58 protein-coding genes (1 of these 58 running past the window's edge) are annotated in these 55,214 nt (G+C 62.8%); 25 read left to right on the top strand and 33 right to left on the bottom strand.

The features are described from left to right. From NKJ06_RS11630 to NKJ06_RS11595, 8 genes are all read right to left on the bottom strand, one after another. Positions 1 to 1,901 carry the 5' portion of an ABC transporter permease gene (locus NKJ06_RS11630; protein WP_352809828.1) on the bottom strand. Its footprint begins 82 nt before the window's first position, so 1,901 of the gene's 1,983 nt are visible here — the first part of the coding sequence; it begins with the start codon at positions 1,899 to 1,901; its stop codon lies beyond the left edge, outside the window. Beyond that, the gene (locus tag NKJ06_RS11625) at positions 1,898 to 2,983 is read right to left on the bottom strand and encodes a quaternary amine ABC transporter ATP-binding protein (RefSeq protein WP_352809827.1); all 1,086 of its coding nucleotides are present in this window, start codon (positions 2,981 to 2,983) and stop codon (positions 1,898 to 1,900) included. The genes NKJ06_RS11630 and NKJ06_RS11625 overlap by 4 nt, the downstream gene beginning before the upstream one ends. A 78-nt stretch (positions 2,984 to 3,061) precedes the next feature. Next, entirely contained in the window at positions 3,062 to 4,036 is a 975-nt protein-coding gene (locus NKJ06_RS11620; protein WP_352661340.1) for an ABC transporter substrate-binding protein, read from the bottom strand. Positions 4,037 to 4,544: 508 nt separating this feature from the next. Beyond that, the gene (locus tag NKJ06_RS11615) at positions 4,545 to 5,309 is read right to left on the bottom strand and encodes an SDR family oxidoreductase (protein WP_352809825.1); all 765 of its coding nucleotides are present in this window, start codon (positions 5,307 to 5,309) and stop codon (positions 4,545 to 4,547) included. A gap of 89 nt (positions 5,310 to 5,398) precedes the next feature. After that, on the bottom strand, positions 5,399 to 5,554 hold the full coding sequence (locus NKJ06_RS11610) for a hypothetical protein (RefSeq protein WP_352809824.1): 156 nt from the start codon (positions 5,552 to 5,554) through the stop codon (positions 5,399 to 5,401). Between the two features lies 1 nt (position 5,555). Beyond that, complete coding sequence (locus tag NKJ06_RS11605; RefSeq protein ID WP_352809823.1) at positions 5,556 to 6,662, bottom strand: mandelate racemase/muconate lactonizing enzyme family protein; 1,107 nt, start codon at positions 6,660 to 6,662, stop codon at positions 5,556 to 5,558. A 35-nt stretch (positions 6,663 to 6,697) separates the two neighbouring features. Then, positions 6,698 to 7,390, bottom strand: coding sequence for a GntR family transcriptional regulator (locus NKJ06_RS11600; protein ID WP_352809822.1), 693 nt, complete (start codon positions 7,388 to 7,390; stop codon positions 6,698 to 6,700). Between the two features lie 231 nt (positions 7,391 to 7,621). Beyond that, positions 7,622 to 8,410, bottom strand: a complete 789-nt coding sequence (locus tag NKJ06_RS11595; RefSeq protein WP_352809820.1) for a HalD/BesD family halogenase — start codon at positions 8,408 to 8,410, stop codon at positions 7,622 to 7,624. A gap of 103 nt (positions 8,411 to 8,513) precedes the next feature. Here NKJ06_RS11595 and NKJ06_RS11590 point away from each other — a divergent pair, with 103 nt between their 5' ends. Then, the gene (locus NKJ06_RS11590) at positions 8,514 to 9,446 is read left to right on the top strand and encodes a LysR substrate-binding domain-containing protein (RefSeq protein WP_352809818.1); all 933 of its coding nucleotides are present in this window, start codon (positions 8,514 to 8,516) and stop codon (positions 9,444 to 9,446) included. Between the two features lie 22 nt (positions 9,447 to 9,468). Here NKJ06_RS11590 and NKJ06_RS11585 read toward each other — a convergent pair whose 3' ends face one another. The 3 genes from NKJ06_RS11585 to NKJ06_RS11575 are packed head-to-tail and all read right to left on the bottom strand — an operon-like array spanning position 9,469 to position 14,060. Continuing rightward, positions 9,469 to 10,620: an efflux RND transporter periplasmic adaptor subunit gene (locus NKJ06_RS11585; RefSeq protein WP_352809817.1), complete on the bottom strand. Its 1,152-nt coding sequence runs from the start codon at positions 10,618 to 10,620 to the stop codon at positions 9,469 to 9,471. Between the two features lie 15 nt (positions 10,621 to 10,635). Continuing rightward, positions 10,636 to 13,812: an efflux RND transporter permease subunit gene (locus NKJ06_RS11580; protein WP_352809815.1), complete on the bottom strand. Its 3,177-nt coding sequence runs from the start codon at positions 13,810 to 13,812 to the stop codon at positions 10,636 to 10,638. Continuing rightward, on the bottom strand, positions 13,806 to 14,060 hold the full coding sequence (locus tag NKJ06_RS11575; protein WP_352809814.1) for a hypothetical protein: 255 nt from the start codon (positions 14,058 to 14,060) through the stop codon (positions 13,806 to 13,808). Before NKJ06_RS11575 ends, NKJ06_RS11580 begins: the two co-directional genes overlap by 7 nt. Positions 14,061 to 14,320: 260 nt before the next feature. Between NKJ06_RS11575 and NKJ06_RS11570 the strand changes: the two genes are divergently transcribed. Continuing rightward, on the top strand, positions 14,321 to 14,911 hold the full coding sequence (locus tag NKJ06_RS11570) for a TetR/AcrR family transcriptional regulator (RefSeq protein WP_352809813.1): 591 nt from the start codon (positions 14,321 to 14,323) through the stop codon (positions 14,909 to 14,911). A 341-nt stretch (positions 14,912 to 15,252) separates the two neighbouring features. Here NKJ06_RS11570 and NKJ06_RS11565 read toward each other — a convergent pair whose 3' ends face one another. From NKJ06_RS11565 to NKJ06_RS11545, 5 genes are all read right to left on the bottom strand, one after another. Further along, positions 15,253 to 16,275, bottom strand: a complete 1,023-nt coding sequence (locus NKJ06_RS11565) for a LacI family DNA-binding transcriptional regulator (protein ID WP_352809811.1) — start codon at positions 16,273 to 16,275, stop codon at positions 15,253 to 15,255. Positions 16,276 to 16,362: 87 nt separating this feature from the next. Further along, entirely contained in the window at positions 16,363 to 17,154 is a 792-nt protein-coding gene (locus tag NKJ06_RS11560; RefSeq protein ID WP_352626443.1) for an ATP-binding cassette domain-containing protein, read from the bottom strand. A 3-nt stretch (positions 17,155 to 17,157) separates the two neighbouring features. After that, positions 17,158 to 18,144 (bottom strand): ABC transporter permease, encoded by a 987-nt coding sequence (locus tag NKJ06_RS11555; protein ID WP_352626444.1) that lies wholly within the window; start codon positions 18,142 to 18,144, stop codon positions 17,158 to 17,160. 117 nt (positions 18,145 to 18,261) lie between these two features. Continuing rightward, entirely contained in the window at positions 18,262 to 19,197 is a 936-nt protein-coding gene (locus NKJ06_RS11550) for a substrate-binding domain-containing protein (protein WP_352626445.1), read from the bottom strand. Between the two features lie 367 nt (positions 19,198 to 19,564). Next, entirely contained in the window at positions 19,565 to 20,716 is a 1,152-nt protein-coding gene (locus NKJ06_RS11545; protein ID WP_352626447.1) for a fumarylacetoacetate hydrolase family protein, read from the bottom strand. Positions 20,717 to 20,931: 215 nt separating this feature from the next. Between NKJ06_RS11545 and NKJ06_RS11540 the strand changes: the two genes are divergently transcribed. The 6 genes from NKJ06_RS11540 (at position 20,932) to NKJ06_RS11515 (ending at position 27,067) form a co-directional block, all read left to right on the top strand. Then, the gene (locus NKJ06_RS11540) at positions 20,932 to 22,215 is read left to right on the top strand and encodes an NAD(P)/FAD-dependent oxidoreductase (RefSeq protein ID WP_352626449.1); all 1,284 of its coding nucleotides are present in this window, start codon (positions 20,932 to 20,934) and stop codon (positions 22,213 to 22,215) included. 99 nt (positions 22,216 to 22,314) lie between these two features. Next, on the top strand, positions 22,315 to 23,199 hold the full coding sequence (locus NKJ06_RS11535) for an ABC transporter permease (RefSeq protein WP_352626450.1): 885 nt from the start codon (positions 22,315 to 22,317) through the stop codon (positions 23,197 to 23,199). After that, entirely contained in the window at positions 23,196 to 24,059 is an 864-nt protein-coding gene (locus NKJ06_RS11530; RefSeq protein ID WP_352626452.1) for an ABC transporter permease, read from the top strand. The genes NKJ06_RS11535 and NKJ06_RS11530 overlap by 4 nt, the downstream gene beginning before the upstream one ends. Further along, the gene (locus NKJ06_RS11525; RefSeq protein ID WP_352809810.1) at positions 24,044 to 25,114 is read left to right on the top strand and encodes an ABC transporter substrate-binding protein; all 1,071 of its coding nucleotides are present in this window, start codon (positions 24,044 to 24,046) and stop codon (positions 25,112 to 25,114) included. Before NKJ06_RS11530 ends, NKJ06_RS11525 begins: the two co-directional genes overlap by 16 nt. A 269-nt stretch (positions 25,115 to 25,383) precedes the next feature. After that, positions 25,384 to 25,992, top strand: coding sequence for a cupin domain-containing protein (locus NKJ06_RS11520; protein WP_352626455.1), 609 nt, complete (start codon positions 25,384 to 25,386; stop codon positions 25,990 to 25,992). Further along, the gene (locus NKJ06_RS11515; RefSeq protein WP_352626456.1) at positions 25,982 to 27,067 is read left to right on the top strand and encodes an ABC transporter ATP-binding protein; all 1,086 of its coding nucleotides are present in this window, start codon (positions 25,982 to 25,984) and stop codon (positions 27,065 to 27,067) included. Before NKJ06_RS11520 ends, NKJ06_RS11515 begins: the two co-directional genes overlap by 11 nt. A gap of 484 nt (positions 27,068 to 27,551) precedes the next feature. Here NKJ06_RS11515 and NKJ06_RS11510 read toward each other — a convergent pair whose 3' ends face one another. After that, on the bottom strand, positions 27,552 to 28,256 hold the full coding sequence (locus tag NKJ06_RS11510; protein ID WP_352626457.1) for an SOS response-associated peptidase: 705 nt from the start codon (positions 28,254 to 28,256) through the stop codon (positions 27,552 to 27,554). 187 nt (positions 28,257 to 28,443) lie between these two features. Here NKJ06_RS11510 and NKJ06_RS11505 point away from each other — a divergent pair, with 187 nt between their 5' ends. Next, positions 28,444 to 28,797 (top strand): SnoaL-like domain-containing protein, encoded by a 354-nt coding sequence (locus NKJ06_RS11505; RefSeq protein WP_352626459.1) that lies wholly within the window; start codon positions 28,444 to 28,446, stop codon positions 28,795 to 28,797. 96 nt (positions 28,798 to 28,893) lie between these two features. On the opposite strand, the gene NKJ06_RS11500 is transcribed toward NKJ06_RS11505, so the two are convergent. Continuing rightward, positions 28,894 to 29,373: an SRPBCC family protein gene (locus tag NKJ06_RS11500; RefSeq protein WP_352626460.1), complete on the bottom strand. Its 480-nt coding sequence runs from the start codon at positions 29,371 to 29,373 to the stop codon at positions 28,894 to 28,896. Continuing rightward, positions 29,370 to 29,726 (bottom strand): ArsR/SmtB family transcription factor, encoded by a 357-nt coding sequence (locus NKJ06_RS11495; RefSeq protein ID WP_352626461.1) that lies wholly within the window; start codon positions 29,724 to 29,726, stop codon positions 29,370 to 29,372. The genes NKJ06_RS11500 and NKJ06_RS11495 overlap by 4 nt, the downstream gene beginning before the upstream one ends. A 160-nt stretch (positions 29,727 to 29,886) precedes the next feature. On the opposite strand from NKJ06_RS11495, the gene NKJ06_RS11490 reads away from it, so the two are divergent. After that, positions 29,887 to 30,234 carry an ArsC family reductase gene (locus NKJ06_RS11490; protein ID WP_352626462.1) on the top strand — a complete coding sequence of 116 codons (348 nt, stop codon included), beginning with the start codon at positions 29,887 to 29,889 and terminating at the stop codon, positions 30,232 to 30,234. Between the two features lie 233 nt (positions 30,235 to 30,467). On the opposite strand, the gene NKJ06_RS11485 is transcribed toward NKJ06_RS11490, so the two are convergent. From NKJ06_RS11485 to NKJ06_RS11475, 3 genes are read right to left on the bottom strand one after another with little or no spacing between them, the layout of a single operon-like run. Then, on the bottom strand, positions 30,468 to 30,824 hold the full coding sequence (locus tag NKJ06_RS11485) for a DUF488 domain-containing protein (protein WP_352626463.1): 357 nt from the start codon (positions 30,822 to 30,824) through the stop codon (positions 30,468 to 30,470). 19 nt (positions 30,825 to 30,843) lie between these two features. After that, entirely contained in the window at positions 30,844 to 32,100 is a 1,257-nt protein-coding gene (locus NKJ06_RS11480) for an aminopeptidase (protein ID WP_352809808.1), read from the bottom strand. Further along, positions 32,097 to 33,089 carry a LysR substrate-binding domain-containing protein gene (locus tag NKJ06_RS11475; RefSeq protein ID WP_352626466.1) on the bottom strand — a complete coding sequence of 331 codons (993 nt, stop codon included), beginning with the start codon at positions 33,087 to 33,089 and terminating at the stop codon, positions 32,097 to 32,099. Before NKJ06_RS11475 ends, NKJ06_RS11480 begins: the two co-directional genes overlap by 4 nt. Positions 33,090 to 33,184: 95 nt before the next feature. Between NKJ06_RS11475 and NKJ06_RS11470 the strand changes: the two genes are divergently transcribed. The 3 genes from NKJ06_RS11470 to sbmA all read left to right on the top strand — a co-directional run bounded on the left by NKJ06_RS11470 (position 33,185) and on the right by sbmA (position 36,058). Then, a complete protein-coding gene (locus NKJ06_RS11470) occupies positions 33,185 to 33,412 on the top strand; it encodes a hypothetical protein (RefSeq protein WP_352626467.1) in 228 nt (75 codons plus the stop codon). A 111-nt stretch (positions 33,413 to 33,523) separates the two neighbouring features. Continuing rightward, positions 33,524 to 34,684: a YbfB/YjiJ family MFS transporter gene (locus NKJ06_RS11465; RefSeq protein WP_352809807.1), complete on the top strand. Its 1,161-nt coding sequence runs from the start codon at positions 33,524 to 33,526 to the stop codon at positions 34,682 to 34,684. A 114-nt stretch (positions 34,685 to 34,798) separates the two neighbouring features. After that, positions 34,799 to 36,058, top strand: a complete 1,260-nt coding sequence (sbmA, locus tag NKJ06_RS11460; RefSeq protein ID WP_352626470.1) for a peptide antibiotic transporter SbmA — start codon at positions 34,799 to 34,801, stop codon at positions 36,056 to 36,058. A gap of 37 nt (positions 36,059 to 36,095) precedes the next feature. Here the strand turns inward: sbmA and NKJ06_RS11455 are convergent, their stop codons facing one another. Then, the gene (locus NKJ06_RS11455) at positions 36,096 to 37,103 is read right to left on the bottom strand and encodes a polysaccharide deacetylase family protein (protein WP_352627284.1); all 1,008 of its coding nucleotides are present in this window, start codon (positions 37,101 to 37,103) and stop codon (positions 36,096 to 36,098) included. Positions 37,104 to 37,348: 245 nt separating this feature from the next. On the opposite strand from NKJ06_RS11455, the gene NKJ06_RS11450 reads away from it, so the two are divergent. After that, on the top strand, positions 37,349 to 38,014 hold the full coding sequence (locus NKJ06_RS11450) for a tetratricopeptide repeat protein (RefSeq protein ID WP_352626472.1): 666 nt from the start codon (positions 37,349 to 37,351) through the stop codon (positions 38,012 to 38,014). After that, a complete protein-coding gene (gene der / locus NKJ06_RS11445) occupies positions 38,011 to 39,444 on the top strand; it encodes a ribosome biogenesis GTPase Der (RefSeq protein ID WP_352626474.1) in 1,434 nt (477 codons plus the stop codon). The genes NKJ06_RS11450 and der overlap by 4 nt, the downstream gene beginning before the upstream one ends. Positions 39,445 to 39,465: 21 nt before the next feature. Here der and NKJ06_RS11440 read toward each other — a convergent pair whose 3' ends face one another. Then, a complete protein-coding gene (locus NKJ06_RS11440) occupies positions 39,466 to 40,389 on the bottom strand; it encodes a LysR substrate-binding domain-containing protein (RefSeq protein WP_352626476.1) in 924 nt (307 codons plus the stop codon). A gap of 117 nt (positions 40,390 to 40,506) precedes the next feature. Between NKJ06_RS11440 and NKJ06_RS11435 the strand changes: the two genes are divergently transcribed. From NKJ06_RS11435 to NKJ06_RS11405, 7 genes are all read left to right on the top strand, one after another. Continuing rightward, positions 40,507 to 41,799: an MFS transporter gene (locus NKJ06_RS11435; protein WP_352626478.1), complete on the top strand. Its 1,293-nt coding sequence runs from the start codon at positions 40,507 to 40,509 to the stop codon at positions 41,797 to 41,799. Between the two features lie 142 nt (positions 41,800 to 41,941). Next, positions 41,942 to 43,123 (top strand): cell wall hydrolase, encoded by a 1,182-nt coding sequence (locus tag NKJ06_RS11430; protein WP_352626480.1) that lies wholly within the window; start codon positions 41,942 to 41,944, stop codon positions 43,121 to 43,123. A gap of 254 nt (positions 43,124 to 43,377) precedes the next feature. Beyond that, positions 43,378 to 43,785, top strand: coding sequence for an AtpZ/AtpI family protein (locus NKJ06_RS11425; protein WP_352626482.1), 408 nt, complete (start codon positions 43,378 to 43,380; stop codon positions 43,783 to 43,785). Between the two features lie 59 nt (positions 43,786 to 43,844). Then, entirely contained in the window at positions 43,845 to 44,603 is a 759-nt protein-coding gene (locus NKJ06_RS11420; RefSeq protein WP_352626484.1) for a F0F1 ATP synthase subunit A, read from the top strand. 84 nt (positions 44,604 to 44,687) lie between these two features. Beyond that, the gene (locus tag NKJ06_RS11415; RefSeq protein WP_006206606.1) at positions 44,688 to 44,912 is read left to right on the top strand and encodes a F0F1 ATP synthase subunit C; all 225 of its coding nucleotides are present in this window, start codon (positions 44,688 to 44,690) and stop codon (positions 44,910 to 44,912) included. 78 nt (positions 44,913 to 44,990) lie between these two features. Continuing rightward, entirely contained in the window at positions 44,991 to 45,590 is a 600-nt protein-coding gene (locus NKJ06_RS11410; RefSeq protein WP_352626485.1) for a F0F1 ATP synthase subunit B, read from the top strand. A gap of 10 nt (positions 45,591 to 45,600) precedes the next feature. After that, positions 45,601 to 46,092, top strand: coding sequence for a F0F1 ATP synthase subunit B (locus NKJ06_RS11405; protein WP_352626486.1), 492 nt, complete (start codon positions 45,601 to 45,603; stop codon positions 46,090 to 46,092). A 262-nt stretch (positions 46,093 to 46,354) separates the two neighbouring features. Here NKJ06_RS11405 and rnhB read toward each other — a convergent pair whose 3' ends face one another. After that, a complete protein-coding gene (gene rnhB / locus NKJ06_RS11400; protein WP_352626487.1) occupies positions 46,355 to 47,050 on the bottom strand; it encodes a ribonuclease HII in 696 nt (231 codons plus the stop codon). A 151-nt stretch (positions 47,051 to 47,201) separates the two neighbouring features. Next, positions 47,202 to 48,356: a PA0069 family radical SAM protein gene (locus tag NKJ06_RS11395; RefSeq protein ID WP_352627286.1), complete on the bottom strand. Its 1,155-nt coding sequence runs from the start codon at positions 48,354 to 48,356 to the stop codon at positions 47,202 to 47,204. A gap of 148 nt (positions 48,357 to 48,504) precedes the next feature. Between NKJ06_RS11395 and NKJ06_RS11390 the strand changes: the two genes are divergently transcribed. Beyond that, the gene (locus NKJ06_RS11390; RefSeq protein WP_352626489.1) at positions 48,505 to 49,029 is read left to right on the top strand and encodes a glycosyltransferase; all 525 of its coding nucleotides are present in this window, start codon (positions 48,505 to 48,507) and stop codon (positions 49,027 to 49,029) included. Positions 49,030 to 49,176: 147 nt separating this feature from the next. Beyond that, a complete protein-coding gene (locus NKJ06_RS11385; RefSeq protein ID WP_352626491.1) occupies positions 49,177 to 50,151 on the top strand; it encodes a phytanoyl-CoA dioxygenase family protein in 975 nt (324 codons plus the stop codon). A 6-nt stretch (positions 50,152 to 50,157) separates the two neighbouring features. On the opposite strand, the gene NKJ06_RS11380 is transcribed toward NKJ06_RS11385, so the two are convergent. The 7 genes from NKJ06_RS11380 to NKJ06_RS11350 all read right to left on the bottom strand — a co-directional run bounded on the left by NKJ06_RS11380 (position 50,158) and on the right by NKJ06_RS11350 (position 54,480). Beyond that, positions 50,158 to 50,583 carry a GFA family protein gene (locus tag NKJ06_RS11380; protein ID WP_352626493.1) on the bottom strand — a complete coding sequence of 142 codons (426 nt, stop codon included), beginning with the start codon at positions 50,581 to 50,583 and terminating at the stop codon, positions 50,158 to 50,160. A gap of 137 nt (positions 50,584 to 50,720) precedes the next feature. Next, complete coding sequence (gene moaB / locus NKJ06_RS11375; RefSeq protein ID WP_352626495.1) at positions 50,721 to 51,275, bottom strand: molybdenum cofactor biosynthesis protein B; 555 nt, start codon at positions 51,273 to 51,275, stop codon at positions 50,721 to 50,723. Further along, positions 51,262 to 52,161: a 4-(cytidine 5'-diphospho)-2-C-methyl-D-erythritol kinase gene (locus NKJ06_RS11370; protein ID WP_352809830.1), complete on the bottom strand. Its 900-nt coding sequence runs from the start codon at positions 52,159 to 52,161 to the stop codon at positions 51,262 to 51,264. The genes moaB and NKJ06_RS11370 overlap by 14 nt, the downstream gene beginning before the upstream one ends. Before the next feature lie 26 nt (positions 52,162 to 52,187). Further along, complete coding sequence (locus NKJ06_RS11365; protein ID WP_027023000.1) at positions 52,188 to 52,373, bottom strand: membrane protein; 186 nt, start codon at positions 52,371 to 52,373, stop codon at positions 52,188 to 52,190. A gap of 139 nt (positions 52,374 to 52,512) precedes the next feature. Further along, positions 52,513 to 53,376 carry a S49 family peptidase gene (locus tag NKJ06_RS11360; protein WP_352626497.1) on the bottom strand — a complete coding sequence of 288 codons (864 nt, stop codon included), beginning with the start codon at positions 53,374 to 53,376 and terminating at the stop codon, positions 52,513 to 52,515. Positions 53,377 to 53,455: 79 nt separating this feature from the next. After that, positions 53,456 to 54,256, bottom strand: coding sequence for a tRNA1(Val) (adenine(37)-N6)-methyltransferase (locus tag NKJ06_RS11355; RefSeq protein WP_352626499.1), 801 nt, complete (start codon positions 54,254 to 54,256; stop codon positions 53,456 to 53,458). Continuing rightward, the gene (locus tag NKJ06_RS11350; protein WP_015318845.1) at positions 54,256 to 54,480 is read right to left on the bottom strand and encodes a putative signal transducing protein; all 225 of its coding nucleotides are present in this window, start codon (positions 54,478 to 54,480) and stop codon (positions 54,256 to 54,258) included. The genes NKJ06_RS11355 and NKJ06_RS11350 overlap by 1 nt, the downstream gene beginning before the upstream one ends. A gap of 185 nt (positions 54,481 to 54,665) precedes the next feature. Between NKJ06_RS11350 and NKJ06_RS11345 the strand changes: the two genes are divergently transcribed. Next, a partial coding sequence (locus tag NKJ06_RS11345) for a polyprenyl synthetase family protein (protein ID WP_352809800.1) occupies positions 54,666 to 55,214 on the top strand: 549 nt, incomplete at its 3' end.

Genomic DNA, 55,214 nt, shown 5'->3' with positions numbered 1-55,214 from the left:
CCTGCGACGATGCCGCGGCCGGAATCGGCCTTGGACAGCGCGATGAACACCTCCTGGCCGAGATCTCGCGTGCCGACCATGGCGCAGATGATGATCATCGCCAGCGCCATCAGGATCGTCTGGTTGACGCCGAGCATGATCTCCGGCAGCGCCAGCGGCAGTTGCACGCGAAAGAAGGTCTGGCGCGGCGTGCAGCCGGAAACCTTGGCCGCCTCGATCAGCGCTGGCGGCACCTGCCTGATGCCGTGATTGGTGTAGCGGATCGCCGGCACCACGGCGAAGGCGACTGTGGCGATCATCGCGGTGACGTCGCCGACCCTGAACAGCATCACCACTGGAATGATGAAGCAGAAAGATGGCAGTACCTGCAACGTATCGATGATCGGGGTGACGATCTTTTCGAAGCGGTCGCTGCGCGAAGCCATCAGCCCGATCGGGATGCCGATCAGGCAGGCGATGAAAGCCGAGATGCCGCAGAGATAGACGGTCGCCATTGTCTTTTCCCAAAGGCCAGTGATGGCGCAGAAGGCGGTCAGCGCGGCTACCAAAGCGGCCAGACGCAAGCCGGAGAGCTGATAGCCGGCGAGGCCGAGCAGGAACACCGCGCCCAGCCACGGAAACCCTTCGCAGAAGGCGCGCAACGGGTTCAGCAAATTGAGGATGAGCGCCACGCGAAACGCTTCGATCGTGTCGAAGAAATTGATCGTCACCCAATTCACCGCCACCTTCCACAGCGGCGCGGTGGTGAAGGTGATCGCCTTCGGCACCGCCGCGAAGGCCGGCACGAACAGGCCGAGCAGCGTTGTCACGACAAGGATGGCGATGGCCAGCTTCAGATTGGGGTAGCGCCGCCAGTAGCTCGGGCTTATCTCCTGGTAGGCATGGCCCTTTGCCTGCTTGTGCGCGATGGCCTGGCTCAGCCGGTCGAGCGCGATGGCGAGCGCCACGATGGCGAGACCGGCTTCCATCGCCTCGCCGACCTTCAGCGCGCGCAGTGCCAGAAGCACGTCGTAGCCAAGGCCGCCGGCGCCGATCATCGAGGCGATGATCACCATATTCAGCGCCAGCATGATGACCTGGTTGACGCCGACCATCAGCGTCGGCCGTGCGGAAGGCAAAAGTACCCGCCACAGTTTCTGCCGTGCCGTGCAGCCGGCCATCTCGCTGAAATCATCGATCTCGGACGGCACCCGCGACAGCCCGAGCATCGTCGCGCGCACCATCGGCGGGGTGGCGAAGATGGCGGTGGCGATCATCGCCGACACCGGGCTGTTGCCGAACAGCAGCAGCATCGGGATCAGATAGGCGAAGGTCGGGATCGTCTGCATCAGGTCAAGGGCAGGGGAGACGACGAGCCTTTCCGCCCATGGCTTGCGCCACGCCCAGATGCCGGCGAACAGCCCGGTGACGATGCAGAACGGCACGGCGATGGAGATCAGCGCCAGCGTCAGCATGGCGCTGGTCCATTGGCCGAACAGCGCGATGTAGAGGAAGCAGCCGCCAACCAGCAGGCTGAGTTTCCGGCCGCCAACGGCATGTCCGGCGAGGAAGGCGGCAGCGCAGACGCCGACCCAGGACAGGCGTGGCAGGACATAGGCCTCAGTGCCGTGGCCGATCTTGAAATTCTTGGCCAGCAGGTTAAGCGCGAAGTCGAGCGGCACGCCGAGCACTGCGGTGATCGAGCGGGTCAGCCACGACAGGTTCGACTTGATCCAGCGCATCAGCGCGCTGACCCAGTCGGCGACCGGCACGACGGCGCTTGCCGGATAATTGACCGCCCAGGGCAGGCGGTCCTGCAACAGGAACACGACAAGCACGGCGGCAAGCGCGAACGCCCAGACCAGCAGCCAGACCTGAATCGGTCGCGACCTTGCCTCGCTGGCGCTTGCCGTCACCGTCATGCGCCAGCCCTCGACCGATCGATACCGGCCAGCAGATCGATCACCGCTTGCGGCGTCACCTCGCCGATCGGCTTGCCGGTGCCGTTGACCACCGCGAACGGCTTGTTGGCGGCAACGATACCGGCCGAGAAGCTGGCGATCTTGGCATCCGGGGCAACGGTGCCGCCATGCTCCGAGCCGTCGCAAGCGCGCATCAGGCTGCGTGCCGAAATCACCTTGGCGCGGTCGACGTCGCGGGTGAACTCGGCGACATAGTCGGTCGCCGGATTGACCACCAGCTCCTCCGGCGTGCCGATCTGGATGACCTCGCCATCCTTCATGATGGCGATGCGGTCGGCCAGCCGTATCGCCTCGTCGAAATCATGGGTGATGAAGACGATGGTCTTGTGCAGCATGGTCTGCAGCCGCATCAGTTCATCCTGCATCTCGCGGCGGATCAGCGGGTCGAGCGCCGAGAACGGTTCGTCGAGAAACCAGATTTCCGGTTTTGTCGCCAGGCTGCGGGCGATGCCGACACGCTGCTGCTGGCCACCGGAAAGCTCGCGCGGATAGAAATGCTCGCGGCCGCTTAAGCCCACAAGCTCGATGACCTCGCGGGCCCTTGCTTCGCGTGTCGGCCGGTCCTGTCCCTGGATGCTGAGCGGGAAGGCGATGTTCTCCAGCACGTTGAGATGCGGCAGAAGCGCAAAATTCTGGAACACCATGCCCATGCGGTGTCGCCGCAATTCGATCAGTGCTGCATCCGAGATTTTCAAGAGGTCCTTGCCCTCGAATTCGACCTTGCCGTGGGTCGGCTCGACCAGCCTCGACATGCAGCGCACCAGCGTCGACTTGCCGGAGCCCGACAGGCCCATGATGATGAAGATCTCGCCCTGACGGATTTCGAGGTCGACGGCGCGCACCGCGCCGACCAGTCCGGCGGCGGTGACGTCGGCCATGCCGGCCTTGCCGTCGCGTTCACGGATGAAGTTGGCCGCATTCGATCCGAACAGCTTCCAGACATTGCGGCAGGCAAGTTTTATCGGACGGGCATCCTTTGGCGTGCCCGCCACGTTTGGCTCCTGTTCAATCTTGTCCGTCATTCAAACGTCCTTCTGGAACATCAAGAATTGAGACCCGGCTGACCAAGCAGCCGGGCCTCATTTTTCCAGTTGGAACGATCACTGCGCCCAGGCTTTCCAGTCGGCCTCGTGGGCCGCGATCCAGGCTGCGGCGACATCTTCCGGCGTCTTGCCGCCGAGATCGATCTCGCCGCTCATCTTGTTGAGCTCGTCGGTGTCGACCGTGTAGGCCTTCGCCACCTTGTAGGCGACCGGCCATTTGTCCTTCATGCCGGACCAGGAGTACTTCCAGATCTCGCCATGCGGCTTGCCGCAATCATATTTGGCGTCGGGGTTGGTGCCCCATTTCGGATCGTTGTAGCACTCGGGCGTGTATTCGGGGAATTCGACCCATTCGCCCTTGTACTTGGCCGGCGCCCAGTGCGGCGAATAGATCCACAGCATAATCGGCGCCTTGCGCTGGTAGGCGGAATCGAGTTCCGCGAACATCGCCGCGTCGGTGCCGGCATGGATGACGGTAAACGGCAGTTTCAGCGCCTCGACGCGCTCGTCGTCAAAGCCTTCCCATGTTACCGGGCCGCCGAGATAACGGCCCTTCGGCGCGGTCTCCGCCGTCGAAAAAGCTTCGGCGCATTTCGGGTCTTTCAACGCTTCCCAGTTGGGCAGGCCGGGGCATTTCTCCTTCATGTATTCGGGAAACCACCACTCTTCCTTGGCCTTGGGTCCGAGCTTGCCCAGCCGTTCGGTCTGTCCGGTGGCATCGGAGGCTTTCATGGCCTCGCCGGCGGTCGTGTCCCAGAATTCCAGGCCGACATCGAGATCGCCATTGGTGAGACCGGTGGTCAGGCTGGAGAGGTAGTCGGCGGTCGGATATTCGACGGTATAGCCGAGCTTTTCCAGGATGCCACCGAGGATCTTGGCGTTCAGATTGACACTGGTCCAGTCGAACAGCGCGATCTTGATCGGATCGTTGGATTCCGGTGCGGCGGCTTGGGCGGAAGGCGTCAGCAGGCTTAACGTCGCCAGCGCGACGGCGCCCATCGAGAGTTTCGAGATGTGACTGCGAAATGACATGCTTGTTCTCCTTCAAGCTGTGACAGTTATCGGTCGTTCCCTTCTTGCGGCTTTTCTTGATTGTGTTGGAAAGGCGGTTCGTTGCGCAAGGCCGTCGGCGCCAAATTGTTGCCCTGGTCCTGGCCAACGCAGGCAAGATGGTGCTCAATTCTGGTGATGGTGGAAAATGCTGGGAGTCTCAGCGTCATAGCTGCCGACGGATCGCTGCGGGAGCGATCATCTGCGGATCAATTGCCAGTCCTCCGGCGCCCTGCAAGGTGTTCCCATGATCCAGAGCATTTCCAGCGAAACACGATCGCCTCCATGCTCTATCCGTTTGTTTTTTACGCAATTCCGGACGCAAAACCGCTTCGCACTTTTGCTGGAATTGCTCTCGGCTGCTGGCCCAGCAAGCCCCCATCCTGCCAAGGCCGTTTCACAGGATGAAATTATATATACCAAGGGTCATGTCGCGCAACGACTAACGCCTGCGGGGTATATAAATTCAGACTGCAGGCGAAGTCGAACCCTACCAGCAGACATAGCCGCCATCGACAATCAGGTCGAGACCGGTGACGAAGCTCGAGGCACGGCTGGCCAGGAACACTGTCGGTCCGACCATTTCCTCCGGCGCCGCCATGCGCCCCATCGGCGTGTCGCGCTTGAAGATCTTGACCTCTTCCGCCACCTCCGGGCGCTTGTTCATCGGCGTCAGCGTGTAGCCCGGGCTGACGACGTTGACCCGCAGCCCGCGGTCGGCCCACTCCATGGCGAGACTCCTCGACATGTGGATGACTGCGGCTTTCGAGGAATTGTAGTGCGTCTGCGTCAGGCCCCGGTTGACGATGGTGCCGGACATCGAGGCGATGTTGATGATCGAGCCCTTGCCTCGCGCCAGCATCTTGCGTGCTTCGGCCTGACAGGACAGGAACACGCCGGCGACATTCACCTCGTGCACCTTCTGCCATGTCTCCAGCGGCATCGTCTCGGCGGGCTCGGAGCCGGCAATGCCGGCATTGTTGACGGCGACGGTCAGCGCACCGAGTTCGCTCTCGACGCGATCGATTGCCGCCGCGAGATCACCCTCAGACGTCACCGTGCCGGTCAGCACAATAGCCTTGCGGCCGAGTGCCGTGATCCGGTGCGCTGTTTCGTCCAGTCCACCTTTCGACGCATGGCCGAAACAGGCAACATCGGCACCCGCCTCGGCCAGTCCGATCGCGATTGCCTGTCCGATGCCGCTGCCAGCGCCGGTGACCAGCGCGACATCGCCGCCCAGTTTGAAAATATCCATCGATAGCCCTCCCTGCTTCCGGGAGGGTACGCGCTGCGCTGTGTTTCGATCAAGCGTCCGGCGCGCAATCGGACAAAGAGCGTTGTCGCTCAGAAATAACCGTCTGCCTTCGGTGCTTCGTCAAGACCAGTCAGCCCATCCTCGACAATGGTCGGCGAAAACCCGTCGAGCTCGCCGAACACCCAGGCGTAGGGCGCTTCGAGGCGCAGATTGATCGGCGTGGCTTTGATGCCGCGGATTTTCATCTCAACGGCCGACTTCGAAGAAAGGCTTCCCGAGCAGGTCGGGAACGACGTCGATGCCAAGGCCCGGTCCATCCGGAATGCCCATGCGGCTGCCGGTGACCGGCGGCATGTTCGACGCCGTGCGCACCGTCACCCATTCATGGAAGGCGATGGCATGCAGCCGGCGCTCCTCCGGCGTCGACAGCGATAGATGCGCCATGGCCGCGGTGTCGATCTCGGCGCCGCCGGTGTCCTCGACGGTGATCATGAAGCCGAGGTCGACGGCGAGGTCGCGGATCTGCCGCGTCTTGGTCACGCCGCCGAGCCGCGAAATCTTCAAGGTCAGCCCGTCGGCCGCACCCTTGCGGTGGATGTCGAGCATGTCGTCCAGCGAGGCTACGGACTCGTCGAGCACCATCGGCTTGTCGAGCGAGCGGCGCACCGACATGCACTCGTCGATCGTCGTGCAGGGTTGCTCGAACGTGTAGTCGATGGCCCGGGTCGCATCGGCGAACTGGCGCGCCTGGTAGGGTGTCCAGCCGGCATTGGCATCGCAGAAGATGACTGTGCCTTTCGGCACCGAAGCGGCGACCGCGGCGACGCGCTCGATGTCGTCATGGACATTGCCGCCGACCTTGACCTGCAGTCGGTGGAAGCCGTCTTTGACGATCCGCTTGGCAAGTGCTGCCATGGCGTCGACGCTGCCATGGGTGACGACCTTGTAGAGTTCGGCCGTCTCGCTCTCCCGGCCGCCGAGCAGCGTCACCAGCGGCACATCGGCGGCACGCGCGGCGAGATCCCAGCAGGCCATGTCGAGCGCCGACTTGATGTAGGGGTGGCCCTTGAAGACCGTGTCCATCAGCCGGCCGATGCCGGCCAGTCCGCGTGGATCGGGGCCGATCAGATGCGGTGCGATCTCCACCACGCCGGCGCGGACGCCGGCGGCGAAGGCGGGCGAATAAAAGTTGCCGAGCGGCGCCATTTCGCCCCAACCGGTTATACCGCTGTCTGATGCAATGGACACGATCACCGCGTCGAAGGCATCGGCAACGCGCCCCTTCGACATACGGTAGGGCCCGTCCACGAAGGGCTGCACGACATGGTAGGCTTTGATGGTCTCGATCTGCACGTGTCTTTTCCGTTGGCTGCGATGTTGGGGCCGGGTCAAACGCTTTTCGACGGGCGCTGTTCGAGGCCGCGCGCGTAGGAAAGAAGCTCTTCGAAATCGAGGTCGATATGCTCGCGGGCATGGCGCTGGGCGGCACGCATGTCGGTGCCTTTGAGCAACCGCGCATAGGTCTCGTGAACGTCTTCGGCTGGCACCGCCTCGTTGCGTGCCTGCTGGTGCAGGGCGAAATACATCTGCAAGCGGCTGGTCAGCCGCTGCCACGTTTCCAGCAGCACCGAATTGTCGGCCCATTCGTAGATCAGGCCATGCAGTTGCAGCGCGGTTTCGATCTGGCGCGTCGTGTCCAATGCACGGGTCGCCTGCTTCACGGCTTCGTGGCGCCGGTCGAGTTCGTCGAAGAAGCGCTGGTCGCGCAGCGGCCACGCCCGCTCGATGGCCAGCTCGTCCATCACCTTGTTGAACGAATAGGCATCGTCGATGTCCTTGGCTGTGACCTCGATGACGAAGGTGCCGGCATAGGGAATGCTGGTCAGGATGCCTTCCTGCACCAGCTCGCGCATCGCCTCGCGCAGCGGCGCGCGGCTCACGCGCATTTGTTCGGAGATCCGGAGCTCGTTGAGCTTCTGGCCGGGTTCGAGCTGGCCGGTCAAGATCGCGCGCCGCAGCAGCGCGACAATCTCGGCGCGGCGCGTCGTGTCCGCGATCGGACTGAAATCCGCTTTCCCCATTCGGCTGCTCCCAAGGAACCCGAAAGCAAGACAAGCAGATTGTCGACAATCTAACAAGAGGTTTCTGGATTCTGATTTGCCTGCACACCAGAGACCGTTTCGAAATTCGCTCTGGCGAGTCATATGGTGGTGGTTTCGAGAACCGGAGCGGAGCGGACATTTGGGTCCGTGAGCACCGGAAGCGCAGAAAACGCCATCAGATGGCCGCCAGAGTAGAATTTCCAACCGGTCTCAAGCGGCGCGGCCGTAGAAGCCGACGCGCTCCTCGGCGCTGAACATCACACCGGGCTTCTCATAGTAGGAAAACACCGCGATCATGCGCTCGCGCTCGCCTTCGACGGTGGTGACGCGATGCGCGGTGTTCTTGCCGCGGAAGACATTCAGCGTGCCCGGTTTCATGCGCAGGATCTTGGCATCGGGGTCACGCCCTTCGAGCAGTCTGGCGACGCCGTCATAGTTGGGATCGTCGTCCGACCGCAGATCGGTGCGGTATTCGAGATCGCCGCCGCGCTCCGCTGCCTGCAACAACAGCGTCGTCGTGAATTCCGAACGATCGAAATGCCAGTTCAGCGCCTCGCCGGCGCGATAGGCCATGACGTTGGTGCGGGCCAGCGGATCCTGCATGACATGCAGTCTGGTCTTGCCCATCGTTGCGGCCAGGAAGCGCAGCAGCGGCTCATATTCGTAGATGGCGAGCACGACGCTGCCCGGAATCTGATCGGCACAGACGGTATGGCTGATCGTCTCGACCTTGCGCAGCGCCGGATGGTCAGGCGCAAGCTCGGGAATGTCGGGCTTGAAGTAGATGTTGTGCATGCGCTTGTGCACATGCGATCGCGCGGCCATCACTGGCTGGATTTCGCGCACGGCTTGTTCCGCCACATCGGAGCGCAAAAACCCTTCGAGATTGAACATGCCGTCGGCTTCGAGCGCGGCGACGGATTGTTCGACGAGGCGCTGCCATTCGGCGTTGCCTTCGCGGTCAAGCGGATAGCGGTCGAGATCGAGAATGTCTTTCATCGTCATGGGCTCCGAGGTTTCGAGCGTATGGGACGGCAAAAAAATCTTTCTCTCAACGTGGAAAATAATTAGGATTGAGCAAGAAAAACTTATGGAGCCTGGCGTGGAACGGTTGCCGCCGCTGAATGCGATCAAGGCTTTCGAGGTTGCGGCACGTGCCGGCAGCTTCACTTTGGCCGCCTCCGAACTCGGCGTGTCCTCGGCGGCGGTCAGCCAGCAAATCCGCAATCTCGAGAGTTGGTTCGGTAAGCAATTGTTCGTGCGCAGCGGCAACCGCATCGCGCTAACCGATGCCGGCCACGCCATCTATCCGCAAACCGCGAAGGCCCTGGGCGACATCGCCGCGATCGGCCGGCGCATGCAGGAAGGTGGCTTGCGGACACGCCTTGTCGTCAGCGTGCCGTTCTCGCTGGCCGAACTGTGGCTGGCGCCGAGGCTGGCCGTGCTTCTCGATGCCTTCCCGCAAATGGCGATCGACGTCCGCGTCGAGGACGATCCGGTCGATCTGATGCGCCAGAACATCGACTTGCGCATCAGCTATGGCGATTATCACTATCCCGGATTGAAGCTTGTTCGTCTCGTCCATGATGACGTCCTGCCGGTCTGTGCGCCCGAATTCTGGCACCGGCACGGCAATGGCGATTCAGGTCTGACGGATTTGCACGAGAGCCTGTTCATCCACACCAATTGGGGGCCGAACTATGCCTCGCACCCGACCTGGGCGGATTGGTTCGCGGCATCTGGCGGCAGCCGCTCGCCCGACCCGTCGCACGGTCGTCGCGTCGGCCTGTCCAGCCTGGCGATCGCCTCGGCGAGGTTGGGTCTGGGCATCGCCCTTGGCCAGCGGGTCATGGCGGGAGCCGATCTGGAGGCCGGCCGCTTGATCGCGCTCTCCTCCGTCTCGGTGCGCCTCGGGCACCCCTACTGTGCATTCATGCCGCCGGCCAAGGCCGACCGCGCCGATGTTGCCGGTCTGGTGGAACTGCTCATGAAAGCGGCGCCCGCGACCTGTGGGAAGGCCGGGGCGCCGCGCTGAAGCCGGGTCCTGACGGGGGTGTTCAGGTGGCCGGCTTTTCCGGTATCGGCGATACAGGCGCTCCGGGTCCGATCTTTTGCAGATTGCCCGTGATCACCTGGTCGCCCTCGGCGACGCCGCTCAAGATGGCGACCTGATCGCCGCTCGTCGGTCCGAGCGAAACCAGCCGCTGGTCGACCGTGTTGCCCTTGCCGACGACATAGAGATATTTGCCGAGCTGGCTCGAGCCCAGCGCCGTCTGTGGCACCATGAGCGCGTCGGCCTGCTCTCTCACATGCAGCCGGACACGAACATATTGGCCCGGCAGCAGCGTGAACTTGCCGTTGCCGATCGTCGCGCGTGCGGTGATGGTGCCGGTCGAGCGGTCGACCGAATTGTCGATGAAGGTAAGTTCACCCTTCTGGCTTGCCTCGGTCTGGCCGGGGAGCAGGACCTCGACCTCGATCGGGCCGTTCGCACGGGCTCGCTCGATCTCGGCCAGATCCGTCTCGCTCGGGTTGAAGGTAACGTAGATCGGGTCGAGCTGAACCAGCGTGTTGAGCACGGTGCCGGCGACGCTGACCAACGTTCCGACCGAGGCCTGGTTGCGACCCAGGCGCCCGCCAAACGGCGCACGGATTTCGGCGTAGCTCAGATTGAGCTCGGCGGTGCGGACCGCCGCCTGGTTGAGAGCCAGCGATGCCTGTGCTTCGCGCAAGGTGCTGGTGCGCTGGTCGAAGCCGTCCTTGGCGAGGTAGCCGCTCTTGGCGAGTTCGGTACCGCGGCCAAGGTTGGAGCGGGCATAGTCGAGCGTTGCCGTGTCGCGCTGCACCTGCGCCTTCGCCTGGTCGAGAGCGGCCTGGAAGTCATCCGGGGAGATCTTGTAGAGAAGATCGCCTTGCCGGACATCGACACCGTCGGCAGCGGTCTGCTCCTGCAGATAGCCGGGAATCCTGGCCTGCAAGGTGATGCTGCGGATCGGTTCGGTCCGCGCGGCATAGTCGAGGTAGATCGGGATCGTCTTCTTGACGACGCTGACCACCGGCACCGGCATGACGAATGCCGCCGGGGCGGGCGCCGCGCCAGCCGTGCCGGCATTGAGGCTGAGATTGCCCATGTCGAGCAGGTGGACGCTGGCCACCGAGATCGCACCCAGCGCGACGGCCGTTCCCAACGCGATTTTCCATTTACGCATGATCAGTCTCCAATCTTATTCGGCCGCTTCCGCCAGGGGCGGGAAGGCGGGCTTGGTCGTTGGTTCATTGTCTTGAGAGGCGGGTTCGTCATTGCCGCGGCGTTCGCGCAGCTGTTCGATGACCGCGTAGAAGACCGGCACGAACACCAGCGACCGGATGGTCGCCGCGACCATGCCGCCGAACACGGTGGTGCCGATCGACTGCCGGCTCGCAGCACCGGCGCCGGTCGCGAACATCAGCGGCAGCACGCCGAGGATGAAGGCGAAGGCCGTCATCAGGATCGGCCGCAGCCGCAGCCGTGCGGCTTCCATCGCCGCCTCGACAATGCTCAAGCCTTCCTCGCGCCGTCGCCGGGCGAACTCGACGATCAGGATCGCGTTCTTCGCCGCCAGGCCGATCAGCATAACGAAGCCGATCTGCGAGTAGACGTCGATCTGCATGCCGCGCATCCACAGCACCACGAACGCGCCGAACAGAGCGAGCGGCACCGCCAGCAACACCATGAACGGCATCGCCCAGCTCTCATACTGCGCCGCCAGGATCAGGAAGACGAAGACGATGGCGAGGCCGAAGACGACGGACGCGATCGATCCTGCCTTGAGTTCCTGGAAGGTGATGCCGGTCCATTCGAAACCGAAATCCCTGGGCAGCGCGGTGGCGGCGGCCCGTTCCATCGCGGCGACCGCCTGGCCCGAGGAGAAGCCGGGTGCGGCGCCGCCATTGATCGAGGCCGAGGCGTTGTTGTTGTAGTGCGGTACCGTTTCCGGGCCGACGAAGGGCACGAGTTTGCCCAGCGTGCTGAGCGGCACCATGCCGCCGGAGGCATTGCGCACATAGAGCCGCGAAATGTCGGCGGCACCCGCACGTGCATCCTTGTCAGCCTGGATGGTCACACGGAAGGTGCGGCCAAACAGGTTGAAATCGTTCACGTAGAGCGAGCCGAGATAGATCTGCAGCGTGCTGAACACATCGGGCAGGTTGAGGCCGAGCAGCTTGGCCTTGCTGCGGTCTAGGTCGTAGTTGAACTGCGGCGTCGAGGTCGAGAACGGCGAGAACAGCTGTTGCGGATTGATTTCCGGCTGCTTGCGCGCCTCAGCGATCACGGCTTGCGTCGCGTCGTTGAGGGCTGAACTGCCGCGGCCGGTGAGATCCTCGACGACGAATTCGAAACCACCCGTAGTGCCGATACCTGGGATCGACGGTGGATCGAAGCTCAGCGCAAAGGCTTCCGGGATCTGCATCAGCTTGCCGCGTACGTCGGCGACGAGCTTCGAAGCGCTCTGGTCGGGACCGCGCTCCTCCCAAGGCTTCAGGATGGCGAATTCGACCGCCGAGTTCGACTGCGCGGCACTGGTCAGGAAGTTCAGGCCGCTGATCGAGCCGACGATGTCGACGCCGGGCGTTGCCTGCAGGATGTCGCGCGCCTTCTGCGCCACCGCGTCGGTGCGCTCGAGCGAAGCGCCGTCTGGCAACTGGATGACGACGAAGAAGTAGCCCTGGTCCTCGACCGGAAGGAAGGTCGAGGGCAGTCGCTGCCAGACGAAGTAGGTGGCGACCAGTCCGGCAGCGAACAGGCCGAGCATGATCCAGCGCAAGCGGATGAGGATGCGCACGCCATTCGCATAGGCATGCGACAGCCTGTCGAAGCCTGTGTTGAACCAGCGGAACAGCACGAACTGCGTCGACCCGCGATGCCGCAGGAAGGCGGCACTGAGCGCGGGGCTGAGCGTCAGCGAGTTGAAGGCGGAGATGCCGACGGAAATCGCTACCGTCAGCGCGAACTGGTTGTAGAGCTTGCCGGAGACGCCCGGAATGAAAGCGACCGGCACGAACACCGCCATCAGAACGGCTGTCGTGGCGATGATCGGACCGGTGACTTCGGCCATCGCGGCCTTTGTCGCCGCCAGCGGCTTGAGCCCGGCCTCCAGTTGTCGTTCGACATTCTCGACCACCACGATGGCGTCGTCGACGACCAGGCCGATCGCCAGCACCATTCCGAGCAGGGATAGCATGTTGAGCGAGAAACCGAGCATCTCCATAACGACCAGCGTCGCCACCAGCGACACCGGAATGGCGATGGTCGGGATGATCGTCGTGCGCCAGCTTTGCAGGAAGATGAACACCACGGCGACGACCAGCACCAGCGCTTCGCCGAGCGTGATCAGCACGTCATGCATCGACGCCGAGACGAAGCGGGTCGTGTCGTAGTGCATCGCATAGGAGACGCCCTTGGGGAAACGGCCCGAAAGCTCCTGCATCTTGTCCTTGACGCGCTGCTGAAGATCGAGCGCGTTGGAACCGGGCATCTGATAGACGGCGAGCACCACGGTCGGGTCCTTGCCGAAGAAGGCCGACGACGAATATTGCAGCGCGCCGAGTTCGATGCGGGCGACGTCGCGCAGCCGCACCAGCGAGCCGGTGTCGGTGTTGGCGCGCACCACGATATCGCCGAATTCCTTGGGATCGCTCAAGCGGCCTATAGCGTTGACCTGCATCTCGAAGGCGGTGCCGGCCGGGGCCGGCGACTGGCCGATCTTGCCGGCCGCCACCTGGACGTTTTGCTCGGAGATGGCGTTTTGGACATCGACCGCGGTGATGCCGAGATTGGCAAGCTTGTCCGGATCGAGCCAGACGCGCATCGAATAGCGCCGCTCGCCGAAGATCTGCACGTCGCCGACGCCGGGCAACCGCTTCAGCGGATCGACCACCTGCAGATAGGCAAGATTGCTCAGCGCCACCGGATCGACCGAACTGTCGGGCGAGGTCAGGTTGACGATGAGGACGAAGTTCGGATTCTGCTTCTTGATCGTCACGCCACCCTGATTGACGATCGCCGGTAGCGATGAAGCAGCCTGCGAGACGCGGTTCTGGACGTCGACGGCGGCAGTGCTGAGCGAATAACCGACATCGAAGGTGATGGTGATGGTCGAGGAGCCGTCATTGGAGCTCGTCGACGACATGTAGGTCATGCCTTGCACGCCGTTGATCTGCTGCTCCAGCGGCGTCGTCACCGTGTCTGCGACCACCTGCGCGCTGGCGCCCGGATAGTGGGCGCTGACCACGACCTGTGGCGGCGTGATGTCGGGAAACTGCGAAACGGGCAGCAGGAAATAACAAATCGTCCCGGCGAGCACCATGATGATGGCGATCGCCGAGGCGAAGATCGGACGGTGGATGAAAAAGTTTACCACGACACGCACGCCTCTCCGACTGCTCTTGCCCGCCCGAAGGCGCTGGCAACCCTGGACAGCCTTTGGCCGCGCCCGTCACTGTGTTCCTCCAGAGAATGCAGCAACGGCATCTCGCGGCGCTGCGTATCGGCGAGCGAGCGCAGCATCGTCTCAAAGGCGCGCGGGTCGACGCCATCGGCTTTCATGACCAGCCGGATCATCGGATCCCGGACGGCTTCATCTATGGTAAGATCGCGGCGCTGTGGCATTGGCCGGCTCCTTGTCTGTCGATTCGCAGCCCATGCTCGCGAACCGTTTTCATCTCTTCACCGGCCGAAGCCGCATGATCTGCAATTTTTCGCCTGTCTCGATCTGGGCTGTTTTGATCTGGTAGGACCAGTTCACGGCCTTGTGATTGACGAAAGACGACATAGGTGTTACCAGTAAGTAACATTCGTGACGTTACAGACCGGTAACACCCTAGTCAAGAGGCGTACCGAGGGATTTTTGGGAAACCAAGGAGGTTTTGATGGAAGACGGCACTGTGGAGCGCGCTCGCCCCCGGGACAGGATCCTGGAGACGGCGCAGGACATGTTTCACAAGCATGGCATCAAGGGCGTCGGCATCGACGCGATCACTGAGGCCGCCGGAACCAACAAGATGACGCTCTATCGTCATTTCGATTCAAAGGACGACCTCATCATCCAATGCCTGCGCGCCACCGCCCGCAAGGCTGGTGCAATGTGGGAAAAGTTCGAAACCGAGCACCCTGGCGACAAGCTGGCACAACTGCATGCCTGGGTCCGGGTCGCCGCCGATATGCTCAGGGCGGATGGCCGCGGTTGCGATATGGCCAATGCCGCCGTCGAACTCAGCGAGACCGATCATCCGGCCAGGCGCGTGATCAAGGAACTCAAGGAAGCTCAGCGCGATCGCCTTGTGACGCTGTGCAGGGATGCCGGCATCGGCCAGGCCGAGCTGCTAGCCGACACGCTGTCGCTTCTGCTTGAAGGCGCTCGTGTCAGTGTTCAGAGCGTCGGCACGGAAGGCCCGAGCGCGCAGTTCGTCCGCATGGCGGAAGGGCTGATCGTCTCCTTCAGGGGCACCGCCGCCGGCTGAAGTTTTACTGCGGCAGCTTATGGCCTTTATTCAATTTTGCGACCCGAGGGCGAGCGATGTCTCGCGTCTTTTGACGTGAGCAATGTTGCAACCGTCGCCAGAACGAAAAAAGCCCGCTGCCGGGAGGAGGTGGCAGCGGGCTCGATTTCGAATGTGGCGCGGGAGGAGGTGCACCCCACTCAGCGTCGGCATCGCATCTGGGAGGAGTAGATGGCCGACAACCAGAACCTACGATTTGCCCAATGATTCGGCAATCATGAATCCTGCATAGCTGCTGTGCAGATTTGCCGTGTCAATTATCATACAAATCCGGAAATAGGCTCTTACCAAGCCGCTCCGCCTTACTGCACCGGCACGTTTTCCCTGAAGATCAGTCTCGGTTCGATGAACTTCCGCGTCAGATAGGGCGCCGAGGATGCAATCGAGCCGAGCAGGCGAATGACCGACTGTTCCGCGATCAGCCTGGCATTCTGGTCGATGACGACGTCGAGCAGGTCGTCGACGAGATGGCCGCGAGTGTCCTTGGTGAGGTCGTGGCAGATGAACACCGGCTTGCGGTTCGGCCTGGCTTCCCGGATCGCCCTTGCAACGCCCGAGTGTCCGGCTCCGACGCAATAGATGCCGAGCAGTTCCGGCTCGTTGTGCAGCGCCTTCATGGTCTCGGCATAGCTGACATCAGGCTCGTCGTTGATCTCGACGGCGCTGCTGATGGTCAGGTTGGGAAACTCTTCATTGAGCACCGAGCGGAAACCCATTTCGCGTTCCTCGTGGCCGCGATAGGAGCGTGAGCCGACGACCATCGCCAGATGGCCTGTGCGGCCGCCAAGGAAGCGTCCCATCAATAGCGCCGCCGTTCGTCCCGCCACCCGGTTGTCGATGCCGACATAGGCCGAGCGTGGGGCCGCCGGAACGTCCGACACCAGCGTCACCAGGCGCATGCCGGCGTCGACGATGTCGCGCAGGATGTTGCGCGTACGCGGATGATCGACGGCGATGACACCGACGCCATTGGCCCTGAGCGAGAGGTTTTCGACGGCGGTCTGCAGCGCGTTCGGCGAGATACCGGCGAGGTTGTGGATCCGGCACGAGGCGACAAGCGGCAGGCGCGCGGCATAGTCCTCGATGTGCCCGGCGAGATCGCGCATGAAGGCATTGCTGCCAATCGGCAGCAGGAATTCGAGGTGGGCGGGCCGCGAGGGAAGCGTCACCTGGTCGGCGACCGGCAGATAGCCGAGCTGCTTGGCTGCCTCCATGACCCGCTGCCGGTTGGCGGCGCTCGCACCCGGCCGGTTGTTGAGCACCCTGTCGACGGTTGCGGTCGACAGCCCGCAATTGCGCGCGATATCGGAGACGGTGGCTTTCATGCCGCAATCCTATGCACCGATGCGATGCCGCGCCAGACGAGCGATGCGATCTGAGGTGACGGATGATTGCCGCCCATCCCCTGATAGTCAGTGCGATGGCTTGCCATCGGCGATGGCATCGCGGATTTCCTTGTCCGACATGCCGGTGATGATCCGTTCGACCTCCGCCACGCTGGTTTTCTTCGGGTCGATATCGTCGGCGACCACCTTGCCCCGGCGCATGACGACGATGCGGTCGACCACCTGGAAGACATGGTGAATGTTATGGGCGATGAAAATGCAGGAGTGACCGGAATCGCGGGCGTTGCGCACGAAGCTCAGCACGCCTTGCGTCTCGGCGACGCCGAGATTGTTGGTCGGCTCGTCGAGGATGATCAGGTCGCTGTCGAAATGCATGGCGCGCGCGATCGCCACCGCCTGGCGCTCGCCGCCCGACAGCGAGCCGATCGGCGTCGTCGGCGGGATGTTCTTGGAAATGCCGACCTGCTTGAGCAGGTCGCGGGCGACCACGTTCATGGCGTCCTGGTCCATCCGGTTGAGGAAGCGCGGCGGCTTGATCGGCTCGCGCCCTAGGAACAAATTGCGGGCGATCGACAATTGCGTAACCAGCGCCGAATCCTGGTAGATCGTTTCGATGCCCTGGGCGATAGCGTCGCTGGTGTGGCGCAAATTCACCTTCTTGCCGCGGATGAAGATGTCGCCGCTGGTCAGCGGCACAGCCCCCGAAAGCACCTTGATGAGCGTCGACTTGCCGGCGCCATTGTCGCCGAGCAGGCCGACGATCTCCCGTTCGTTGACATGGAAATTGGCATCCACCAGCGCCTGCACGCGGCCATAGGACTTGCGGATGTTCTGCATGCGGATCAGTGGCTCGGCCATGGTTCAAGTCCCTGCCTGATGCCGGCGTTCCAGCCATGAATGAAGCGCCATCATGCCAAGGATGATCGCGCCGATGAAGATGTTGTAGGCAAGGCCGGGCACGCCGATCAGCACGATGCCGTTGCGCATCACCCGCAGGATCAGGATGCCGAGCACGGTGCCGATGATGGTGCCGCGCCCGCCGGTCAGTGCCGTGCCGCCGATCACCACCATGGCGATGACCTCCAGCTCATAGCCGGTGCCGCTGTTGGGATTGGCCGCCGAGGTGCGTAACGAAGAAATGACGCCGGCGAGCGAGGCCATGACCGATGACAGCACGAACAGGCCGATCTTGACGCCGCTGACATTCACGCCGCGGGCGCGTGCCGCATTGGGATTGCCGCCGGCCGCCTGGATCCAGTTGCCGGTCCTGCTCTGTGTCAGGACATAGCCGAGCGCTATTGCCGCAGCGATGAACCAGAACAGCGACATGTAGATGCGGAACGGCCCGATGAAGAAGTCGCCGACCAGCGCCTCCGCCAGCCAGCTGCCTTCGGCGCTCCAGGTGCGCTGCGGAAAACCATCAGTGACGAACAAGGCGGTGCCGCGCACCACCAGCAGCATGCCGAGCGTCACCAGGAAGGACGGGATCTTGAGTTGCGTCACGAACCAGCCGTTGACCAGCCCGATGAAGGCGGCAACCAGCAGTGCGGCGACAAAGCCGACTTCCAGCGATGTGAGGCCGCTGTTGAACAGCGTCCACATCAGCACCGGCGAGAAACCGAACAGCGAACCGACCGACAGGTCGAATTCGCCAGACGTCATCAGCAGCGTCATCGCCAACGCGATCAGGCCGAGTTCAACCGTGAAGGCCAGCGTGTTGGAGATGTTCTGCGGCGACAGGAAGTCGTGATTGAGGCCCCAGAAAACGGCGATCTCGACGACGAGCAGCACGAAGGGGCCGAATTCAGGCCGCGCGACCAGGTGTTGGATGAGCGAACGATTTTCCACGAGCAACCCGCGACATGAGTGGAAAGGCTGAGCCTTGCACATTCGCGTGCGAAGGCTCGGCGAAAATGGAACGTCAGTCGCGACCGCCGGGGCGGCCGCGACTGTTGAGGCGGGATCTTATTTGCCGGACAGGATGTCGTCGTAGACCTGCGCGGTGTCCTTTTCGTAGAGCGCGCCGGTGATCACGTTGAAGCCCGGAGGGATGCCGCTGGCGGCCATATTGGCCAGCGAAAGCGCGACATAGCTGGTCGCCTGCGGATCCTGCCACTGGCCGGCATTGACGTAGCCGTTCAGCACTTCCTGGGTGGTGTCGAGCGAGTTGCCCCAGCCGACCACCGGGATTTCGCCCGGCTTGATGCCGGCCTGGTCGAACACCCGCTTGATCGAACCGGTGACGAGATCGCCGAGACCGATGATCGCCTTGACCTTGGCCTTGTTGGCGGTGAGGTAATCGACCATGCGGTTGATGGCTTCGGCCTGGTCGAGCGTCGCTTCGGTGATTTCATAGGTGATGCCGAGCGGCTCGAAGACGCTCTTGATGCCTTCTTCCTCCTGCACACCATAGGTGGCGCCCGGGATCTCGACCGGCATCCAGACGAAGTCGCCCTTCTTCACCAGGCCCTTGTCGACCAGATACTGCGCCCAGTGCTTGCCGAAGGTGACATTGTCGCCGCCGACATAGGCGTTGAAACTCGCCTTGGGATCTGGCGTGTTGAAATTGATGATCGGAATCTTGGCGGTGTTCGCTTCCTTGGCGATCTCGATCAGGCTGCCCGGATCGGGGCTGGTCGTGACGATACCGTCGGCCTTGGCGGAGAGGGCTGCGCGCACAGCTTCCTGCTGCGAGGCAACGTCGCCATTGTGGAACGAGGTGTTGACGGTGTTGCCGGTGTCCTTGGCCCATTGCTTGGCGCCGGCGAGGAAGTAGGTCCAGACCGGATCGGCCGGGCCACCATGCGAAATCCAGTAGAACGTCTTGGCCTGTGCCGCTGCCGGAACAATCGTCAGCGCCACCAACAGGCCGTATAGAACGAGTCTTAGCCGTGTCAGCATTTGATTTCCTCCCGTTTGTAGATGGTCAGTTCTCAATCCGTCCTTGTGTTCCGGCAACAGCCGGATTGCGTCTTTTGCCAGCGCCGGTTGGATGCGTGAGAGCATTCCCTTTTTCGACGGATGGCAAGCCTCCATCTGCAGATGTAGTTGGCGCCTGACGGGGCGCCATCAACGGTCCCATCAGATTGCATCAGTTGAGGTGATTTTCCGACTGTCGGATAATTGGCGTCGAGGCTTAGCCGAGCGGATAGTCCTTGCCTCGGGCCGCGATAGCGCAACCAGTGCCGATATGGATGACGCCGGCGGCCACCCCACGCCTATCCGGACCGGCGTCAACAACCGCATCCTGGCTGGGGTATCAAAGATGCTAGATGAGATCGGCCTTCGCCAGTTCCCGCATCAGATGGCTGGCGCCATAGGTCCAGTGCGGGCAATCGGGCGACAGCCGCACCCGGTTGACCAGCGCACCAAATTTTTCCGACGAGATGGTGACGATGTCGCCGACCTTGTGGGTAAAGCCCTTGCCCTTTTCGCCGCGATCCTTCGACGGCACGAACATGGTGCCGAGATAGAGCGCCAGCCCGTCCGGATACTGATGGTGCGGCCCCATGGCGGCGGCCACCAGCTCTTCCGGCGAGCGGCTGATCTCGGCCATCGAGCTTGCGCCCTCCAGCGAGAACCCATCCTCCCCCTCGACCTTCAGGCGCACGACGGCCCGCTTGACGTCGTCGATCGAGAATTTGTCGTCCAACAGGCGGATGAAGGGGCCGAGCGCGGCCGAGGCATTGTTGTCCTTCGCCTTGCCGAGCAGCAGCGCCGAACGCCCTTCGACGTCGCGCAGATTGACGTCGTTGCCGATGGTGGCGCCGACGATCCTGCCGCTGCTGGCGGCGATCATGGCGATCTCGGGCTCCGGATTGTTCCAGGTCGACACCGGGTGCAGGCCGACATCGGCGCCGAAGCCGACCGAGGCCATCGGCTGGCACTTGGTGAAGATCTCGGCATCGGGGCCTATGCCTACTTCCAGATATTGCGACCAGGCGCCGCGCGCGATGAGCTTGGCCTTGATCTCCATCGCTTCGGGCGAACCGGGCTTCAGCTTCGACAGATCGTGGCCGATCAGTCCGGCAATGTCGGCGCGGATGGCATCGGCTTTTTCAGCCGAACCGCGCGCCTGTTCCTCGATCACCCGTTCCAGCAGGCTGACGACGAAGGTAACGCCCGAGGCCTTGACCGCCTGCAGGTCGACCGGCGACAGCAAATACGGCTTTGCCGGATCGCGCCTGGTTTCAAAACTGTTGGCGGCGATGTCATCGAGCGACCCGATCGGTTTGCCCCTGGCCGAGCGGACGTGCCCTGCCGGATCGGCCATCTCGCAAAGGTCGCGCATGGTTGGCGCTGTGCGCGACGTGATGTCGAAGACCGTGCCGTCGCGCACCGTGACCACCAGCGGATGCGAGGCGCTGCGGGCGCGGCCGACAAAGAGCCCCTCAGTCGGCAGGTGCGTCTGGTTCGTCATGGCGTTTGGTCCTCTGAAATGATCGACAATGCGGCTGGCTGGATCGGCGCGGCACTTTCACCGGATTCCCTTCAAAGGTCTATCCCGTCGCTGGCGATCGAGATTCCAGCTTCTGATCATCTGTCGGGTTCACAGACGACAACTGAAGTGCTCTTTCAAAAATATGAAATCGTCACTACAATTTTCACCGACCCGCAACGCATCCAGGTGACCCTTTGCCCGCACCATTCTCCGATCCCATCTGGCGCAAGCCGCAGTCAGATTCCAGGTTTCAATCGCTTTTTCCAAGCGGTGATCGTGTCGATGTCGTGGTTGTCGGTGGCGGCATCTTGGGCCTGTCGACGGCATTGCATGCTGCCCGGCTTGGCCTGTCCGTGCAGGTGTTGGACGCCAGCGAAATCGGCCAGGGTGCATCGGGGCTCAATGGCGGGCAGGTCATTCCCGGCCTGAAATACGATCCGGAATGGCTGCTGGAGCATTTTGGCCCGGAGCGCGGCGAGACGCTTGTCAACTTCGCCGCTTCGACCGCAGATACGGTCTTCGAGCTGATCCGGGACGAACGGCTGGCGGTCCCCTTTGTTCGCAAGGGCTGGATTCAGGCGGCGCACACCGAGGTCGCGCTGAAAGCGGCGGCAAACCGCGACCGGCAATGGCGGGCGCGCGGCGCCGATGTTAGACTTTTGAGCGCGACGGAGATCGCGGCGATGACCGGCGCGCGCGGTTATCTCGGTGGCTGGCTCGATCGCCGCGCCGGTGTGATCGATCCGCTCGCCTACACGTCGGAACTCGCTCGGGCAGCAGTGGCGGCAGGTGTGCTGATAGCCGAGCGCCATAAGGTCGTGCGGCTCACCAATGCCGCCGGTTTTTGGCGTGTTTCGACCGAAAATGGCCCGGAATTGCAGGCAAAGGCAGTCGTGCTGGCGACCAATGCCTATACGGACGGTCTGATCCCCGGTCTCGCCGAGACGATCGTGCCGTTGCATTCCTTTCAGATCGCCACAGCGCCGCTGTCGCCCAATCTGGCGGCCACGATCCTGCCGGAAGGACAGGCGGTGTCGGACTCCAGGCGTATCCTCGTCTATTATCGCAAGAGCGCCGACGGCCGGCTGGTGCTTGGCGGGCGCGGGCGCATGGCGCTGCCGACCAGCGAAGGCGACTGGGCACACCTCGAGCGGGCACTGCGGCGGCTCTATCCCATGCTGTCCGACATCGCCATCGAGAAGCGCTGGTTCGGCCGGGTGGCGATGACGCCGGACCACCTGCCGCACATTCACGAGCCCGAACAGGGCCTGTTGGCCGTGGTCGGCTGCCAGGGTCGCGGCGTCGGCCTGATGACAGCGCTCGGCGAGCGCCTCGCGGGCTATCTCCAAAGTGGCGATGCCAGGCAATTGCCATTCCCGCTCTCGCCGATCCGGCCGATCCCGTTCCACGCCTTCCGGCAGGTCGGCGTCGCCGCGACCATCGCCTGGTATCGCCTGCTCGATGCGCTGGAGCGCTGACCACGGCAATTCATGTAGGTTTCGGTTGGGGATTCCGCTTGACAGTTTCATGAATATGAAAAACTCTAGGATAATTTCAAGTTTTCGATTGGCAGGTCGATGTCGACCCTAGTTGCAACCCCAGCGCCAGAAGCCCGGTCGTCATCTGGCTTCCGGGTCGCCATGCTGCTGCCGGGCGCGTTGGTCACCTTCCTGCTGATCCTGTTTGCCCTCGGCCTCGTGCTTTTCCTCGCCTTCCGCAGCAATGACGGTTCGCTGCTCGGCGCCGGTTTCACCGTGGCGAATTTTGTCACCGTGGTGTCCGATCCGCTGTACTGGACGGTCACACTGCGCTCGCTGATCATCGCCGCTCTGGTCACCCTGGCGACCGTCGTCACCGCCTATCCCGTCGCCTACTATCTCGCCTTCCACGCCGGCCGGCGGCGCGGCCTGCTGCTGTTCCTGGTGACGCTGCCGTTCTGGACCAGCTATCTCTTGCGCGTCTTCGCTTGGAAGATCGTGCTCGCCTATAATGGCGTGCTGAACTCGGCGCTGATCGAAAGCGGCATCTGGTCCGAGCCCACATTGGCTTTTCTCAACACGCCGGCCGCTGTCGTCGTCACGCTGGCGCACGCCTACGCGCCCTTCGCCATCCTGCCGATTTACGTGGCGCTGGACACCATCCCGAAATCGCTGATCGAGGCCGCTTCCGATCTCGGCGCGCGGCCATTCACCTCTTTCCGCCGTGTCGTGCTGCCCAATTCGATGCCGGGCGTGCTGGCGGCAGCCCTCGTCGTCTTCGTGCCGACGGTTGGCGATTATGTGACGCCCGCTCTCGTCGGCGGCCCGGCCAGCACCATGATCGGCACGCTGATCCAGGCGCAATTCGGCAAGGCCAATGACTGGCCGTTTGGCGCCGCTCTCTCTGTCGCCGTCATGCTGGTTATCCTCTGCGTGGTGCTGGTCGCGCGTTTCGCCGACCACAGATTTGGCAGCCGCACATGAGCACCGTCCAGATCCAGCAGGGCGGCCGCTGGCTTGGCGCCTACGTCATCGCCTATCTGGTCTTTCTCTATCTGCCGGTGCTGCTGATCCCGCTGTTTTCCCTCAACAACTCGATCCAGGCAGCGTTTCCGCTGCAGGGCTTCACCTTGCAATGGTATGCGACTTTGTTCGGCAATTCGGCGCTGACCGGTGCGCTCCTGAACAGCCTCGCCATCGGTGCCATTGCCGCCACGGGGGCGACGCTGTGCGGCATCACCGTGTCCTACATGGATCTTTATGGCCGCTCGCCGCTGGCCGCCACCATCAGCGCCATTGCCCGGCTGCCGATCCTGATCCCCGGCGTCATCGTCGGCATATCGCTGCTGATCCTCATCAATCTCATCGGCCTCGGGCCATCACGCGTCGCCATCGTTCTTGGGCACATATTGGTGGCGCTGCCAACAACGGTGGTGATCATGCGCAGCCGCTTCGCCGCCATCCCCAAAACCATTCGCGAGGCGGCTCTCGATCTCGGTGCCTCCGACTGGACGACGTTCCGGCGGGTCATGCTGCCGCTTAGCCTGCCGGCCATCATCTCTGCCTTCATGCTGGCCTTCCTGATCTCCTTCGACGAATTCATCGTCGTCTTCTTCCTCGCCGGCACCGAGCCGACGCTGCCGCTCTACATCTGGAGCCAGCTGCGCTTTCCAAAGTCGCTGCCGACGGTCATGGCGCTGGGCACCTCGATCCTGGCGGTGTCCTTCGTCATCGCTGCAGCAGCCGAGATCTTGCGCCATCGCGGCTTGTCCGCACCGGCGCCCGCCGATCCATCACAACCAAAACAAACCAAGAGAGGAGAACTGCAATGGCATTCGACCTGAAATCGATCTCTGCAAAGACTGTTTGCGCTGGATTGACGGCGTTCGCGCTGGCGCTGTCGTCGACCGTGGCTTTCGCCGGCGACAAGCTGCAATATTTCACCTGGTCGGGCTACGAACTGCCCGACTTCAACAAGAGCTTCCTCGCCGCGCACCCCGATGGCGTCGAGGCCTCGATCTTCGGTGACGATGACGACGCCTTCACCAAGGTCAAGGCCGGCTTCCGCCCCGACATTGCGCATCCCTGTTATGACAAGGTGGCGCGCTGGAACAAGGAAGGCCTGCTGCAGCCGATCGACACCAAGCGCATCAAGAACTGGGATTCGATCTTCCCGGTGTTCAAAAACCTGCCCGACCTGCAGGCCGGTGACGGCAAGGTCTGGATGGTGCCGTGGGACTGGGGCAACACCTCGATCCTCTACCGCACCGATCTGGTGAAGAACCCGGAAGCGAGCTGGAATCTCCTGTGGGACAAGCAGTATGCCGGTCGCATGGCGACCATCGACGCCGTGCATGACACGCCCATCGTTGCCGCACTGCTGGCCGGCGTCAACCCGTTCGACATGACGCCTGCCGAGATGGACAAGGTGGCCGAGAAGCTGCGCGAGCAGCGGCCGCTGCTTTCCAACTACACAACCGATATGACCTCGGTCGAACAGGCGCTGGCCAGCGGTCAGCTGGTCGCCGCCATGACCTGGAACGCGTCTGCCACCTCGCTGAAGAAGCAGGGCGTGCCGGTCGAGTTCATGAAGCCGAAGGAGGGCATGCTGACCTGGGCCTGCGGCTTCGTCATGCTCAAGGACGCCAAGAATGTCGATCTCGCCTACGATTTCATCAACAGCCGGTTGGATGCCGACTCCGGCAAATACCTGATCGAGGCCTATGGCTATGGCAGCTCGCTGAGTTCCGCCTTTGCCACCGTGCCGAAGGAGGAACTGGAGAAGCTGCAGCTGCCGTCCGATCCGGAAGTGATGCTGAAGACCACCATCTTCACCGGACCGATGAAACAGAATGACGACCTCGCCAAGATGTTTGAAAAGGTGAAGGCTGGCGGGTGAGCTTAGGCGTCCCCTTCTCCCCTTGTGGGGTGAGCAGCCGGTTCGCGTAGGCGAATTCATCGTGCCAGTGGCACGATGAAAGGCCGGCGAACGCCGGGACGCTGCGAAGCAGCGGGGACCCGGCAGGGTGGATCGACTAGCCACGCCCGGCCCTTCGCAGGCTCAGGGCGTTCGAAGCTCGAAAAGCCAAGCAATTGGCTTTTCGTTCGCTGCGCGAACCGCTTCTCACCCCACAAGGGGAGAAGGGAAAAGCAAACAAGGACCGACCAATGGACATGCTGGACGAAGCGGCTGAGAAGCCGAAGGACGATGCCGATGTGCGGGTCGGCCGGCGCGTGCGGGCGCTGCGGCTCGAGCGCAACCTGTCACTAGCCGATCTTGCGGCAAAAGCCGGCGTGTCGATCGGTGCGTTGAGCCAGATCGAGCGCGGCATGTCCTCGCTGCGCGTCAAGGTGATCTGGCCGCTCGCCGCTGCCCTCGACATCGAGCCGTCGGCGCTGATCGCCGACGGCAACGATGCCGTCAACGATCTCTATTGCGTGCGCGCCAACAGTCGCCGTGCCATCCCGGTCAAGTCGGAAGGCATTGCCAAGGCGTTGCTGTCGCCGCCTGGCGCGACTCTGACCGGCATGCTGGTGACGGTGGAAGCCGGCGGCGGCACCGCCGAGGCCTATGCCCATGCCGGCCATGAATTCGGCTTCGTCCTGTCGGGCGAGGTCGAACTGGTGGTGGATTCGACGAAATACGTGCTGAAGAGCGGCGACAGCTTTGCCTTCAAGAGCACGCTTTTGCACGCCTTCCGCAATCCGGGCACCGAGCGCTGCCAAATCCTCTGGGTCAACACCACGAAACCGTCCGAGGTTCGCGATGGCGCCTGATCCACTTGTGCGGCTGCAGGCGGTTTCGAAGGTTTTTCCCGGCGGCATTGTCGGGCTCGACGCCGTCGATCTCGATATTATCAGCGGTGAGTTCATTACACTGCTCGGGCCGTCGGGTTGCGGCAAGACCACCAGCCTGCGCGTCATCGCCGGTTTCGAAAGCCCGTCGAGTGGCAAGGTGCTGCTCGACGGCTGTGATATCACGGCGCTGCGGCCCTACGACCGGCCGGTCAACACCGTGTTCCAGGATTACGCGCTGTTTCCGCACATGAACGTTGAAGAAAATGTCGGCTTCGGCCTGTCGCTGCGCAAGCTTTCAGGCAGCCAACAGGCAAAACGCGTCGGCGAAGCGCTCGACATGGTCGGCCTCGCCGACAAGATCGGCGCCCGCGTCTCCGAATTGTCGGGCGGCCAGCGCCAGCGCGTCGCACTTGCTCGAGCCATCGTCTGCGAGCCGCGCGTGCTGCTGCTCGACGAGCCGCTGTCGGCGCTCGACGCGCATCTGCGCGAACAGATGCAGGTCGAATTGAAGCGGCTGCAATCGCGGCTTGGCACCACCTTCGTCATGGTCACCCACGACCAGACCGAAGCGCTGTCGATCTCCGACCGCATTGTCGTCATGAACAAGGGCCGCATCGAGCAGATCGCACCGCCGGCCACACTCTATGACCGGCCTGCCACCACATTCGTCGCCAGCTTCATAGGCACGATGAACCTGCTGCAATCGCGTTTCATCAGCCGCGACGGCGATCGCTTGCGTTTCACCGCCGGCACCCTGCCGCTGGAAGCCACGTCCGAAGCAGGCGACGTTCCCGTCGAAGGGGCCATACGCACCGTCGGGGTGCGGCCGGAGGATCTCCTGGCGACGACCGAAGCCGCAGCCGGCACGGCGCCGGCGCGCGTCAACAGCATCGTCTTTCACGGCCGAACGCTGCGCCTGCACGCCGAACTCGGGCCGGGCGCACCTGTTGTCATCGACGCGCCGCGCCAGGCCGAGGGTTTTCAATTCAGCGTCGGCGACGTGGCGCATATCAGCCAGCGCCGTGGCGCCAACTGCCCTATGCTACCAGGCTAGTTCATCGACGTAACGACCGAAGCACGCGTCTGCCGTTCGGCAGCTACAAGCTTGGCCCGCTTATGTGGATCTTCCTGCCGGTTGTGAACAACCAAGAACACGGAATTGACTGACAAGGAGTATATTCCTAAATCTAGCCGATGCCGGAACCTAGCAGCCGACCGCGCCGAAATGTGCAGACGCTGTGCCTCGCGCACGAAGTCGGGCAGCTCATTCGTGTCCGGTGCCGGCACTGCAACATCACTCGTCACTATCTACCCGGCGATCTCGCAAAGCTTGTAGGTGACATTCCCTTTTGGGACGTCGAACGGCATATGCGGTGCGAGCACTGCAAGCTTCGTGAGCTTGATGCCAGCATAATTTTGCCGAGCGCTGCTGAGCGTTTGAAAATTCGGGTCAGACGCCTTGTCGAAATCCGTATGGTTCGTCGGGTTATCTGGCGAGACGACGATTAAGGAAGCGGCTGATATGTCGATCCTGCAGCCTAGAACAGAGACCCTTGAGTTGGCACCTGCTGCGGAAACTTGATCTGTGTGGCTGGCTTCTCAACAATCATCAATGCATCGTCCGGCGCTGTCCGCTGCAAATGCCTCGCTTCTGCCCACGGCGCTGTAAGCCAGGCCTCGGCCTCCTCCGGCGTGGTCAGGATAACGGGCATAGCCTTCTCATGGATCGGCGCGATGACGGCGTTAGGCTTGGTTGTCATGAAGGCAAATAATTCGAAGTCGCCAGGACCATCCTTGACCTTTCTCACGCCCTGCCAACGGGTCCAGAACCCAGCGAAGAAGAACAGCGGCCGGCTCTCGTTACGCGCAAACCAGTAATTGCGCTGGATGTCTGTGTCTGGGTCTTTGTCGTTCGGGGTAGGGCTGGGTTCGGCAAAGCTGGTCACCGGCACGACGCATCTATGCTCGATGCCAACAAACTGTTGCCAGTGCGAATATTGCGGATTGCGAACGTTTGTCGTGCCGTAGTCCGCCTTGCCTTTCATGCGTTCAGGCGGCGTTGGCAAACCCCAAAGCAGCTTCGCCAACTCACGCTCGCCGTCCACCGTGTTGCGAACGACTAGGCCAGGCTGATTGGGATAGACGTCAAGCGAAGGTTCAAGGTTGCCGCTGATATCGCGCAGCGTGCGCGTCCATTGACGGACCGCCTCCTGCGTCGTGGTGATATTGTAGAGGTTGCACATGCACCTAGCATTGCGGAATTGGCTTGTGTCTGCAACCGAAGTCGCTGTCGGCGCTCCTGCAAATCGTCGTCGCAAAGCCACGCTATATCCATCGTCCTGACACGGATTGTCAGCTACGACCGGCCAGACGGTGGCAGGCCAACAAGCCGTCCCCTACTTGCATGACGTCTGAACAGGAGGAACACAAATGACCATCGCGGAAATTGCCAAGGATTTCACCGAACTCCTACAGCAGGGCGACCACGAAGCTGCTGCTGAAAAGTACAATGCCGACGATATCGTCAGCCTCGAAGCCATGGAGGGGCCGATGGCCATCTCTCGTGGCAAGGAGGCTCTCAGGCAGAAGGGCCAATGGTGGCAGGAGAACAACGAAGTGCATGGTGGCTCGGTCGAAGGCCCCTATGTCAATGGCGACCAGTTCGCGGTGCGCTTCAAGTTCGACATCACGCCCAAGGCTACCGGCGAGCGTGTCACCATGGATGAAGTTGGTCTCTACACGATCAAGAACGGCAAGATTGCCGAAGAGCGTTTCTACTACTAGGGCGAGGTACCGCCGGCTTTCGGGAGCTTGCTCTTGTCGCTGGGTCGAAACAGGCATGGGGCCGGGACGATGTCCTGGCCGCCATGTAGGGGAGGCTCATATCGTCTTCAGGTGCTCCGCAAGCTGATCGGCCACCGTGCCCCAGCCATCGAAGAAACCCATCTCCTCGTGGTTCTTTCGGGTCGCCTCGTCGCGATGGATGGCGGTGGCGGTGTAGCGCGTGCCTTTGCCGTCCGGTTGCAGGGAAATGACCGCAGTGATGAACGGCTCGCCTGACGGCCGGTAACCCGGCAGCAGCGCATCCGTCCACACCAGTCGCTCGTTCGGCACGATTTCGAGATAGCAGCAATGGCGGTCGTTGACCTCCTTGCCGTCGGGCGACTGCATGCGCGTGCGGAACAACCCGCCCGGCCTGAGGTCGATCTCGCAGTCGGTGATCATCCAGGGCTTCGGCGTGAACCATTGCTTGACATGGTCCGGCGTCGTCAAGGCGCGCCACAGCAATTCGCGCGGCGCATCGATGACGCGCTCCAGCACGAGGTCCAGCCTGGGATCCGGCTTGAGGGGATAGCTCATTTTTCGTTCTCCTTGAGGCTCATCACATAGGCGTCGAACTGGTCGAGACGGCGCTCCCACAATGCGCGCTGTTCGGCCAGCCAGTTTTCGGCGAGTTTCAGCGGCTCAGGCGCCAGTTGATAGGTCCTGACCCGGCCAGTCTTTTGCGAGCGCACCAGCCCGCAGCCTTCCAGAATCTTCAGATGTTCGATGAAGGAGGGCAGAGCCATGTCGAAAGGCTCTGCAAGTTCGCTGACCGAGGCAGGGCTGCGGTTCAGCCGCTCCACCACACGCCGCCGCGTCGGATCGGACAGCGCGCGAAAGATGCCGTCGATCGGTGGAGGGCTCGGATTTGCGGTCTGGAGGCTCGTCATCGGTCATCCCGGGGTGCCGTCGAAAGTGGCTCGAAAAATACTTAGGAAAATTCCTTAGTGTTGACAAGCCCAAAAACATTGAGACACCGGTGCGGCCGCTGGCAAAGCGCGTAGAGCATCCTTAATCTGAGTTAGATTCGAAGTCCGAAGGGCCACTGTTTTGACGATCACCATGTACGGCATCACCACCTGCGACACGGTCAAGAAGGCGCGCGTCTGGCTGGAGGGCCATGATGTTTCCTACCGTTTTCACGATTTCAGGGCAGAGGGGCTGGATGCCAAGCGGCTCGATGGCTGGGTTGGCAAGGTCGGCTGGGAAAAGCTGCTCAACAAGGCGAGCACGACGTTTCGCGAACTGGCGGACAAGGACAAGCAGGGTCTGGACGAAACGAAGGCAAAGGCGTTGATGCTGGCCAAGCCGACCGTGATCAAGCGGCCGGTGCTGGAACTGGGCGAGCGCGTCCTCGTCGGCTTCAAGCCGGATGTTTATGAGCAGGCGGTGGGGTAGCGTAGCGAGACGGCGACGCTGCCAATCTCCCCCCTTGCGGGGGAGATGGCCGGCAGGCCAGAGGGGGTGTGAAGGATCGCCACCCTTTGACGAAATTGTTCCGGTGCGAACCGGCCGAAGCATGAGGATGCGGTTGATTGACAGGTCGGCGGGACAGCACCCCCCTCTGCCCTGCCGGGCATCTCCCCCGCAAGGGGGGAGATCGGCCAATCGCCGACCTTGCAGGGCGCCCTTCAATCCGTCTTTCTGAGAAATGCCGCCAGCGCCACCGCATTGTTATGCTTCTCATCATGCGCGCCGTAGAGCAGTGTCACCTTGCCGTGGCGAAGCAGGCCGCGCAATTTGTCCACCGCCTCGCCGTTCCCGTCCAGCTCAGCGCGATACCGCTTCTGAAACTCAGCCCAGCGCGCCGCCTCATGGCCGAACCATTTGCGCAGATCGTCGCTCGGCGCGATGTCCTTCAGCCACAGCGCCAGCGCGGCGTCCTCCTTGCTGACGCCGCGTGGCCAGATCCGGTCGACCAGAACCCGCTGACCATCATCGGGAGCGGGTGGCTCGTAGATACGCTTGACCGCCAGGTCGAAGGTCATCGGACCCTCCGTAAGCGGGTCAGGCCCACTCGCCCTTGCGCATGACAGGCACGCGGGCGCCGTCCTTGTGGATGCCGTCAATGTCGATCTTGTCCGAGCCGATCATCCAGTCGATGTGGATGAGGCTTTTGTTGCCGCCGCGCTGAGAGATCTCGTCCTGGCTGAGCGAGGCGCCGTCGACGAAGCACTTCGAATAGCACTGGCCGAGCGCGATGTGACAGGCGGCGTTCTCGTCGAACAGCGTGTTGAAGAACAACAGCCCGCTCGCCGAAATCGGCGAGGAATGCGGCACCAGTGCCACCTCGCCGAGGCGGCGCGCACCCTCATCGGTGTCGAGCACTTTCTTCAGCACGTCCTCGCCCTTCGAGGCCTTCGCCTCGACGATCCTGCCCGCCTCGAAACGCACCGAGATGTCGTCGATCAGTGTGCCCTGGTAGGACAGCGGCTTGGTCGAGGAGACATGACCCTCGACCCGCCTCGAATGCGGCGTGGTGAAGACCTCTTCGGTCGGGATGTTGGGATTGCAGGTGATGCCGTTCTTGGCGGTCGAGGCGCCGCCCATCCATTCATGGCCGTCCGCCAGCCCGACGGTCAGGTCGGTGCCCGGCCCGGTGAAGTGCAGCGCATGGAAATTATGGCCGTTGAGCCATTCGGTCCGGCTGCGCAGTGCTGCGTTGTGCGCTTTCCAATTGCCGATCGGATCCTCCATATCCACCCGCGATGCGGCGAAAATGGCGTCGGCGAGCTTTGCGACCGCAACATCGTCGGCATCGCCGGGGAAAACCTGCCTGGCCCAGGCGAGGTCCGGATAGGCGACGATGTTCCAGTTGATGTCGAAGCCGGTGATCTTTTCCAACGCCGGCTGGTAAGCCATCGAATTCGCCTTGTTGGCGCGCGCCACTTTCGCCGGGTCCTGTGCGGACAACAGCGACGGATCCTCGCCGCGCACAGCAAGCCTGGCCGCATTGTTGGAGAAAGCTTTCGCCATGCCTTCATACAGCCAGCCGGCGGCACGGTCGAAGCCGGCATCGGCGCCGAAGCGATAGCGCGCCAGCGTCATCTCGTCGTCGTTGAAGATAGGCGTCACCAGCCCGGCGCCGGCCTTGTAGGCGTGTTCGACGATCCGCCTGGTCAGCGGCAGTGCCGCGATCGACGATGTCAGCACCAGATCCTGTCCCGGCTGCAATTGCAGCCCGACCTTGATGGCGACCTCCGCCAGCCTGTCGAGCTTCACCGGGTCGATCGATGCGGAAACGCCGCGCGAATGTGTGGTCATGATCCTGCCTGTCGTAGTTTGATATCCGACCTTACATAGACCGGTGCCACGGTGCTTTCCACCGCGATCGCGCCGGCGGGTTCTGCGTTCGCGGACCCGAACTGTGCCATGGTCGCCTCGATCTCTTCCCTGATCCAGACCTTGAAATCCCGGACCTTGCGGCTTTCGGTCTTGGCGGAGGAGGTCACCAGCCAATAGCCGAGCCCGCTCTGGGCGCGGATTCCGAAAGGCGCCACCAGCCGCCCATCGGCCAGCGCATCGGCGGCGAGCAATTGCCAGCCCAGCATCACGCCGTGGCCGGCGATTGCCGATTCCAGGCACAGCATCGGGTCTGTGAAACGCGCGCCCTTCAGGAAGGTCACGGGTGGAACGCCGGCTGTCTCGAACCAGCTTTCCCAGTTGATCATCGCCCGCTCGTCGGTGATCGCGCAGGTCTGGGCAAGGTCCTCGATCGACTTCAGTTTTTTGGCGATCACCGGCGCGCAGACCGGGAAGACTTCCTGCGACAAGAGCAGTTCCTTCCGTCCACCCGGCCACTTGCCGTCGCCAAGCCGGATGGCGATGTCGATGTCGGAATGATCGAGATCGGCCAGCCGCACCGAAGCGTCGATGCGCAGCAGCACGTTGGGATGCCGGGCGAAGTGACGCGACAGTCGCGGCAAAAGCCACTTCGAGGCAAAGGCCGGCGCCACCGAAACCACCAATGTGCACTGCGTCGCCTCATCGGCCAGCGCCACGGCCTGGGCAAGTTCGCGGAAGCCAGCGCCAAGACGGGCCGAGAAGACGGCGCCGAATTCGGTTAGTACGAGACCGCTCGCCGTTCGTTCGAACAGCGCCTGGCCGAGCTGCTTCTCGGTGCGGCTTATCTGCTGGCTGACGGCGCTGACGGAAACGTTGAGTTCGCGGGCCGCTGCGGCCAGCGAGCCGAGACGGGCAACGGTTTCGACGGCGCGAAGGCCGTTGAGATGGACGCGGTTGAGTATGACCATTTGAGTTTTTCTAAACAGATCCGGCTGAAATCTCAATTGAAAGAGAGGTCGAAACGGCAGATTTTATCAGGGGAGACAGACCAGCGGAGCCGGAAATGCTAAGGATCTTGTCATCGTCGCTGAAGGTCTTTTTTGCTGCGAGTACGCCGTATGAGCCGCGCCGGGAGAGCGAGGCGCAGCGCTGGCTGACCGATCCGCTTTCCCATCCCGTGCTGAACACCATGTCGGAGCGCGAACTTGGCGACGTGCCGTTCAGGCTGACGGCGCGGCGGACAGTGCATGAGACGGCTTCATTGCGAACCGGTTTCGGTGGGCGCTGCTGAGCGGATGACACGCTTTCCGATTTAAGCACAGGCGATCACGGCGCCCGCGATGGCGCTGGCCCAACAAAAGGCGGATTGTTTCACCGGCTCGCGCACTTATTGTGCGCTGCAATGACATCGGCCACCTCAACAGCGCTGCGTTTCGCCTTCGCCGGCATGATTGCCATGGCGGTTGCCATGGGCATCGGCCGCTTCGTCTACACGCCGATCCTGCCCGGCATGATGCAGGAACTGCATCTGTCGCCGGCCGATGCCGGGTGGATCGCCTCCGCCAACTACCTCGGCTATCTCATTGGCGCGCTGGCGGCGGCGGGCGGCTGGGCGCATGGGCGCGAGCGCCTGCTGATGCTGGTGGGGCTCGGCGCCAGTGCGGTCCTGGCCGCGCTGATGGGACTGACCGATGCGATGGCCGCCTTTCTGGTGATCCGCTTTCTGGCCGGTCTGGCCAGTGCCTTCGTCATGGTGTTCATGGCAAGCATCGTTTTCAGCCATATAGCGGCTGCCGGTCGCGGCGACCTGCAGGCGTGGCATTTCGGCGGCGTTGGTCTCGGCATCGCGGTGTCCGCGGCGATGATGGCGTTGCTGGTCACCGAACATGCCGGCTGGGCGGCGGGCTGGTTGTGGTCGGCGGCAATTTCGGCCTGTGGTTTCGTACTCGTGGCGTTGTTGGTCAACGAGGGCCCGCTCGCCAATGGCGAAGTCGCTCGCGAGCCGCCATTGCAAATGGATCGGTCACTGATCAAGGTCATCATTGCCTATGGCCTGTTCGGCTTCGGCTATGTGGTGACGGCGACATTCCTGGTCGCCATCGTCCGGCAAGGCGGCGGCAGCCGCGTCTTCGAGGCCATGGTGTGGATGGTCGCCGGCCTTGCCGGTTTCCCCTCGGTCTGGCTCTGGCAGAAGATCGCCGCACGGATGGGACTCTATGCCGCCTATGCGTTGGCATGCCTGATCGAAGTTGCCGGCGTCACGGCCAGCGTCGCCATCGGCGGGCGCACCGGGCCGCTGCTTGGCGGTGTGCTGCTCCGCGGCACCTTCATTGCCATCACGGCGCTTGGCCTGCAGGCCGCGCGGCAGCAGGCGCCAAGCGCGCCGCGGCGGATCTTTGCCCTGATGACGGCTGTGTTCGGCCTTGGCCAGATCATCGGTCCGGTCGCCGCCGGGCTGCTGGCGCAAATGTCCGGCGATTTCTTCCTCGCCTCGATCGCCGCCGCCATCATGCTGGTCGTCTCCGGCGGCCTCACATGGTCGGCTGCGCCAAAATCGCCATGATTATGGGGTTGCTCGGTGCGGGCATCGGGCACGGGCATTTTCTTTCCAGCTAATGTGTGACTTTATGCCCGCCATAGTCAGCAGATTTGCGCCTAGATCGAGGAATTCGTCACAGTGTTCGTATCATTTTTCCCGCAGCCGAAGCTCTTCTTCTCTTCGGCCGCCGTCTGGAGCCTTGCGGCGATTCTATTCTGGTTTTTCGGTGGTGAACAAGTGGGCGCGGTTTTCGGACTGCCACCCGCCGCGGCAGGTACGCCGCCCATCATCGGCATCGCCATTCTCATGTCGCCGCCGTTTCTATGGTTTTATCTCTATTTCGCGTTCTGCGTGGCCGTCTTCTATGCGTTTTGGAGCTGGTATTCGCCACATCCCTGGCAGCGCTGGTCGATCTTGATGACCGCAGTCATCCTGTTCTTCATCTATTTCAATGTGCAGGTCAGTGTCGCAGTCAACGCCTGGTACGGGCCTTTCTTTGACTATGTGCAGGGATTGATGTCGGGGACAGGAAAGTCGACCAACGGTGAATTTTATATCGGATTGGCAGATTTTTCGTGGCTCGCGTTGGTCGGCATGAATGTGCAGGTGGTCAATGCCTTCATCGTCAGCCACTGGATCTTCCGCTGGCGCACGGCGATGAATAACTATTTTGTCGAGAACTGGGGCAGGCTTCGACATATCGAGGGTGCTTCGCAGCGTATCCAGGAAGACACGATGCGGTTCTCGCAGATCATGGAGGATCTCGGCTCCAGCTTCGTCCAGTCGATCATGACCCTGATCGCATTCCTGCCGGTCATGATCCAGTTGCAGACTCACATCAGCGAGTTGCCGATTGTCGGCGCGATCCCGCAGCCATTAGTGGTCGCAGCCCTTGCCTGGTGTCTGTTCGGAACGATCTCGGTCATGATTGCCGGCTTGAAGCTTCCGGGATTGCAGTTCCGCAACCAGCGCGTCGAGGCCGCCTATCGCAAGGAACTCGTCTACGGCGAGGATCACGCAGACAGGGCTCAGCCAGCCACCACTGCCGAGCTGTTCGCGAACGTTCGTCACAATTATTTCAGGCTCTATTTCCACTACATTTATTTCAACGTCGTCCGTTACACATACCTGCAGGCCGACAACATTTTCTCGCTGCTGATCCTGGGTCCGTCGCTGGTCGCGCACAAGATAACGTTCGGCGCGCTGAACCAGATTTCGAATGCATTCGGTAAAGTGACGGGGTCGCTGCAGTTTCTGCTCACCTCGTGGTCGACCATCGTCGAGCTGCAATCAGTCCACAAACGCCTGCGCGCCTTCGAGGCGACCCTGCTCGGCGAGCCGCTGCCGGACATCGACCAGCGCTATCTGGCAAAACAGGGCGTTGAAGATCCGGCCTAAAGGCCGAGGTTGGAAACCGAATCGGGTTGGCGGCGGCTCAGCCGCCAACCGAAACCTGCTTCTGGGCGGCATCCTGGCGCGAGACATAGTCGCGAAAACTGATGCATTCCACATCGGCCTTGACGCAGACATCGCCGGCAAAGCGCTCCAGCGCGTTCCAATAGGCGCCGTCATTCATCAGCGCGAAATGGAAGCCGAGCTCCAGCGGAATGCGCTTGCCCGCATACTGCTTGTCGAAGGCGGCGCGGAAGGCGTCATAGGTGCGGTTGGCGAACTCGTCCGTCATGCTTGGCCGCTCGAAGCCGCCGGAATGCCTGACATAGAGATTGTAGTCCATGGCGATGACGGGCCGTGACGTCGGTCCCTCCGGAATCTGCGGCAGCGAAAAGTGCATGATGCCGTTGCCGGTTGTCGGTCGGGCAGGGCTCTGCGATACGGCGCTTGCGTCGAACCGATAGCCGGCCGCCGGCAGCGCCTCGTAGAGGGCCTTGTTCGCCGATAGATACGGCGCGCGAAAGCCGACCACCGCATGCCGCGCGAAATCGCGCCAGCTCTCGGGTTCGGGCGCAACGCCGTTGATCGCATAGGCGTTCTCGAGAATGTGCTCGAACGAACTGAACTCTTTCAGCCAGTCCGCCTTGCTCCAGTCCTTGCCGTCGAAATGGCCGCAACCATGGCTGGCGATGTCGTGGCCTTCCTGCGCGGCAAGCCCGATCTCTTCGAGCCGCTCGGTGACTTCCTGCTTCGACGCGGCAAAGCCGATGTTGGATTTGCCGGCGCTTTTGCCGGGTGCCGTGTATTCCTTGCGCGTCTCCGGCGACAGCAGGAAGACGCAGGAGAGAAAATAGGTGAAGTGCGCGCCGGTGCGCTGCGCCAGTGCCCGGCTGCGCTTCCACTGCGAAATGTCGCGGGCGCTGTCGAACGAGATGATGACGACCTGCTTGGGCTTTGCCGGCGTTGTTGGCGCGGGCGGATCGGCCAAAGCCCCACCGGCAGTGGCAAGCGCAGCGAGGGAAAACGCAACAACACGGAACGGACGGTACATCGGCAATCTGATCTGCACTCTTCTGAGTTGCACTCTTTTGAGCTGCACTCTGGGGGACGTCTGGAAGCCGGCTATCCCTGAAATGTGGCGCGGGTGCGATTGGCCTTTTCGGCTGCTTGCCCGGGGCAAACATCCGTTTGCCCTAGGGAATGGGCGATTTTCCGGTTGAACCCCTTCCATGCCGACAAAATTTCGCTAAAACGCGGGCTGACAAAGGCCCGACCGGGCAGGAATGGTTTTGATCGATGTCCGACGACAGTTTTATCCGTGAAGTCAACGACGAGATGCGTCGCGACCAGGCGCAGGCGCTTTGGGACCGCTTCGGTCCCGCCTTGCTTGTCCTCGCGATCCTCGTGGTGCTCGGCACCGCCGCCTTCGTCGGCTATCGCTATTGGGACGAGACGCGTGCCAACCGCTCCGGCGATGCGTTCTCGCAGGCGCTGAAGCTTGCCAATGACGGCAAGAACGACGAAGCACTGACCGCGCTCGATCAACTGGAGAAGAATGGCTACGGCGCCTATCCATTGCTTGCCCGCATGCGCGGCGCGACCGTCAAGGCGAACAAGGGCGACGTCCCTGCCGCCGTCAAGGATTTCGACGAGGTCGCCGCCGACACGGCCATTCCCCAGGGCATTCGTGACATGGCGCGCCTGCGGGCAGCACTCTTGCTTGTCGATCATGGTTCCTTCGCCGACGTCTCCAGCCGTGTCGAAGCGCTCACGTCCGACACCAACACCCTGCGCCACACGGCGCGTGAGGCGCTCGGCCTTTCCGCCTGGAAGGAAGGCAAGGCCCAGGATGCGCTAAAGCTGTTCGACCAGATCGCCGCCGATGACGGCGCCCCGCGCAACACCCGCGAGCGCGCAACGTTGATGTCCGAGCTGATCCGCGGGTCGGGCAGTGCGTCGTGACCTTCAAAGTCGCCATCATCGGCAGACCTAACGTCGGCAAATCGACTCTTTTCAATCGGCTGGTGGGAAGGAAGCTGGCGCTTGTCGACGACACGCCGGGCGTCACCCGCGACCGCCGCGTCCATGCTGCCAAGCTCTACGACCTGCATTTCGATGTCATCGACACCGCCGGCTTCGAGGATGCAGGCGCCTCGACCTTGCCGGGCCGCATGCGCGCGCAGACCGAGATCGCCATCCGCGAGGCCGACCTGATCTTCTTCACCATCGACGCCAAATCCGGCCTGTTGCCTGACGACAGGACCTTCGCCGAGATCGTGCGCAAGTCCGGCAAGCCGGTGGTGCTGGTCGCCAACAAGGCCGAGGCTAAGGGCGCCCAGGGCGGCATGTTGGAGGCCTGGGAACTCGGCCTTGGCGAACCGATCCCGGTTTCGGCCGAGCATGGCCAGGGCATGCCCGATCTGCGCGATGCCGTGATCGGCGCGCTCGGCGAAGCGCGTGCTTTCGGCGAAGATGAAGACGGCGAAGACGAAGAAGTCGCTGCCGGCGAGGTTCTGATCGGCGAGGATATCGCCGATCCGGATGCCGAGCACAGCTATGACGATACCAAGCCGATGCGCATCGCCGTCGTTGGTCGTCCCAATGCCGGCAAGTCGACATTGATCAACGCGCTGATCGGCGAAGAACGGCTGCTCACCGGACCGGAAGCCGGCATCACCCGTGATTCCATCTCCGTCGACTGGGATTGGCATGGCCGCCGCCTGAAACTGTTCGACACGGCCGGCATGCGCCGCAAGGCCAGGATCCACGAGAAGCTGGAAGTGATGTCGGTGCAGGACGGCCTGCGCGCCATCCGCTTCGCCGAGATCGTCATCATCGTGCTCGACGCCACCATTCCCTTCGAGAAACAGGATCTGCAGATCGCCGACCTGATCATCCGCGAAGGTCGCGCGCCGGTGATCGCCTTCAACAAATGGGATCTGATCGACCATCCCCAGGAGCTTCTGGCCGAACTGCGCGAGAAGACGGAACGGCTCCTGCCGCAGGCGCGCGGCCTCCAGGCCGTACCCGTATCGGCCGAGACCGGCCGCGGTCTCGACAAGCTGATGGATGCCGTCATCAGGACGCACAAGGTGTGGAACAGCCGCGTCTCGACCGGCAAGCTTAACCGCTGGCTGGAAAGCATCCTGGCGCATCATCCGCCGCCTGCGGTCGCAGGACGCCGGTTGAAGATCAAATATGTCACCCAGGCCAAGACGCGGCCACCCGGCTTCGTCGTCCAGTGCTCACGGCCCGATGCGATGCCGCAGTCCTATGTCCGCTATCTCTCCAACAGCCTGCGCGAAGCCTTCGATATGCCCGGCGTGCCGATCCGCATTGCGTTGCGAACGTCGGACAACCCATTCGCTGGCAGGGCCAAGAAACGCAATTGAGCGTCGGCGCCCGTCTGGCGATCACGCCACGTTGCGCAAACCGTTGTCGTTGGCCCGCGCATTTTCGGGCAACGCCTGCCGCGCTGCATCCAGCAATATATCGGCAAGGCGGGCCACCACCGGCTCGGCGTCGGCATCCTTGCGATGCAGGAACAGCGCCATCTTGGGCAGCGCCGGCAATCCGGCTATCTCCGGCGTCATCGCGCTGACGCTGGCCGGCAGGCCGATGTCGGTGCGGATCGTCAGCCCCAGCCCCGCCGCAACCGCTGCCCAGATGCCGCCAAGGCTCGGGCTGGAAAAGGCCATCCGCCACGACAGGCCGGCGCGGTCGAGCGTTTCGGTTGCCACCGTGCGCAAAAGGCATGGCGCTTCGAGCGCCACAAGGGGCAGTGGCTCACTGTCGCGCAGGCTGGTCTCGATGCGCTTTGCCGGGCCGATCCAGCGCATCGGCACATCGGCGACGTGTTCGCTATAGGGCAGCGTCTCGCCGCTGTGCCAGGCGAGCGCGATGTCGAGACTGCCTGACAGGATCCGTTCAACAAGTTCGTGGCTGCGCGCGATCCTGGCTTCGATCTTGACCTTGGGGTGGGCGCGGGCGAAACGGCCGAGCACGTCGGGCAGCACCGCCTCGCCGAAATCCTCCTGCAGACCGAGCCTTACCCAGCCTTCTAGCTCGACGTCGTGGATGGCGGATGCCGCTTCGTCATTGAGCTCGATCAGCCGGCGCGCATAGCCGAGCATGGTCTCGCCCGCCTCGGTCAAGGCGAGGCCGCGCCCCGACTTGCGGAAGATCGGCGTCGCCGCCTGTTCTTCCAGTTTTTTCAATTGCGCGCTGACCGCCGACGTCGACCGGCCAAGCCGATCGGCCGCCTTGGCGAAGCTGCCCAGCTCCATGCCGGTGACAAAACTGCGGAGGACGTCGAGGTCGAATGTCACGCGTCGCATATTTTTAGTCCTGTTTTTCAGGATGGTAAGTTTAAAAGTTCCTGATTTTAAGGATGAAACTATGGCGCTAGAGACAGACCGTCAAGGCCACCACCGGCCCAGCACGGGAATGAAATCATGTACGCCATTGTCAATTGCACCGACCGGCAGCCGCAGGAACTCCTGGAAGATACCGGCTCCGCCAGGAGGGCATTCAAGCCCAGCCATCGCTGGAAGGTTCTGGGCATCGGCGTTGCCGCCAATGCCAGCTTCTCGGCCACTTTCGCCGGCATACCGGCAACGGCGGTCGTGCTTCGTCAGGGCTATCACCTAAGCAACGCCGAACTCGGTCTGGCACTCGGCCTTCTCGGGCTGGGGGTCGCGCTCAGCGAACTGCCTTGGGGCCTGCTCACCGATCGCTGGGGTGATCGACGCGTGCTTCTGATCGGCCTCGGCGCCACGGCGGCTTGGCTCCTGGTCATGGCTATGCTGGTTGTGCCGACAAGGACCGGTATTCCCGGCGTCACGCTACTCTGCGCGAGCCTGCTCATCACCGGACTGCTCGGCGGCAGCGTCAACGGTTCGAGCGGTCGCGCCATCATGGGCTGGTTTCGAGAAAACGAGCGCGGCTTTGCCATGAGCATCAGGCAGACGGCGGTGCCGCTTGGCGGCGGCCTTGGCGCGCTTGTCTTGCCCTCGCTTGCCCTGGCTTTCAGCTTTGCCGCGGTGTTCGGGGCCTTGGCGGCTGCATCTGCCCTCTCTGCCTTGTTTGCGTGGCGCTGGCTGCACGAGCCGCCGAAGGCGGGCGAGGGTCATCTTGCTGCGGCGGCTGTGGCCGGACCGGCGCCGCTGCGCAATCGCGACGTTTGGCGTATCGCGACCGCCATCGGCCTGCTCTGCTTTCCGCAAGTGGCCGTGCTCACCTTCGCCTCTGTGTTCCTGCATGACTTCGTCGGTCTGGGAACGGCAGCGATCAGTGCGAGTCTCGCCGCCGTGCAGATCGGCGCCATGGTCATGCGCATCTGGAGTGGCCGCTTCACCGACCGCCACGGCAACCGCCGCCAGTTCCTTCGCTTTTGCAGTGCGATCAGCGCGCTTGCCTTCGCCATGCTTTGGCTGCTGGTTCTGGCCAGTCCCGCCATACCAGGCGGCCAGTTCTTCTCGATGGCGGTCCTTCCCGCTGTGCTTATTGTCGCAGGCATCTCGGTCTCCGCCTGGCACGGCGTCGCCTATACCGAGCTTGCCACGCTTGCCGGTGCCGGCCATGTCGGAACCGCGCTCAGCCTTGCCAACAGCTTCGTTTTCATAGGCTTCTTCCTCGTGCCGGTGGTCATTCCGGGACTCTTGCATCTCTGGTCATGGTCCGGTGTCTGGCTGTCGGCCGCCATCTGCGCACTGGCCGCGTGGCCGGTCTTCCTGCGGCCGGCCTGACTTCGGCCGCAAAACCGCCCGACTTCGGAACCACGACCTCGGGCCGACCGGGAAAACCCGATCGAACCTGTTAACGTCCCATCAAGGTTAATGCATCATTTTGCTCTCCAGTGGGGTCAGTAGCGTTCCTGGAGAGAGTTCCGTGCATCGACGTGTGTTGAAGCGGCTTGCTGCCGCCGCCGGTGAGAGACGTGGCTTTCTGTCCCCGTTGGTCATCGGTCTCGGCATCTGGATCGGCTTTCCGACCGTCGCCGCCTACCAGGACATGACGAGCCTCGTTTCCGGTCTCGAAGCGTCGAATACTCGCTGGAATTCCTATGTCGAGAAATCCATTGCCGGCTCGACCCATGCGGCCGAAATGCCCTTTGTCGATTCCGATGTCACCGGCTCCATCTCCGGATCGGGTGTCCACTTGGCAGGTGTCGGCAGCGTGTCGTTTCGCGGCAAGGGCGGCAAGGTAAGCGCCACGCCCGATGAGGATCGCGTCGTGCGCGCCGAGAAGAAGGGCCGCATCGTTCAGATGTCTCCCGTGGCACCGCCGAAGAATTTCAATGCCGGCTCGATCTTCGAGCGCACCTCCTCCTTGCTCCGGCCCAGCATGGACAGCGACCTGAAGATGGCTTTCGCCATGCCGCAGATCAAAGGCAAGGAAATCCAGATCGCCGCGGCATTCCATGCGCGCGAGGACAAGAAGCCGGATCCCGGCGTGCCGGCAATGCTTGCCGCACTGGTCAACAACGACCATCCGGACGTGCTGGCGACCGCGTATGCGCAATCCGAGCCCGACTATGCCAAGGCGTCGCCTTTCGAAGCCCTGCTTCAGGACGAGCAGCCAAACGACGGCCGCTTCATTCCGCCGATGGCTAAGGGCGATCATTCGTGGATCCAGAACCCGCTGCCCGCCAGTGTCTTCTCCAAACCGGAACAGGCATGCCTGGCGAATGGCATCTATTTCGAGGCGAGGAGCGAATCCGTACGTGGTCAGGCCGCCGTCGCCCAGGTCATCCTCAATCGCGTCCGCAACCCGACCTATCCGAATTCGATCTGCGGCGTCGTCTATCAGAACGACAGCTGGTTCAACCGTTGCCAGTTCTCCTTCGCCTGCGACGGCAGGAAGAAGCGCATCGACAATCCCGTCGCCTACAAGACCGCCCAGGATATCGCCATGGCCGTCACCGCCGGCAAGATCTTCATCCCGGAAGTAGGATCGTCGACCCACTACTACGCCCAATATGTCCATCCCGGCTGGGCACGCACGATGCAGAAGATGACCAAGATCGGCCTGCATATCTTCTATCGTACCTATGGCGGCGGCTGGAGCTGAGCGCGCTACAGCGGTTGATCTTTGGCGCGGCGCGCAGTCGATCGAAGAGCCATTGCCCGGGGGATTCGCGCAACGTATCCCCATCATCGCCGCGGGCACGATGTCGCACCTTTCTAATCCGTTGATTTTGCTGCCTAAAATACATGGCAATGAACTTCCGCCCGTGGCTTGACGGGCGCAAACCCTCTAACTATGTTGCCGGCGACTTTAGAAGCGGACGGACGGTGACGGTCTGGCCGGGCAGGGGGGTTGCGATGGCCGACAAGAATGGGCCAGGCGGAACCGGAGAAACCGGCCGCGGCAAGCAGCATGAACCCGACATCCGCGACGACGATCTTGAGCGCCGCCGGCGTGACCTTGAAGCATCGCTCGCGACAAGGCGGCCGGACCGGCTCGAGGGGAAAGACGACGCGAAAGCGGGCAGTGTGGCCGGTTATGGCCAGGCGCTCAAACTCTCCAGCGAGTTTATCGCCGGAGTGGTGGTGGGTGCCGGCATCGGCTGGATCATCGACCGTCTGGCGGGGACATCGCCATGGGGTCTGATCGTGTTTCTGCTGCTTGGTTTTGGCGCCGGCGTGCTCAATGTGATGCGTTCCGCGGGCGTTGTGGCAGAGTTCGGACAGGGCGACAAATCGCGCCGTGACCAAGACGACAAGAAATGACCGTGCTTCGTGTGCGGTAATGGTAACGAGGCCGTACGCGGCATTGACGGGGTTTGAACGTGGCAGCTGACAAGGTCGATCCGATCCACCAGTTCCATATCAACAAGCTGATTCCGATCGACATCGGCGGCTATGATCTGTCTTTCACCAATTCGGCGCTGTTCATGGTCGCAACCGTGGTCGTCGCGGCGGCGTTTCTGTTTCTCACGACGTCGAGCCGCAGCCTGGTTCCCGGCCGGCTTCAGTCGGTCTCCGAAATGGCCTATGAGTTCGTCGGCAACATGTTGCGCGACGCCGCCGGCACGCAGGGCATGAAGTTCTTCCCCCTTGTGTTCTCGCTGTTCATGTTCGTGCTGGTCGCCAACCTGCTCGGCCTGTTCCCGTATTTCTTCACCGTCACCAGCCACATCATCGTCACCTTCGGCCTTGCCGTGCTGGTGATCGCAACCGTGGTTGTCTATGGCTTCATGAAGCATGGTTTCGGTTTCCTGAAGCTGTTCGTGCCGCATGGCGTGCCGGTGTTCCTGCTGCCGCTGGTGGTGCTGATCGAGGTGATCTCTTTCGTGTCGCGCCCGGTCAGCCTCTCGGTTCGTCTGTTCGCCAACATGCTCGCCGGCCATATCACGCTGAAGGTGTTCTCCGGGTTCGTCGTCAGCCTGAGCGCGCTCGGCGCGGTTGGCGTCGCCGGCTCGATCCTGCCGCTGGCAATGGCGGTGGCGCTGACGGCACTGGAACTGCTGGTCGCCTTCCTGCAGGCCTACGTGTTTGCCGTGTTGACCTGCATGTATCTCAACGACGCCCTGCACCCCGGGCACTGAGCAAAAGTTTCCGGCCCAAGAGTTTCCAGCATTGGCGCCGGATGAAATCGCAACGGAATTTTTAGATCCAAAGGAGTTGAACAAATGGACGCAGAAGCAGCAAAGTACATCGGCGCCGGCATCGCTTGCCTGGGCATGGGTGGCGCGGGCATTGGCCTCGGCAACATCTTCGGCAGCTACCTGGCGGGCGCTCTGCGCAACCCGTCGGCTGCTGATGGCCAGTTCGGCCGTCTGATCTTCGGCTTCGCCGTGACCGAAGCTCTGGGCATCTTCTCGCTTCTCATCGCGCTTCTGGCCCTGTTCGGCTGAGCCTCACCTTGGCTAAGCCGTGAGAAGATTGGACAGGCCGGTCGCGCAAGCGGCGGGTCTGAATTTCGGGGATAGTCCATGTTCGTGACATCTGCCTTCGCGCAAGAGTCCGCGCCATCAGCCGATACCAGCCACGCTGCGACGGAAGGCGACACGCATTCCGGCACCAGCGTGCCTGCCGAAGCGCATGGTACGTTTCCGCCATTCGATCCGGCGACGTTCCCGTCGCAGCTTCTGTGGCTGGCAATCACCTTCGGGCTGTTCTACCTCTTCCTGAAGCGGATTGTGATGCCGCGCGTCGGGGGCATCATCGATGTCCGCAACGATCGCATCACGCAGGATCTCGATCAGGCAGCCAAGTTGAAGGGCGAGGCCGACGCCGCCGTTGCTGCCTACGAGCAGGAACTGGCGGAAGCCAAGACCAAGGCCAACGCGATCGGCCAGCAGGCCAACGATGCGGCCAAGGTCGAGGCCGAGACCGCACGCAAGAAGGTCGAGGCCGCGCTCGACGCGAAGCTTGGCGAGGCCGAAGCCCGCATTTCTTCCATCAAGGCCAATGCCATGAAGGAAGTCGGCAGCATCGCCGAGGACACCGCTTCGGCGATCGTCGAGGCCCTGGTCGGCGGCAAGGCCAGCAAGGCCGAGATCGCGGCCGCGGTCAAATCCGTGGCCCGGTGAGGAGCGCATCATGGATTACACATCTCTCGCGACGCTCTGGGCTACGATAGCCCTCATCATCTTCCTGGGCGTTGCCGTCTACATCAAGGTGCCTGGCATGATCGCCAAGGCGCTCGACGCCCGCGCCGACAGGATCAGCAATGAGCTGGACGAAGCGCGCCGGCTGCGCGAGGAGGCCCAGCAGCTGCTTGGCCAGTACCAGCGCAAGCGCAAGGAAGCCGAGCAGGAGGCCGCGGCCATCGTCGCTGCCGCCAAGCGCGAAGCCGACATGCTTGCAGCCGAGGCGCACAAGAAGACCGAGGACTATGTCGTCAGGCGCACCGCGCTTGCCGAACAGAAGATCGGCCAGGCCGAACGTGACGCCATCAGCGAAGTCCGCGCCAGCGCCGTCGATATCGCCGTCGAGGCAGCACGCACGCTGCTCGCCGGCAAGATCGACGCCAAGGCGGGTGCCGATCTGTTCAAGGCTTCGCTTGCGGACGTGAAGTCGAAACTGAACTAGGCCTTCGCAGTCCCCATACGATCAAAGCCGCCCGGGCAACCTGGCGGCTTTTTTGCTGTGGAAAACCAGATTGGCGAAGGCGGTCGAGCGCGTAATCTCCCTCCTTGAGGGGGAGACGGCCGGCAGGCCAGAGGGGGTCGCCGCGCGTGAAGCGCTGACCTCATCTTTGCTGAAGAATGGCGTCGTGCCCAGTCGAGCCGACCCCCTCTGTCGCCTTCGGCGACATCTCCCCCTCGAGGGGGGAGATCAGCTGCCGCTCGGCTCAATCGAGCGCGACGAGGCTCTCTTCCTCAATCACTTCCACCCCGCCCAATCTGAACGGCGCAAACGACACGCGGTGCAGCCGTGCCACGGGACCATGGGCCTCGATCGCCGTGCGATGGCGGACCGTGGCGTAACCCATGTGGGACTCGAAGCCATAGCGGTCGTGATGGTTGCCGCAGCCGCACATCATGCGGTCGCGCATCACCTTGGCGACGATCGAGGCGGCGGCGATCGATTGCGAACGCTGGTCGCCCTTGATCAGCGCGCGCCCCGCGCAGGGCAGGCCCGGCGGCACGTCGCGCCCGTCGGCGAGGGCAAGCTTCGGTTGAACCGACAGGCCGATCAGGGCGCGGCGCATCGCCTCCAGGCTTGCCTTTAGGATGTTGCTGCCATCGATGCCCTCGGCGCTGATCGAGGCCATTGAGACCGCTTGCGCGGAGCCGAGAATGCTCAGGAACAGGGCCTCACGCTGCAAATGGGTGAGGCGCTTGGAATCGTCCAGTCCGTCCGGAATGTTGGCGGGGTCGAGTACCACCGCCGCGGCGACCACTGGCCCCGCCAAGGGACCACGGCCGGCCTCGTCCATGCCCGCAACCGGCCACAGGCCGTCGGCTATCGCCTTCGTCTCGAAGGAGAAGTCGGGCTTCTCGATGATCTCAAAGAGAGGCGGAGAATCAGAACGCGCGCGAGCCATGTTGCGGCGAGGTTCGCATCGGTTCCGATTCTCCGCAAGTCCCTCCGGGTCGGTGGGGCGCCGGACCGGGAGGGCACCGTCTGCAGGCCGGGGCAGGCCGGACGGGATTCCTGTGCTGTGGCAGATCAAGCCGCCGCAGTGAATTGCATTCTCAAAGCAGCGTCAGCTGCAATTGGTCTTTGGCAGCAGCAACGAACTGGTCGGTCCGCAACGTGCGCCGTTCGGCATTGAGGCCGAGCCGCTTGGCTGTGATCTCGAAGCGCCGGCCGATCTGCCAGGCATAGGGACCGGCGCCCTTCATGCGCTTGCCCCATTCCGAATCGTAGTCCTTGCCGTCACGCATCGAGCGGATCAGCGACATCACGTGGCGATAGCGATCGGGGTAGTGGCGCAGCAGCCAGTCCTTGAAGATCGGGCTGACCTCCAGCGGCAGGCGCAGCACGACATAACCCGCCTCGCGCGCGCCGGCGGCGCGTGCTGAATCGAGGATGCGTTCCATCTCCGGATCGGTCAGCCCGGGGATGATCGGCGCCACCATGACCGACGCTGGAATGCCGGCATCAGAAAGCTGCCGGATCGCCTCCAGCCGCTTGGTCGGCGTCGAAGCCCGCGGCTCCATGGTGCGCGCCAGCATGCGATCGAGCGTCGTCACCGACAGAGCCACCTTGGCCAGCCCTCGCTCAGCCATGCGCGACAGGATATCGATGTCGCGCACCACCAAAGCGGATTTGGTGACGATGCCGACCGGATGACCGCGCGCCTCCAGCACTTCGAGGATCTCGCGCATGATCCGGTATTGTTTCTCGATCGGCTGGTAGGGGTCGGTGTTGGTGCCGATGGCGATGGTTCGCGGTTGGTATCCGTCCTTCGACAGCTCCTTGTCGAGCAAGCGCGCCGCATCTGGCTTGGCGAACAGCTTGGATTCGAAATCCAGACCCGGCGACAGGCCCATGAACGAGTGCGTCGGCCGGGCAAAGCAATAGACACAGCCGTGCTCGCAACCGCGATAAGGGTTGATCGAACGATCGAAGGAGATATCGGGCGATTCGTTACGGGTGATGATGGTGCGCGGCTTCTCGACCTGCACTTCGGTCTTGAAGGGCGGCAGTTCTTCCAGCGAATTCCAGCCATCGTCGAAAACATGCCGGCTGACCGGCTCGAACCGGCCGGACGGATTGATGCCCGCCGACCTGCCGCGGTTGCGGTCCGGCCGGACACGCACGCCACTCTGCTCGATCATCGCATTGGCCATCTCGGCCCGTCCGGCTCCGAAAGCTGCAATGTCGGCGCGCACGATCTGTTCCATCTTCGCCCGCTCCCAGGGACTGTCCGTGTTGTGTCGAATCGCTCTGTTCATGAAATTATTCCTATTTTGTTGAAGAGAACAAAGCAAGAACTTTTTAAGGTTCGCTGGATAACTGGCGCTATGCCGCGCTTTCCGCTATCGGCTAACGATGCTCAGTGTTCTCATCGAAACGTGCAATGACGAGGAAGGGCTTACCCGCACGCTCGCCTCGCTGATTGGCGGCGCGGTCGAGGGCGTGGTGCGTGACGTCATCGTCTGTGACACGGGCTCTACCGACCAGACGCATCGTGTGGCCGAGCATGCCGGCTGCCACTACGTGACGGGCGGCATCGCCACGGGGATCCGGCAAGCCAAGGGGGACTGGTTGCTGCTCCTGGAGCCGGGCGCACGATTGATGGAGGGCTGGATCGACGCGGTCGTCGACCATACGGCCAGGCAAACCATGGCGGCACGGTTTTCGCGGGCGCGCGGCAGCCGCACGCCGTTCCTGGCGCGCGTCTTTTCCGCAAACCGCGCCTTGGCCGACGGATTGCTGATCAGCAAGCGTCAGGCCTCGGCCTCGGCCAAGAGTGCCGGCAGCGCCGAGGCCATCGCCCGCGGCCTCGCGACAAAGCGGCTCGACGCCGAGATCTGGATGGCGCCGGCGAAGCAGCAACGCCGCTCCCCGAGGTGATTTTTTGCACCTGCTCTGTTCATTGTGCATTGCACAAAATCTGGCGCGAGGTTAGCTTCCGGCCCAAGCGGGTGAATTGGGTTTGGGTCATGCCGAGTGATGAACACTGATGCGGCATCGGTGTCGCCTCTCATAGCCGAGGACCCAATGAACCTTCCAACCCCCGACAAATCCGGCGCGGCCAGTCTCGAGGCCATTGCGCGCAACGGCAGCCTGCTGCGGCGTATCGCCGTGCGCATTCCGACCTATCTGACGGACCTGCGCGAAAACCCCGCCTGGCTGCCGATGTTCGTGCTGGCGCGCACCATGCCTGGACGCCGCATGCATTGGCTGGGCGCAAAGCGCGCCCGTCCGGTCGTGGATACGGGGGATACGATGTTTGCCGGCATCGAACGTGAAGCGGTGGTCGAAGCGCTGCGCTCCGACGGGCTGTTTTCGGGCTTGGTCCTGCCGCCGGAGATCCATGAAGAGATCGCTGACTTCGCCCAGCGTACGCCCTGCTTCGGCAATTTCGACCGCCGTCTCGAATTCATGCCGGATGAACATGCGGAAGCTGAGAAGCGCTTTGGCCGCTCGCTGCTCAGCGGGCACTTTTTCGAGCGCATCCTCGATTGCCAGGCGGCCCTCGCCATCCAGCGCGATCCGCTGCTTCTAAACATTGCCGCGCATTATCTCGGCGGTCAGGCAAAACTGATCACGACGCGGGTCTGGTGGAGCTTTCCGACGGGTGCGGCTTCGGACGCCGACAAGAACCTCGCCTCGCTCGGCAAGTATCATTTCGACCTCGACGATTGGCGCATGCTGAAATTCTTTTTCTATCTCAAGCCCGTCGATGCCGACACCGGCCCGCATGTCTACATCAAGGGCAGTCATAAGCGCCGCAGCCTCAAGCATCAACTCACCCTCCTGGTCGGCCATCCCGCGCAAGAGGTTCTGGATGTCTATGGTGAGCAGAGCCCGGTGACATTGACTGGAGAAGCAGGACTAGGCTTCGTAGAAGACCCCTTCGGCTTCCATATGGGCACCGTGCCGTCGCGCACGCCGCGGCTGATGATGGAAGTCGGCTTCGGCGTATCGCCGCCATCGCGCCGCCGCTTTCATGGCGAACCGGTCATCCGCTGAAAGGACCTACCCGAAGTTCATCTCGACAGGCATCCAGTGAGCGCGGCGCCTGGCTTGGCGCTGTGCCCGGCTTTCGGCATCGAAGTCGACACGGACCGGCGCCTGATTGAACCGCTCTCGGTCGTCCAGGGCGTTGATGATGACGATCGCTCTTGCATCGTCGTTCTCTCCGGCGATTGCGGCGACATAGACGCCGCAGTCCCGGCAGATCAAATAGTCGGCCGTCCTCAGCCCGAACTGATATTTTCGCAATCGCGCCTCATCCTTGACCGAGATGGTCAGTCTGCCGTCCGGATCGGCAATGGCGCGCGAACCATGTCTGACGCAGAACGAGCATTGGCAGGCGCGAACTTCGATTTGCGACGGGTCGAGTTCGGTTGAAAATGCAAGGCGTATGTTGCCGCAATGGCATCCGCCGGTATGCGTGGTCATGGTTCTGCCTTGTCGTGATGGCGATGATCGCCTTCAGGCAAGGTACTTTTCCGAGGTCCGGTTTGGAATGGTGTTTCGAAGGCGCCGGTGCTGTTCTGCCTGCAAAAGCGGCGTGGAACCGACGCTTTGCCTGGCTTTTACGAAGCCGATTTGCCGCGCCGCAGATGCTCATCCAGACGCGGCATGATCTCGACGAAGTTGCACGGCATGTGCCGGTAGTCGAGCTGCGCTTTCAGGATGCCGTCCCACGCGTCCTTGCAGGCGCCGGGTGAGCCCGGCAGCACGAAGACGAAGGTGGCGTTGACGACGCCGCCGGTCGCCCGGCTCTGGATCGTCGAGGTGCCGATCTTGTCGTAGGAGATGCGGTGGAACACTTCCGAAAAGCCGTCCATGCGCTTTTCGAAGATCGGCTCCAGCGCTTCCGGCGTCACGTCGCGCCCGGTGAAGCCGGTGCCGCCGGTGGTGATGACGACATCGATATCTTTGTCCCGCGACCACGCCAGAACCGTGTCGCGGATTTTTTCGCGGTCGTCGGTGACGATGTCGCGGGCAGCCAGGATATGACCGGCCTCGGTGATGCGGTCGGCCAGCGTCTGGCCGGATTTGTCGTCGGCGAGGCTGCGTGTGTCTGAAACGGTCAGCACCGCGATGCGTATGGGAATGAAGGAACGGCTCTCGTCAATTCTGGCCATCTGCTCCCTCCGATGGGATGCTGCGCGTTGCCGCGACGAACCAGTCGGGCTGGCGGCCGCGGATCTCGGCGGCGGCGCGCTTGGCGACATTGCCGGTTTCGAACAGGCCGAAGCAGGTGGCGCCCGACCCGGACATTCGGGAAAAACCCGATCCAGCCTTGTTCAGCCAGGAAAGCGCTCTGCCGATCGCAGGCTGCATCGCAAGGGCTGCCGGCTCGAGATCGTTGCGGGTGATCTCCAGCCAGTTGCGCAGGCTGTGGAAATCGATGCTGCGCGGCAGCGGCGGCAGTGCATCATTGTCGCGACGGGCAAGCGCAGCAAACACCTCGGCCGTCGAGACTGGCGTGCCCGGATTGACCAGCACCAGCCCTAGCGCCGAAAAATCGGGGACCATCGACAGCTCGTCACCGATGCCGCGCGCGACCAGCGGCTTGGCCGCCAGGCACATCGGCACGTCGGTGCCAAGCGAGAGGCCGATCCGCGCCAGCTCGGTGCCATCGATGTCCAGGGACCAGGTCTCCACCAGCCCGCGCAGCACGGCCGCCGCGTCGCTCGAGCCGCCGCCGACGCCGGAAGCAACCGGCAGGTTCTTTTCGAGCTTTATTGAAACGGGCGGGGTTCTCTTTTGGCCGACCGCCTGTCGCAGGGCATCGCGCGCCCTGAGCACCAGATTGCCGTCGTCGAGAGGAACCGCCGGCGCGTAGCGACCGGACACGGTAAAATCATCACTGTCGGCGAGCACGATTTCGACCCTGTCGCCAAAACGCGTGAACACCGCCAGGCTATCGATCAGATGATAGCCGTCTGGGCGCCTGCCGGTGACATGCAGCGCCAGATTGATCTTGGCGTGCGCATGCCAGGTACGCGACCCGATATCGGTGTCCACCGCGTCAGTCACATGTGAAATGATGCTCAGTCCTTGGCCAGCCGGTATTCGCCGGTCTTCGGATCCTTGACCAGCGTGCCCATCGCGCCATTGGCCGCCTGCTTTTCGGTGCGCCGCACCTTGGCGGTCACGCGTTCGGCTTCGCGGATGAAGGTGCGGTAGCCGAAATAGGCGGCGACGCCAACGACGGTGAAGAAAATGATCTGCGGCATGCCAAAACTCCTCCCACGCTGTGCCGGCGAAGGCGGCCGGTCGGGTCGGTTGATGCATGTCGCCCAAAATGGATCCGGCTTTGGGAAACCGACATGCATGAGACTTCAAACGCTCATGCTAGACGGTTTCGCCGATTTTTCAAAGCCCGAAGCGCGCCCACAATGCGCGCTCTTCCGCCGCATCAATCACGCCGCTGGCGGCCGCGGCTGCGATATCGGGCGCCGAAAAGCCCATTCTCGAGCCGAACAGGCCGAAGCGGCCGAGGAAACCCCGCGGTGCCGTGATCAGCCTGAGCTGGGTCTTCTCCCCGAAACGGGTTTTCAGCACCGTGCGCATGTCGCCGAGCGCATCGACCAGGCCAAGTTCGAGGCCTTTGATGCCGGTCCAGAACAGGCCGGTGAACAGGTCCGGATCGTCTTTCAGTTTCATGCCGCGCCGCTCCTTGACGAGATCGATGAACGTGCCGTGCACCTCAAGCTGCAACACCTTCAGCCGTTCGACGTCTTCCTTCTTCTCCGGCTTGAACGGATCGAGCACTGCCTTGTTCTGGCCGGCGGTGTGGACACGGCGCTCGACACCGATCTTCTTCATCAGTTCCGGGAAGCCGAACGAGGCCGACACCACGCCGATCGAACCGACGATCGAGGACGGATCGGCGAAAATCTCGTCGCCGGCGACCGCGATCATGTAGCCGCCCGATGCCGCGACGTCCTCGACGAAGACCAGCACCTTTTTGTTCTTTTCCGTTGCCAGGTCACGGATGCGCTTGAAGATCAGCCGCGACTGCACCGGCGAGCCGCCGGGCGAATTGATCGAAATGGCGACCGCCGGCGCGTCGTAGGAAAACGCCTTCTCGATGAGGCCGGCGGTGGAGGCCAGCGACAGGCTCGGCCGGAACGGGCCGCCTCCGGCCATGATGGTGCCGTGCAGCCGGATAACCGGAATGGTGACGACAGTGGAGCGCCAGGATTTCGGCAGCAGGCGGTTGATAAGGCGTTTCACGAGGGCGCGGTCTCCGGTCGATGGGTTGCAGGCATGTAGGAATTCTCCGGCCAACGGCAATGTGGGGGCCAGGAATAGCTCAATCTCCGAATAACGAGGCGAGGCCGTTGGTGATCATTTCGCTGCGCTCATCGGGGCCTTGGCCTGATTGCGCGTGCAGCATCAGGGGAGGGCGAATGGCAAGCTTTCCCCGTGCCCCGAGCGCTGCCCTGACGACGATGCGGATCGCCGCCGCGTCTGGGCGAGGGTGGACGCCAAGCATCTCGGCATCACCGAAGCGGCCTGCGATCGCATCGAGAATGGAGCCGAGCTGTTCGGGCCGCGCGATCACGGCAAGCCCGCCGCGCGGCCTGACCACCGCGGCGGCACTTCTGATCCAGCTCTCGAACAGCCCGTCCTCCATGACATGGGCTTCCTTTCGCAGGCGATCGGGCGTGGCGCGGTCCCGTGCGGCATTGAAAGGCGGGTTCATGATGACGAAGTCGAAGTCGTTGTCGGCGAGGCCGCTGACAGCCCGCGCCCGGCCCGACACCGTGACATCAGCGACCAGAACCGAGGCGCGATCGCTGAGATGCGCATTGCCGGGATGGGCAAGGGTTGCTGCGGCGAAGGCCGCCATTTCCGGCGCGCGTTCGACAAGCACGGCCTGGGCGCCCGGGCAGCGCGACAGTACCGCAAGGCCGGCAGCCCCGGCTCCGGCACCGAAATCGGCGAGACGCCCGCCAAAGGCGGATGGCACTGACGCCGCGAGCATCATCGCATCCATGCCGGCGCGATGGCCGCCTTGCTTGGGCTGCACGAGCCAGAACCGGCCGCGATGGAAAGCATCGACCGTATGGGCCGGCGTGTCCGGGACAAGGGTGGCCGGCGCGGCGGTCATTATTTCCCGCGAATCTCGTTGGCGATGCCGGCATCCGTCAGGATGCGCCGTGCCGCGTCGGCCTGGTCGGCGTCGACCATGACGCGCCGCGGCAGGATGCCGAGCGAGCCGTCGAGCACGCTCATGTTCTGGTCGGCGACGAAGCAGCCGATGCCGGCATCGCGCATCAGCGATTCGACAAAGGAGATGATGACAGCGTCGTTGGTGCGAATGAGCTCAATCATCGGGCGAAACTCTCAGTTTGCGGCGCTGATGTAAACGGGCAGGCGGATTTCCGTGCGTCGGTTGACATTCTGTCATCGTCGCCGCGCCAATTCGCCTCTTGCCGTGGCTGTGTCCGCCGCCCTAGAGTCCAGGCAAGGACCAAGGGTGCCGTCGCACGCGTTATACCAAGACGGGAGTGATTGTCGTGGGTGTCGTTCTCAACATCGAAAATGGGAAGCGGGAGCCCGCCTCCATCAAGGATCTGATCGATCTGACTGCGGCTGATATGGGGCGCGTCAACGAATTGATCCTGTCCAAGGCCGGCTCCGATGTCGAGATGATCCCGGAGGTCGCCAACCATCTGATCTCGTCCGGCGGCAAACGGCTGCGGCCGATGCTGACGCTCGCCGCCGCGCAGATGTTCGGCTATGCCGGCGAGGGCCACGTCAAGCTCGCGACCGCGGTCGAATTCATGCACACGGCGACGCTTCTCCACGACGATGTCGTCGACGAAAGCGGCATGCGTCGCGGCAAGAAGACCGCCCGCATGATCTGGGGCAACCAGGCGAGCGTGCTGGTCGGCGATTTCCTGCTCGGCCAGGCCTTCCGCATGATGGTCGATGTCGGATCGCTCGAAGCGCTCGCCCAGCCGGCGGGCGCCGGCGCCATCATCGCCGCGGGCGGGGGGGTGCCGCGTTGCGCCGCCCAGGACCGCGCATCCACCGCGGGCCAGCCATTGGCCGGCCACCACGGC

This window comes from Mesorhizobium sp. M0293 (assembly GCF_040321735.1).
Classification (GTDB): domain Bacteria; phylum Pseudomonadota; class Alphaproteobacteria; order Rhizobiales; family Rhizobiaceae; genus Mesorhizobium.
This window is presented reverse-complemented; position numbering and strand designations above follow the sequence as displayed.

What these genes read in the sequence shown, in the direction of transcription:
- NKJ06_RS11355 (WP_352626499.1), bottom strand. Translation starts at nt 54,256, where the DNA reads ATGACCGCCGCGCCGGCCACCCTTGTCCCGGACACGCCGGCCCATACG.
- NKJ06_RS11520 (WP_352626455.1), top strand. Translation starts at nt 25,384, where the DNA reads ATGGACATGCTGGACGAAGCGGCTGAGAAGCCGAAGGACGATGCCGAT.
- NKJ06_RS11470 (WP_352626467.1), top strand. Translation starts at nt 33,185, where the DNA reads ATGCTAAGGATCTTGTCATCGTCGCTGAAGGTCTTTTTTGCTGCGAGT.
- NKJ06_RS11600 (WP_352809822.1), bottom strand. Translation starts at nt 7,390, where the DNA reads ATGGGGAAAGCGGATTTCAGTCCGATCGCGGACACGACGCGCCGCGCC.
- NKJ06_RS11615 (WP_352809825.1), bottom strand. Translation starts at nt 5,309, where the DNA reads ATGGATATTTTCAAACTGGGCGGCGATGTCGCGCTGGTCACCGGCGCT.
- NKJ06_RS11510 (WP_352626457.1), bottom strand. Translation starts at nt 28,256, where the DNA reads ATGTGCAACCTCTACAATATCACCACGACGCAGGAGGCGGTCCGTCAA.
- NKJ06_RS11495 (WP_352626461.1), bottom strand. Translation starts at nt 29,726, where the DNA reads ATGACGAGCCTCCAGACCGCAAATCCGAGCCCTCCACCGATCGACGGC.
- NKJ06_RS11575 (WP_352809814.1), bottom strand. Translation starts at nt 14,060, where the DNA reads ATGCCACAGCGCCGCGATCTTACCATAGATGAAGCCGTCCGGGATCCG.
- NKJ06_RS11395 (WP_352627286.1), bottom strand. Translation starts at nt 48,356, where the DNA reads ATGGAACAGATCGTGCGCGCCGACATTGCAGCTTTCGGAGCCGGACGG.
- NKJ06_RS11585 (WP_352809817.1), bottom strand. Translation starts at nt 10,620, where the DNA reads ATGCGTAAATGGAAAATCGCGTTGGGAACGGCCGTCGCGCTGGGTGCG.
- NKJ06_RS11500 (WP_352626460.1), bottom strand. Translation starts at nt 29,373, where the DNA reads ATGAGCTATCCCCTCAAGCCGGATCCCAGGCTGGACCTCGTGCTGGAG.
- NKJ06_RS11485 (WP_352626463.1), bottom strand. Translation starts at nt 30,824, where the DNA reads ATGACCTTCGACCTGGCGGTCAAGCGTATCTACGAGCCACCCGCTCCC.
- NKJ06_RS11475 (WP_352626466.1), bottom strand. Translation starts at nt 33,089, where the DNA reads ATGGTCATACTCAACCGCGTCCATCTCAACGGCCTTCGCGCCGTCGAA.
- moaB (WP_352626495.1), bottom strand. Translation starts at nt 51,275, where the DNA reads ATGGCCAGAATTGACGAGAGCCGTTCCTTCATTCCCATACGCATCGCG.
- NKJ06_RS11410 (WP_352626485.1), top strand. Translation starts at nt 44,991, where the DNA reads ATGTTCGTGACATCTGCCTTCGCGCAAGAGTCCGCGCCATCAGCCGAT.
- NKJ06_RS11565 (WP_352809811.1), bottom strand. Translation starts at nt 16,275, where the DNA reads ATGAAAGCCACCGTCTCCGATATCGCGCGCAATTGCGGGCTGTCGACC.
- NKJ06_RS11515 (WP_352626456.1), top strand. Translation starts at nt 25,982, where the DNA reads ATGGCGCCTGATCCACTTGTGCGGCTGCAGGCGGTTTCGAAGGTTTTT.
- NKJ06_RS11505 (WP_352626459.1), top strand. Translation starts at nt 28,444, where the DNA reads ATGACCATCGCGGAAATTGCCAAGGATTTCACCGAACTCCTACAGCAG.
- NKJ06_RS11530 (WP_352626452.1), top strand. Translation starts at nt 23,196, where the DNA reads ATGAGCACCGTCCAGATCCAGCAGGGCGGCCGCTGGCTTGGCGCCTAC.
- NKJ06_RS11440 (WP_352626476.1), bottom strand. Translation starts at nt 40,389, where the DNA reads ATGCGACGCGTGACATTCGACCTCGACGTCCTCCGCAGTTTTGTCACC.
- NKJ06_RS11560 (WP_352626443.1), bottom strand. Translation starts at nt 17,154, where the DNA reads ATGGCCGAGCCACTGATCCGCATGCAGAACATCCGCAAGTCCTATGGC.
- NKJ06_RS11380 (WP_352626493.1), bottom strand. Translation starts at nt 50,583, where the DNA reads ATGACCACGCATACCGGCGGATGCCATTGCGGCAACATACGCCTTGCA.
- NKJ06_RS11550 (WP_352626445.1), bottom strand. Translation starts at nt 19,197, where the DNA reads ATGCTGACACGGCTAAGACTCGTTCTATACGGCCTGTTGGTGGCGCTG.
- NKJ06_RS11625 (WP_352809827.1), bottom strand. Translation starts at nt 2,983, where the DNA reads ATGACGGACAAGATTGAACAGGAGCCAAACGTGGCGGGCACGCCAAAG.
- NKJ06_RS11570 (WP_352809813.1), top strand. Translation starts at nt 14,321, where the DNA reads ATGGAAGACGGCACTGTGGAGCGCGCTCGCCCCCGGGACAGGATCCTG.
- NKJ06_RS11435 (WP_352626478.1), top strand. Translation starts at nt 40,507, where the DNA reads ATGTACGCCATTGTCAATTGCACCGACCGGCAGCCGCAGGAACTCCTG.
- NKJ06_RS11390 (WP_352626489.1), top strand. Translation starts at nt 48,505, where the DNA reads ATGCTCAGTGTTCTCATCGAAACGTGCAATGACGAGGAAGGGCTTACC.
- NKJ06_RS11415 (WP_006206606.1), top strand. Translation starts at nt 44,688, where the DNA reads ATGGACGCAGAAGCAGCAAAGTACATCGGCGCCGGCATCGCTTGCCTG.
- NKJ06_RS11620 (WP_352661340.1), bottom strand. Translation starts at nt 4,036, where the DNA reads ATGTCATTTCGCAGTCACATCTCGAAACTCTCGATGGGCGCCGTCGCG.
- NKJ06_RS11350 (WP_015318845.1), bottom strand. Translation starts at nt 54,480, where the DNA reads ATGATTGAGCTCATTCGCACCAACGACGCTGTCATCATCTCCTTTGTC.
- NKJ06_RS11455 (WP_352627284.1), bottom strand. Translation starts at nt 37,103, where the DNA reads ATGTACCGTCCGTTCCGTGTTGTTGCGTTTTCCCTCGCTGCGCTTGCC.
- NKJ06_RS11595 (WP_352809820.1), bottom strand. Translation starts at nt 8,410, where the DNA reads ATGAAAGACATTCTCGATCTCGACCGCTATCCGCTTGACCGCGAAGGC.
- NKJ06_RS11480 (WP_352809808.1), bottom strand. Translation starts at nt 32,100, where the DNA reads ATGACCACACATTCGCGCGGCGTTTCCGCATCGATCGACCCGGTGAAG.
- NKJ06_RS11465 (WP_352809807.1), top strand. Translation starts at nt 33,524, where the DNA reads ATGACATCGGCCACCTCAACAGCGCTGCGTTTCGCCTTCGCCGGCATG.
- NKJ06_RS11385 (WP_352626491.1), top strand. Translation starts at nt 49,177, where the DNA reads ATGAACCTTCCAACCCCCGACAAATCCGGCGCGGCCAGTCTCGAGGCC.
- NKJ06_RS11610 (WP_352809824.1), bottom strand. Translation starts at nt 5,554, where the DNA reads ATGAAAATCCGCGGCATCAAAGCCACGCCGATCAATCTGCGCCTCGAA.
- NKJ06_RS11525 (WP_352809810.1), top strand. Translation starts at nt 24,044, where the DNA reads ATGGCATTCGACCTGAAATCGATCTCTGCAAAGACTGTTTGCGCTGGA.
- NKJ06_RS11405 (WP_352626486.1), top strand. Translation starts at nt 45,601, where the DNA reads ATGGATTACACATCTCTCGCGACGCTCTGGGCTACGATAGCCCTCATC.
- NKJ06_RS11365 (WP_027023000.1), bottom strand. Translation starts at nt 52,373, where the DNA reads ATGCCGCAGATCATTTTCTTCACCGTCGTTGGCGTCGCCGCCTATTTC.
- NKJ06_RS11450 (WP_352626472.1), top strand. Translation starts at nt 37,349, where the DNA reads ATGTCCGACGACAGTTTTATCCGTGAAGTCAACGACGAGATGCGTCGC.
- NKJ06_RS11545 (WP_352626447.1), bottom strand. Translation starts at nt 20,716, where the DNA reads ATGACGAACCAGACGCACCTGCCGACTGAGGGGCTCTTTGTCGGCCGC.
- NKJ06_RS11425 (WP_352626482.1), top strand. Translation starts at nt 43,378, where the DNA reads ATGGCCGACAAGAATGGGCCAGGCGGAACCGGAGAAACCGGCCGCGGC.
- rnhB (WP_352626487.1), bottom strand. Translation starts at nt 47,050, where the DNA reads ATGGCTCGCGCGCGTTCTGATTCTCCGCCTCTCTTTGAGATCATCGAG.
- NKJ06_RS11535 (WP_352626450.1), top strand. Translation starts at nt 22,315, where the DNA reads ATGTCGACCCTAGTTGCAACCCCAGCGCCAGAAGCCCGGTCGTCATCT.